We start from the raw sequence: 53,972 nt of genomic DNA, 5'->3' as shown, positions 1-53,972 counted from the left end.
TTCTACCGCGAGCCCATGATCGCCGACATCCTGCGCATCGTCTGCATCACCTATCTTCTCGCGCCGTACCAGGTACTCGCGCATGGCCTGCTCACGCGGGCGCTCCGCTTCAAGGCGATCATGGCTGCGACGCTGGCGGGCAGCGCCACCGGCGCAGCCACGGCGGTGGCGCTTGCGCTGAACGGTTGGGGCAGCCTGTCCATGGCTTATGCCGCGCTGGTTACCGGCGTCGTCGGCCTGACCATCTCGATCCTGAGTCGCCCTCCCTTATTCATGTTCCGCCCCTCGCTCACGCAGTGGCGCAGGATCTCGGCCTTCGCCGGCTGGGTGCTCGGCGGCACTCTACTCGGCCAGTTCGGTCCGCGCCTCAACGAGCTGTTCGTCGGGAGAGCGCTGGGGATCGCGCCCGCGGCCCTGCTCGACCGCGCCGAGATGCTCCCGCGGATGCTGTGGAACTATGCGGCGCCGCCGGTACTGAGCATTCTCTCGCCGCTGGTCGCACATGAGCTGCGCAGCGGCATCGATGCGCGTTCCACGCTGCTGCTGCGCATGCGGCTGTTCGGCTGCATCTTCTCGCCGGTCCTGGTCGGAATCGCCACGCAGTCCGCGCCGATCCTGATCGGCCTCTACGGCTGGCAGTGGCAGGCCTCGATCGCTCCGGCGCCGTGGCTGTGCCTGGCGGCTGCGATCACCGGCCAGTTCGTCGTGCTGAACGCGTCGCTCAACGGCCTGGGGCAAACCAGGGCGCTGTTCTTCCTCGGTCTTGCCGAACAGGCCGCCAGGGTCCTCATGCTTGCTCTGCTCAGCTGGACGCATATCGAACTGGTGGCGATCGGCACGATCGGGGTCTCTCTCGTCTATGCCGCTGCGGCGATCAGGCTGGGCACGCGCCTCAAGCTGTTTTCCCTGCGCGAAATAGTGGCGAGCCTGATGCCCGTCATCGCGATCTGCTCGGTGGTCGGTGCGGCCGGCATCGCGATCGATATCGGGCGCGGCGGCGGCATCCCCGCCAACCCGATTCCCGCAGTGGTGGAGGCAGCGGCTCTGCTGGCAGTGGCATGGCTCGGTGCCGTGTTCGTTTTCCAGCGCGCTGTGATCAAGGCGCTGTGGAAGGTCGTGCGGCATTGAGCGTCGGTCCGCCCATCCTGCTGGTCACGAACATGATCCCGCCCCTGATCGGGGGAACGCCGACGGTGTATGACCGGATGGCGCGGCATGCGGTGCCGCATATCCATGTGCTGAGCGCCTGGCGGGACCCGGACATGGCAAAGCCGATTCCGGGTTGGGCGGAAAGCGATGCGTCGAAGCCCTATCCCATCCGCCGGATCGCCTGGTTGCGTCCGCCGCGGATCGAGCATCTGCGGCGGCGGATCGGCCTGCTGGATCTTATCCTGATCGATCTGCCGGTGATGGCCTTCGTATTTGTCGCCGTACTGTGCGAGGCGGTCCGGACCGGCGCAAAGACCGTGGTGATCGGCGAGCTCCAGGGGCTCGGCTGGCTCGCCATCCTGCTTGGCATCCTCACGCCCTGGCGGGTGGTGATGTACACCCATGGCGAGGAGGTGGTGCAGACCAGCTATAACCGGCTCGCACGACTGCGCGGCCCGGCACTCCGGTCGAGCGACGTGGTTCTCGCGGTTTCCAGCTTTACGCGGGATCGCCTGGTTTCGGACTTCGGCGTCGCGCCGGAGCGGATCAGGCTCGTCACGTCCGGCGTCGATCTCGATCGCTTCACGCCCGGCACGGCCGCCGAGCCATTCATCCTGGGCGTCGGCCGCCTGATCCAACGCAAGGGCTTCGACCGGCTGATCGACGCCTTCGCGCTGGTGGCAGGGGAGTTCCCGGGGGTCAAACTGAAGATTGCGGGAACGGGGCCGGAGGAATCCGCCTTGAAGGTGCAAGCCGAGCGGACTGGCATGGGTGACAGGATCGCGTTTATGGGCGGTGTCAGCGACGCCGAACTCGGTGGACTCTATCGGTCGTGCAGCTTCTTCGCGATGCCGAACCGAACCCTTGCCGATGGCGACACCGAAGGGTTCGGACTGATCTTCCTGGAGGCCAATGCCTGCGGCAAGGCGGTGATCGGAGGACGCGCCGGCGGGGCCACCGATGCCATTATCGACGGCGAGACCGGGCTGTCGGTCGATGGACAGGATCCGGAGGCGATCGCGGCCGCGCTCCGCCGCCTGCTTGCCGACACGGCCTATCGCGACATGCTCGCGGCGGGCGGGCTCGCCCACGCCCGCGCGCATGGCTGGGCGCAGGCAGCCGAACGACTGCTGCAAGCCGTCAGAGGTTGACGATGGACAAGCCTGTGCACTGGTGGTCGAGCAGGGTCTATATCGCGCTGCTGCTGCTGCTGATGGCGGCGCCGCTACTGTGGCCGGCAGTACCGCCGCTGGACGACATGCCCACCCACCTCGGCCGCTTCCGCATCCAGGCAGGCATGGCCGGCGCGCCGACCCTCGCCGGGATCTTCTCGATCCACTGGATGCCGGTAGGCAATCTCGGCGTCGACGTGGCCGTGCTGTTGCTGCAGCCCCTGCTGGGCGTGGAACATGCCGCCAAGCTGGTTGTCATCCTGATACCGATGATCTCCGCCGCCGGGCTCCTGCTGATCGCCAGCGAGGCGCACGGCGAGGTACCGGCTTCGACGCCATTCGCCCTACCGCTGATCTACGGCTATTCCTTCCACTATGGCTTCATCAACTTCTCGCTGGGGGCCGCGCTGGCGCTCGTCGGCTTTGGACTGGTGCTGCGGTACCAGCGGCTCGAACGGCCGATAACATGGCGGCTGCTGATCCTGCTCGGCAGCGTTGCCATCTATTTCGCCCATATCTTCGGCTGGGTGGTCTTCGGCCTGCTGGTCGTGGGGAATGCGCTCCACCGACACGTGACCAGCTGGCGGTTCACAGTGGCGATGGTGCGCGCCGTGTTTCTCGAATGCATGTTGCTGGCGCTGCCGCTGATCTTCATCGTGGCATGGCGGAGCGGCGACAATCAGGGCGAGACATCGGCCTATCTCGACATACTGAACAAGTGGGGCTGGATCGAGAGCGCCCTGCGCGACCGCTGGGTGCAATGGGATGGGCTATCCGCGCTGGGCTGTGCCGCGCTGGTCCTGCTCGGGCTGATCGGCGTGACCCGAATGAATCGCAGGCTGCTGATCGTCTTCCTGGTCATGGCCGGTTTCTACGTCTTCATTCCCTATGCCTTCCATGGGCTGATCTATGGCGACATGCGGATCGCCCCGTTGATGCTGGCGATCGGCATCATCGCGCTGGTGCCTCGACCGGCCTGGGGTCGCCGCGCCGCCTCTCTCGTCGCATTGCTTGCCTTCGCCTTCGTCGCCGCGCGGACCGGCGCCACGACCTACAGCTTCTTCCGCTACGCACAGGATCATCAACGCTACCTGCAGGCGTTGCCATATATCCCCAGGGGCGCGCGGGTCGTCGCCCTCGTCGCTCCGCCCTGCCCGCGCGGCTGGAGCGTACCGCGCATCGTCCACCTGCCCAGCATGGCGATCGTGCGGCGCGACGCTTTCGTGAACGACCAGTTCGATATGCCAGGCGCACAGCTGGTTGCCGTCGGCCCCTCGATTCCCCGCGCCTTCGCCTATCACAGCGGCGAACAGGTCCGCCTGCCCGGCTGCGATCGGCCCGAACCCCTGCTCGCCGATCGGGTAGCATCGATCCCGCGCGCGACCTTCGATCATCTCTGGCTGCTCGGCGTCGACCGGGCGAACCGCCCGACCCTGCCATGGCTGCGTCCGGTGTGGGCCGATGACCGCAGCATCCTCTACGCCATCGTTCGACAGCCGCGGTGATTCTCTGCTAGCCGGTCGACCGGGCAAGTAGAGTCAGGGGGCGGCAATGAGCTTGATCGAGGGGCAACAGGCGCCGAAAGAACGACTGGCCGCGCCTGATATATCGATCATCATCCCGACTTATAACGAGCGCAGCAACATCGCCCCGCTGCTGGATAGCATCCGCGAAGCACTGGGCGACACCCCCTGGGAGATGATCGTTGTCGACGACGACAGCCCGGACCAGACATTCAGCGAAGTATCCAAGCTTGCCCGCGACGAACCACGCCTGCGCTGCCTGCGGCGGGTCGGCAGGCGCGGCCTCGCCTCGGCCGTGATCGAGGGCGCGCTGGTGGCCAATGGCGGTGCCATTGCGGTCATGGACGCCGATTTCCAGCATGACGAGCGCATCCTGCGCGCGATGTTCGAGAAGCTTGTCGCCACCAACGCCGACATCGTCGTAGCCACCCGATATGCCGATGGCGGCGGAATCGGCGACTGGGACGCCAAGCGCGCAAGGATGAGCGACTTCGCGACGAGGATGGCCTGCATGCTGGTGGGGAACCAGACCAGCGATCCGATGAGCGGCTTCTTCATGGTGCGCCGCGAGGTGTTTGCCAGCGTGATCTACGATCTGTCGCAACAAGGCTACAAGATCCTGCTCGACATCATCAGCTCTTCCCACGCCCCGCTCAAGATCGAGGAAGTCCCCTATGTCTTCCGCACCCGCCAGGCGGGTGAAAGCAAGATAAGCGTCATGGTGCTGGCCGAGTTTCTGTTTCTGATCATCGAAAAGCTTACCCACGGCATGATCCCGCCGCGCTTCGCCCTGTTCAGCATCGTCGGCGGCATCGGCCTGGCGGTCCACCTGTTCGTGCTCAACAGCGTGAAGCTGATGGGCTTCGAATTCCTCGCCGCCCAGATCACCGCGATTGGCGTCGCGATGGTGTCGAACTTCATCATGAACAACGAGTTCACCTATCGCGATCGGCGGCTCACCGGCCTTTCATTCCTCGCCGGCCTGATATTGTTCTGCCTGGTCTGCAGCTTCGGGGCGCTCGCCAATGTCGGTGTCGCCGAAATCGCCATCCGCCAGGTCGGCAACTGGTCGGTGGCCGGCCTGGTCGGTGCGATCATGGGCGCGGTGTTCAACTTCTCGGCCGCGACGAGCCTCGTCTGGCGGCGCCCGCGCAAACGGATCTATGCCATCGCCAAGTGACTTCGACGAACGCGGACCGAAGATCAGGCCGCTGCTGAAGCGCTGAACGCTTCCGAGACCGCCCGCTCCAGATCGACTTGGGAGAAGGGCTTGCCGAGCTTGCGCATCGCCGGGTCCGCGTCCGGCGGCAATTCGCCATAGCCTGTGGCAAGGATGAACGGAACTCCAGGCCGTTGCACCATCGCCCGCTCCGCGAATTGCACGCCGGTCATGTTCGGCATCGCCTGGTCGGTGATCACCAGGTCGATATCCGGCTCGCGCTCGAAGATCGCCAGCGCCTCATCGCCCGAACTCGCCTCGAACACCCGATGGCCCATATCCTCGAGCAGGGCGACGGTGTTCATCAGCACCAGCCCGTCATCGTCAACCGCCAGCACCGTCAACGGCCGCGTGCCGGAAGGTGGGATCGCGTCGGCTATCGGCTCCGAAGGCAGGGTGCCGGATTGGGCGATCGGCAGCCACAAGGCAGCCGTGGTGCCCTTTCCGGGTTCGCTCTCGAGGAAGAAACGGCCGCCGGACTGTTCGGCCAGCCCGTGCACCATCGACAGGCCGAGCCCGGTGCCCTTGCCGACTCCCTTGGTGGTAAAGAATGGCTCCATCGCCTTCGCGAGCGTTTCGCCGTCCATTCCCTCGCCGTTGTCGGTGACGCCCAGGCTTACATATCGCCCGGCATCGAGCCCGTCCTTGCCGCCATGACCGACCACCCTCTCCTCAGCCGCGATGGTGATGTCACCGCCGTGGGGCATCGCATCGCGGGCATTCACCACCAGGTTCAGCAGTGCCATCTCGAGCTGGTTGATATCGACAGTCACCGCGTCCAGACTCAGCGGAAAGCGGGTTTCGACGTTGATCGACGGTCCGAGTGACCGGTTTATTAGGTCCGTCATGCCGCGGACGAGCACCGGGATCTCGACCCGCACCGGCTTCAAGTCCTGTCGACGTGCGAAGGCGAGCATCCGCTGGGTCAGACTCGCGCCACGCCGGGCGCCCTGCACTGCATTGTCGAGCAGGCGTAGCGCCTGCGGATCGTTGGCCACCCGCTTACGAAGAAGTTCGAGGCTGCTGAGCGTCGCCATCAGCAGATTGTTGAAATCATGGGCGACACCGCCGGTGAGTTGCCCGATCGCCTCCATCTTCTGGGCGTGAAACAGCGCTTCGCGCGCGTTCTCCAGTTCACGCTGGGCTTCCTCGCGCTCGGTCAGGTCGCGGGTTATCTTCGCGAAGCCGATCAGGTCGCCATCGTCGTTCCGCATCGGGTCGATAACGACGCTAGCCCAGAAACGCGAACCATCCTTGCGATAGCGCCAGCCTTCCTTGGAAAAGCGCCCCTCATGTTCCGCCGCGGCCAGCGCGCGTTGCGGCTCGCCCGAGGCTCGATCATCCGCCGAATAGAAGCGGGAGAAGTGCTCACCCATGATCTCGCCCGGCGTATAGCCCTTGATCCGCTCCGCGCCCGCGTTCCAGCTGGATACATAGCCCTGCGCGTCGAGCATGAAGATGGCATAGTCGGTAACGCTCTGGACCAGCAGCCTGAACTGTTCCTCGCTGCGCCGGAGTATCTTCTGGGCTTCCGCTCGCTCGCTCAGATCGCGTGTGATCTTGGCGAAGCCGATCACCTCTCCGATGTCGTTCATCACCGGGTCGATGACGACGTGCGCCCAGAAGGTCGAACGGTCCTTGCGGACGCGCCACCCCTCGGTCTCGAACTTTCCTTCGGCTGCGGCGATTGCCAATGCCCTGGCGGGCAGTCCCTCCTTCTGGTCCTCGCTGCGATAGAAACATGCGAAGTTCCGGCCGACGATCTCGTCCGCCGTATAACCCTTCAGGCGCTGCGCCCCGGCGTTCCAGTTGATGACCTCGCCCGTGATGTCGAGCATGTAGATCGCGTAGTCTGTAATCGAATCGACAAGGAGGCGGTAGCGGCCGTCTTCCGTGAGAGAGTCCGCCCATCGCTCGTGTTTTTTCATAGCCCCCAATTTCAATTCAGCACCCGAACATTTTTTATGAATTGCCGCCCAACGCGCGGTTGGCACGCCTGTTCCAGCCAACGCGCCAATACGAACTCAGCTGGCCCCCGTGGCGACTGCGGCCCCTCCGGCGCGCGGCCGTGGCGGTTTGTTGTCGCAGCCTGTGGCGCAGCGATATAGGGAGGCCGTCAGCCAATGATTATCTTCCCCGCAAGCATCGCCGAAACCATCATCGGGCGCCAGCAGCAACGAAACGACCGACGGAGCGTTAGCGTCCCGAACGGACTGTTACGGGGCCAAAATGGGATGTGAGATCGATCGCGCGCGGGACCTGTCCAACGGGGTCTTCCAGACCGGATCCAATTGCTGGCGGATAGACCGCGCGACCAGGATCGCCGTGATCGTCGATGCCGCCGATTATTTCCGGATAGCGCGCGATGCGATGCTGCGGGCGCGCGAACAGATCATCCTCGTCGGCTGGGATGTCGATCCGCGGATCCTGCTGGATCCCGAAGACGGTGATGGCGAGGCGCCCAATTGCCTCGCCCAGTTCATCCCCTGGCTGTCCCGCGAACGGCCGGATCTGCGCATCAACCTGCTGATCTGGAACATGGGCTTCATCAAGCTCCTGGCGCGCGGGCTCTCCGTGTTCACCCTCGCCCGGTGGCGGATGTCCCGGCATGTCTCGATCCGCTTCGACAGCAGCCATCCGATCGGCGCCACCCATCACCAGAAGATCCTGGTGATCGACGACAGCATTGCGCTGTGCGGCGGCATCGACATGACATCCGATCGCTGGGACACAGCGGAGCATCGCGACGACGATCCGCGGCGGCGGCTGCCCGGCGGCAAACCTTATATGCCGTGGCATGACACGGCCTCGATGATAGAAGGCGACGCCGCCGCATCGCTTGGAGAACTGGCGCGGGAGCGCTGGCGGCGGGCGACGGGCCGCCAACTGCCATCCCCCAACCGCCACGGCCACCTATGGCCCGAGCAGGTCGAACCGCTCTTCCGCGACCAGGATGTCGCGATCGCCCGCACCGTCCCCAAGGCCGAAGGGGTCGACGAGGTTCGCGAGATCGAGCAGCTCTATATCGACATGATCGCTGCCGCGCGCCGCTTCATCTATGCGGACAACCAGTATTTCGCGTCGCGCCGGATTGCCGAGGCCCTGGCGCATCGGCTGGTGGAGAAGGACGGCCCGGAAATCGTGATCGTCAATCCGATCAGCGCCGATGGCTGGCTGCAGGAGGCGGTGATGGGCAGCGCGCGGGCGGCGCTCTTCTTTACGCTGGCGGAACTCGACACCCATGACAGATTCCAGATCTACACGCCGGTAACAGCCGCCGGAAAGCCGATCTATGTCCACTCGAAGCTGATGATCGTCGATGACGTCATCCTCCGGGTCGGCTCATCCAACATGAATAATCGCTCGATGGGGCTCGATAGTGAATGCGATATCGCGCTGGGGGGCCTTCCCGGCGACACGCCAGACCCGGCGATCCGCGATCTCCGCGAAAGGTTGATAGCCGAGCATCTCGGCACCACTCCGGCGATCGTCCGCTCGGCGTTCGAACGGACAGGATCGCTCGTCGGCACCGTCGAGTGCCTGCGTGGCGAGGGCAAGACGCTCGTGCCGTTCGAGCCCGGCGAATGGAGCAATACGACATTGTCGATCGGCACCAGCGAACTGCTCGACCCCGAATCCGTCGACGAACGCTGGGAACCCTTGTCGAGCCGCGGCCTCTTCCGCGGCTTTCTGCGTCGTGGCACCCGTCAGCTGTTCGAGGAAGTGCGGATGCGCCGGCGCGCTCGCCGTGAGCGCAACCGCGGGCGTTGGCGGCGCAAGTTCCGCGAGCTTTGGGAGACTGCGCGAGGCCATGGAGAATGAAACCGCCCCTGCGGCGGGAGAATAGTTCGGCTATGGCCGTTTCCAGCCGGATGAGATCACCCGAAGAGTCGAAAGTAGCGGTAAATCAATGGGCGCGGGAATCGATCAGGTTCGGTCGGGACGAGATCGGATCTAGACTCGATCCCGTTCAGATTGAACCGGATCGAGTCTAGATTTTGTTCGTTTTCCGTGATTTCCGAGCCGGCAGATGATTCCACCTGCCTCGAAATCACTCTAGCCCAGCCTTACCTCGAGGAAGCTCGGCACCGGACCGTTCCAACCTTCGTCGGGGCCGTCGTCGCGATCCTCGCGGCGCGGGCGGCGATCCCCGGACCCGGTAGCGCGCGCAGGATGCGGCGCGCGCGGTGCTTCCTGCGAAGGCCGTTCGCGGCGCGGTTCGCGAGCTTCGCGTGGTGCAGCCGCAGCTGCCGTGGCTCCTGCCGGTGCCGGAGCGCGCTCGCGCCGCCCGCGGCCGCGGGCCGGCCGTGCTTCGGTGGCGGCTTCGGTGCCGCTCTCGGCGTTTTCGGCGGGAGCGGCCGACTTCGCGCCGCCGCTCCGGGCGATCCTGTGGCCGGTCAGCTTCTCGATCGCCTCGACCGCTTCGGCATCTTCGGGCGTGACGAGGGTGATCGCCTTGCCGGTCGCCCCGCCGCGGCCAGTCCGGCCGATCCGATGGACATAGTCGTCGGGATGCCAGGGCACGTCGAAGTTGAAGACATGGCTGACGCCCTTGATGTCGAGCCCGCGGGCCGCGACGTCGGAGGCGACGAGGATGTTGATCTCGCCGGCCTTGAAGCGATCGAGCTCGCGCAGGCGCTCGGGCTGTTCCATGTCGCCATGGATCTGCCCCGCCCGGAAACCATAGCGTGCGAGGCTCTGTGCCAGGTCGCGCACCGTCGTCTTGCGGTTGGAGAAGACCAGCGCGCTCGTGACGTCCTCGACCTTGAGCAGATCGCGCAGGACATCGCGCTTGGCGCGGCTGGACGTCTCGACCAGCGCCTGGTCGATCGACAGATTGGCGCTGGCGGGACGCGATACTTCGATCTGCTTCGGGTTCGACAGGAACTTGTCGGCCAATTTCTTGATCGGCGCCGGCATCGTCGCCGAAAAGAGCAGCGTCTGCCGCTGGGCCGGCAGCTTCGTGCAGATTTCCTCGATATCGGGAATGAAGCCCATGTCGAGCATGCGGTCGGCCTCGTCGATGACCAGCATGCTGCAACCGGTCAGGAGGATCTTGCCGCGCTGGAACAGGTCCATCAGCCGACCCGGTGTCGCGATCAGAACATCGACACCTTTTTCGAGCGCCGCAACCTGCTCGCCCATGTTTACGCCACCTATCAACAAAGCCATGCTAAGCTTATGATATTTACCGTATTTTTCAAAGTTCTCAGCAACCTGCGCCGCGAGCTCGCGGGTCGGTTCGAGAATCAGCGAGCGCGGCATGCGGGCGCGGCTGCGGCCATGCGCCAGGATGTCTATCATCGGCAGCACGAAACTGGCGGTCTTGCCCGTTCCCGTCTGGGCGATGCCGATGAGGTCCTTCATCATCAGGACAGGTGGGATCGCCTGCGACTGAATGGGGGTCGGCTCGGTGTAGCCGGACTCCGACACGGCGCGGAGGAGTTCATCGGAAAGGCCGAGGTCGGCAAACGACATAATATATCCGGAAATAGGCGGCGCGAAGCCCCGCTCGAACCGCCGCGCTTGGGCGCGAAGCCACAATTTGTCAAGGTATATGGCCGGTATCAGGGCCTCATTTGTCCGGAACGAGCTTTCGGAAACGCAGTATCTCGCATTGCCCGCCGGCGCGCGTCCTGATCACATCGCGATCGGCGCAGATATTGCCGTCTTCGGTGGGCAGGATATAGAAGCCGGAATAATAATCGAGCGCCGGGCAGCTGGACGAAAAATGCGCGCGCAACCGCTGGCCGCCGCGCAACGCCAGGTCGATCGCGTCATCGGCGACGACCGCCGCGCCTGCGATCGCGGCCATCGGAACGCATTTGGGGCCCTTCTTCGATTTCCACTTGAGCGGCTTGGGCGGTACCCGGCGCGGCACCCGCACGATAAGCGACTGCTCGATGGTAAGCTGCGCGAGTTGAATCGGGTGCGCATCTTCCCTGGCACTGGCTCCCGAGCCGACGAGCAGCAGCAACGCCAATGGAATACCGACGGACATTAGTCGCGGCAGACGGCCCAGCTTCACGATCGAATGTTCCACCCTTGTGCAGGCCCCGCTTTCGAGGTCACCCTAACCTCATCGTCCTTCTGCGCAATCGCTTGAACAGCGGATTAACTGGCAAATCGCGTGGGGCCTGCACTATGTTCCCGTCATGGCCGGCCTCAACTTCCCGGATCGGGCGCTGCTCGACAAGCTCGCTGCTCTGCTCGGGCCGCAAGGCTTCGTCACCGACCGCGACCTGATCGCTCCCTGGCTTACCGACTGGCGCGAGCGCTATCATGGCGACAGCCCCGCCCTGCTTGCCCCAGCCACCACCGAGCAGGTGGCGGGCATCGTCCGCCTGGCCGCCGAAGCACGGGTGGCACTGGTGCCCCAGGGCGGAAACACCGGCACGGTTGCGGGCGCGACGCCGTCGGCCGACGGATCGGCGCTGCTGTTATCGCTGCGGCGCATGAACCGGATCCGGTCGCTATCCTCAGACGACAACACCGCCGTCGCCGAGGCGGGCGTGATCCTGTCCGATCTCCATGATGCTGCCGGCACGATCAGGCGTCGATTTCCGCTATCGCTAGCCGCCAAGGGTTCGGCGACGGTGGGCGGACTGGTTTCCACCAATGCCGGCGGCACCCAGGTGCTGCGATTCGGCCCGATGCGCGCACTCGTGCTGGGAATCGAGGCAATTCTGCCGGACGGGTCGCTGTTCGACGGCCTCGCCACCCTGCGAAAGGATAACCGCGGCTACGACCTGCGCCAGTTGCTGACCGGCGCCGAGGGAACGCTGGGCGTCATCACGGCCGCAGCCCTGCGGCTGGTGCCGGCCCCGGCGTCCCGCGCTGTCGCCTGGGCCGGCATCGCCAACCCGCACACCGCCCTCACGCTGCTGCGACAGCTCGAGGAGCGCACCGGGGAGGCCGTCGAAAGCTTCGAGCTGGTGCCCGCCAATGCGCTCGCGTTGGTGCTCGAAAAGATCCCCGGCACGCGGGCGCCGCTCGCCGAGCCCTGCCCGTGGAATATATTGGTCGAAGCTGTCGGCGCGCAGGCTGGGTTCGACCCAGTCGAAGCGCTCGAGGGCGTGCTTGCAGCGGCAATCGATGCGGGCCTGGTGCTAGACGCAACGATCGCCGCCAGCGAGACGCAGGCCGATGCGCTCTGGGCGCTGCGCGAGTCGATCTCCGAGGCCGAGAAGATCGACGGCCCGTCGGTCAAGCATGACATATCGGTGCCGGTGTCGGATATGCCCGACTTCCTCGAGCGCGAGCGCCAGCAGGTCGAGGCACGCTTCCCGGGGTCACGGATCATTGCGTTCGGCCACCTGGGCGACGGCAACATCCATTTCAACCTGCTGCCCCCCGAGACTGCGAATCGGCCCGCATGGATCGCCCAGCATGGCGCGGCTGCAAGTGCCATGATCCATGACCTCGTCGCCGCAGCCGGCGGATCGCTATCGGCGGAGCACGGCATCGGCCAGGCAAAGCTCGCCGAATTCGCGCGGCTGACCGACCCGGTTCGCCTCGGGGCGCTACGCGCGATCAAGCAGGCGCTCGATCCGCTCGGGATCATGAACCCCGGAAAGCTTGTTCCGCTTGCTTCCGGCGATAAGGCCCAATAGGCGGCATTCTACGGCCTCGCGGCCCTAAAATATTTTCAGGAGATGCCCTCATGGCGAGCGCCCCGGCCAACGCCCTGCCCCTTTTCTACAATGATCTGCAGCCGCTTTCGAGCCAGACCCACGCGACCTGGAAAGCCAAGTCGATCGAGGGCGCGCCGTTTTTTGCGCAGGCACATGCTGTTCCGCTGACCGTGGAGGAGTTCATCCTCGCGCAGCGCCACTATCCGATTGTCTTCTCGGCGGGGCCACAACCCGTCCCGCTTGCGCTGTTCGGCCTCAACGAGGGCGTGAACGTCTTCACGGACGAGCAGGGCGTCCCGACTCGCGACCTCTATATTCCTGCCTATGTCCGCCGTTACCCGTTCATGCTGGCACGCCTGCGCGAAGGCAGCGACGACCTGTCCCTGTGCTTCGACAGCAGCTCGGGCGTGATTGGGGAGTTCGAGGAAGGCCTGCCGCTGTTCGAGGGCAATGAGCCGGCCGAGGCAACCAAGAACACGCTCGCCTTCTGCGAACAGTTCGAGCAGGCGGGCATGCGCACCGGCATGTTCATGGAGGAACTGATCCAGAACAAGCTGTTGATCGACGGCGAGGTCACGATCGAGATCGAAAACCAGCAGCCTTTCGTCTATCGCGGTTTCCAGATCGTCTCCGAGGAAAAGCTCAAGGAATTGCGCGGCGACGTCCTGCGCAAGATGCTCCAGAGCGGCCTGCTCCCGCTGATCCACGCCCACCTGTTCTCGCTTGCCCTCATCCGCGATGTGTTCTCGATGCAAATGCAGCAGGGCAAGATGCCGCAGCCGACCCTCGAGACGACTGTCTAAAACGGCCGAGGTCGCGGTAAACGTCGTGCTTATAAGGAATTTTCCCGATAGCGACGAACTGTCCTTGAAACCGTAAGGGAAGCGGCCTATCTTGCTTTTGTGCGGTGGTCGTGTCCCCCTTTCGCGGCCCCGTACTGCGCATCCCTCGGGATGCGTTCCTCCCTGAACCTTGGCCACCTCGTGCATATGCACGAGGTGGTTCTTTTCATTTAGGCCCTGCTCCGCCGCAGACCGCCGCAATGAACTGCAACAGGGCTAATGAACCCCGATAGGGGTCGTCATTCCGCGGCGATCGGCAGCCCATCGCTGAACAACGCACCGATCTCCGCGGCGATCGTCGCCAGCAACTCCCCGCACCCTTCCAGATTGGCGGTGGGCGCGTTCAGCGTAGCGTCGAGATATAGCGATCGATCATATTCGATCTGGATCGCATGGATATTTTGGCGTGGGCGGCCATGCCGATCGATCGTGTACCCACCGGCATAGGGATGATTGCGCGCCGCGCGCAGCCCGGCCCCTTCGATGACCGCGAGCGCCACGTCGACCACGGCCGCCGTCGCCCCGGCACCGAAGCGATCACCGATCACCAGCCTGACGGGTCCGCCTGCCTGCCGCACTGGCAGCGGCGGCATCGAATGGCAATCGATCAGCACCGCCACGCCGAAGATATCGCGCGTCGCCTTCAGCCGCTCGGCGATCACCCGATGATATGGTTCGTGCGCGTAGGCGATCCGTTGAGCGGCCTCTTCCACTGACATTGGCCGGCGCCACAATTCGCCGTAAGCGGGCAGCCGGCGCGGGAAAAGACCGAGGCCGGCGCGCACCTTGCCGCTAAGCAGTAGCGGACCGCCTGCGATGCTGCCGTCGATCATCGCGGGATCGATCTCGCGCGGATCGCGATTGAGATCGATCGCAGCGCGCGCGATCCGCGCGATGACCGCGGTCGCTCCTTCCGTCACCGCCTGATCGACGAGGCATTCTGCATGGCGATCTTCGAGAGCGCGAAGCCGTTCGAGCGGAACCCGGGCCTGATCCAGCAGCCAGCCCGGATAGTTGCGGCCCGCGTGCGGCACCGCCAGCAGCACTGGAGAGCGCGGCACTGCAGGTCCAACGATCGAGAAGGCGGGTTCTTCGTGCATCCAGTTAGTGCTAGGGACCCAATCCGCGCCACGCAACGGCCGTGGCAGGCTGGCGGCGGCTTGAGTCGATATTTCGTACTCTGGCTGGAATTTGTTAAGCGATTGACGCATAAAGGCGGGACTTCACCGGCATGGTGCCGGCTGCGGGATGCGATCAGGGCTATGATCCGAATACTTCTGGCTGAGGACGACGATTCGATGCGCGAATATCTCGCGCGCGCCCTCGAACGCACCGGCTATTCGGTGACGAGCGTCGACCGTGGCACCGCCGCGCTGCCATTGCTCGAAAGCGAGAGCTTCGACCTGCTGCTCACCGACATCGTCATGCCGGAGATGGACGGGATAGAGCTGGCCCAGCGCGCCAATGTCATCGCACCAGGGATGCGCGTCATGTTCATCACCGGCTTTGCCGCTGTGACGCTGAAATCAGGCGCAACCCCGCCCGATGCCAAGGTCCTCTCCAAGCCCTTCCATCTCCGCGACCTCGTGCTCGAGGTCGACCGGATGTTCCAGATCGGATCCGCGACCGGAATCTGATCGCCGTTAGCCTCGCCTGACGCTCCGACCACCAAGCTTCTCTGCGCCGCCCATTAGCGGCACGGACCGCCGCGCTGCTCCATATTGGTCATCACGTGGCAAGGTCCATCCCTCCACGCGGTCTTGCGACCACGAAGGACGGCATATGCTCGACACCGAAACCGCCTATCTGCTGACCCGCGCCAGGGAGGAGGCCATCGCAGCCATCCAGGCCAGACATCCGTCCGCCTCGGCTGCGCATCAGCAACTGTCCATTCTCTATTCGGCGAAGGCAATCATCGGGCTTGGAGACGGGCCAGGCCGTCAACGCTGAGCATGATCGCGGCCTGTATCCCGGCCGCTAGCAAAAAGCTCTTGGCTGGGGTTGCGTGGCCGCCTGGCCTCGGCTAGTGACCGCCGCGTTGGGCGTGTAGCTCAGTGGTAGAGCACTGTGTTGACATCGCAGGGGTCGCAAGTTCAATCCTTGCCACGCCCACCATTCACCTCAGGCTGAATGCATGGACAAGGGCGTCTCTTCGGAGACGCCCTTCCCTCACTGCGAAGCAAGCTGCAGCGACTGGTCCGGGGACGATCGAGATCATCCCCGGAACGCCCAGGTTACGCAAAACAACTTTTACACAGTGTCGGAACTTCTCCCGTCCCTGCAGATAGTTATATCCGTATCCCGTTGGGATTCGGTTAAACCATGCTTGGCGTTTCGTTCACCATGTTGGTACCGCGATAGGCCGTCCGGAAATGGTCCGCGAAGGCGGTCAGCCGGCTTTCCGCGATCGCCGTGCGCAGGTCGCTCATCAGCGCCTGATAGAAGCTCAGATTATGCTCGGTCATCAGCATCGCGCCGAGGATCTCGCCGGCGCGGATCAGGTGGTGGATATAGGCGCGGCTGAACTGCGTGCAAACCGGGCAGGCGCAGGCCTCGTCGAGCGGGCGCTGGTCCTCGCCGAACCTCGCGTTGCGCAGGTTGATCGGCCCGGCGCGGGTAAAGGCCTGGCCGTTGCGACCCGATCGGGTCGGCAGAACACAATCGAACATGTCGATGCCACGCTCTACGGCACCGACGATGTCGTCGGGCTTGCCGACGCCCATCAGGTAGCGCGGTTTGGCGGGATCGAGCTGGCCCGGCGCGAAATCGAGCGTAGCGAACATCGCCTCCTGGCCCTCGCCTACCGCAAGCCCGCCGACCGCATAGCCGTCGAAACCGATGTCCAGCAGCGCGTCGGCCGATGCCTTGCGCAGCCTTTCGTCCAGCGCCCCTTGCTGGATACCGAACAGGGCCGCACGCCCGGCATGGTCGCCGCCCGCATCGAAGGCCGCGCGCGAACGCCTGGCCCAGCGCATCGAGCGCTCCATCGCCTCGCCCTGCTGCTGCAGGGTGGCCGTGGTCGGCACCAGTTCGTCGAACGCCATGACGATATCGGAACCGAGCAGGCGCTGTATCTCGATCGAGCGCTCCGGGCTCAGCATATGGGCCGACCCGTCGAGATGGCTCTTGAAGGCGACGCCTTCTTCGCTGCGCTTGGTCAGGGCGGACAGGCTCATCACCTGATAGCCGCCGCTGTCGGTCAGGATGGGGCGATCCCATCGCATGAATCGATGCAGCCCGCCCAGCCGCGCGACCCGCTCGGCGCCCGGGCGCAGCATCAGGTGATAGGTATTGCCCAGGATGATGTCGGCGCCGGTCGCGCGAACATCAGCCGGTTTCATTGCCTTGACGGTCGCAGCAGTTCCCACCGGCATGAAAGCCGGGGTTCGGATCTCGCCGCGCTGCATGGCTATGGTGCCTGCACGGGCCTTGCCGTCGGTGGCGGCGATCGAAAACCGGAAGCGGGGGAGCGTCATCGGCACGCCCATAAAGACGCCGCTGCGCACTGCCAAGGCTTGCACGGCCCGATGGCATGCGGCACGGGCGCGGCTATGCATCTTGCGCCCGAAATTTATCTGCTGCTGACCGCCGTAGCCTTCACAGCGGGCGTCATCGACGCCATTGCCGGCGGCGGCGGGCTGCTCACCGTGCCCGCCATGCTGGCGGCCGGACTCCCGCCCATTCCGGCCCTGGCCACCAACAAGCTCCAATCGAGCTTCAGTTCGGGCACGGCCACGTTCAGCTTCAGCCGGAAGAACATGATCGACTGGCGGACCTATTGGCCGCAGGTGCTGGTGATCCTGATCCTGTCGGCGATCGGCGCGCATGTCGTCCAGTCGATCGAGACCGACATATTGAACCTGATCGTTCCCGGCCTGTTGATCGCGGTCGCGGCCTATGTCCTGCTCAGCCCTCGGATGTCCGACGAGGATGCGCATCACCGGCTCAGTGCCAGGGGCTACCTCCCCATCGGCGGAGCGATCGGCTTCTACGACGGCTTCTTCGGCCCGGGTACCGGCAGCTTCTTCGCCACCACATTGGTGTCGCTGCGTGGCCTCGGACTAATCCGCGCGACCGCGCACACCAAGGCATTCAACTTCGCCAGCAACATCGGCAGCCTGATCGTCTTCCTGCTCGGCGGCCATACCTTCATGCTGCTCGGGCTTTGCATGGCGATCGGCTCCGCCTMCGGAGCCTATACCGGATCTCACATGGCGATGCGGTTCGGCGCCAGGGTGATCCGCCCGGTGCTGGTAACGATCTCCGTCGTGCTGACTATCAAGCTGCTGTGGAATGCCCTGAACTGAGCCCGGTCAAGCCGTGCAGGGCCCCTCGGAACCTCTCGATGGTCGCCGGGTTTAACGGCCTTCCCAGAGGAGACGCCCATAATGAGCACCCTATCCGCGCGCGACGGTTCGACCCTGCATGTCAAGGATCTGGGCTCCGGCGAGCCGGTGGTGCTGATCCATGGCTGGCCGTTGAGCGGCGACATGTGGGAATATCAGACGGTTGCATTGCTCGAGGCCGGCTACCGCGTGATTGCCTATGACAGGCGCGGGTTCGGCCATTCCAGCCACCCCGCAAATGGCTATGATTACGACAGATTCGCCGACGATCTCGCCGACATCTTGGAAAAGCGGGACCTGCAGCAGGCGACGCTGGTCGGCTTCTCGATGGGCGGCGGCGAGATCGCGCGCTACCTGTCCAGATACGGCGTCGGACGCGTCGCCAAGGTGGCGCTCGTCAGCTCGGTTGTCCCCTATCTGCTCAAGGAGGAAGATAATCCCGAGGGCATCGAATACAGCGTCTTCGCCGAGATGAAGCGCGATATCCGCAAGGACCGCTTCGCCTTCCTCGGGAGCTTCGCCAAGGCGTTCTACGGTGCCGGCCTTGCCTCCCATCCGGTCAGCAAGGAGCTTCTCGACTGGACTTTCATGCTGGCGATCATGGCCAGCCCCAAGGCGACGATCGAATGCATCGATGCCTTCGGCACCACCGATTTCCGGCCCGATCTGGCCGCCTTCACCGTGCCGACCCTCATCATCCATGGCACCGCTGACAAGACGGTGCCGATCGACCCGACAGGGCGCGCCGCCGCGAAAGCAATTCCGCATGCCACGCTGCTCGAATATGAAGGCGAACCCCATGGGCTATTCGCCACGGCGCCGGAACGACTCAACATGGACCTTCTTGCTTTCCTCACCCGTTAGCGCCGAATATGACGGACCAGACAGCAGGAGAGATCGCGTTGAACGACAGCAGTACGCCCGGACCCGTAAAGGAAAACAAGGGCAAGCAGGCACCCAAGATCACCAAGAAGACCGCCGTCGTGGGCGCCGCTATCGGCGTGGGCTCGGCAGCGATCGTGGCGGCGCTTCTCTACGCGAACCGCAACAACAAGAGCTGAAGCGACCGCGCCGATGCGCATCTTCACGATCGGCTATGAAGGGGCGACCCAGTCGGAGCTGGTCGAGCGCCTGAGACTCGCCGGGGTGAAGTTGCTTGCCGACGTTCGTGCGGTCCCGCTGTCGCGTCGACCGGGCTTCTCGAAGAACATCCTCGCCGCCGGCCTCCGCGAGGCCGGCATCGACTACGTCGGCCTGAAGGCGCTCGGCACCCCGCCGGAAGGCCGCGAAGCGGCGCGCAAGCACGATCTCTACACATTGCGGCGGATATATTCGGCGCAACTCGATCTGCCCGAGGCGATGGTGCAGGCGGCGCAGCTCCGCGATCTCGCGCAGGAACGCCCGACCGCGCTGCTCTGCTTCGAACGCGACCCGGCCTGCTGCCACCGCACCCTGTTGGTAGAATCGGCCATGCCCGAGGCCGATGTGGTCCATCTGTTCGTTGACGGCAGCGGCCCAGGAGCCTGACCGCGAGCTGCGCGTTCCCGCCCCATGCCTTCCAGCGTCATCCGCCGTTTCGATTATGACGAACCCAACCGCCGGCTCAACGTCCAGTTCGTGACGGGACGGCGCTATAGCTATCATGACGTGCCCGCCGCGCTGGTCAAGGCGATGCGCAGCGCCAGATCCAAGGGGCAATTCTTCAACGCGCGCATCCGGGACCATTTCCGCTTCACGCGCGAGACAACCGGGTGCATCTTCGTCGGCACCGCCGGCTGGTCGATCGCATCGCGGGATCGACCCGAATTCCCGCACGGCGGGTCGCATCTCGAACGCTACGCCGCGCGGTTCAACGCGGTCGAGATCAACAGCAGTTTCCACCGCCCGCACCGCTTCGACACCTATCGTCGATGGGCTGAAACCGTGCCGCCCGAGTTTCGCTTTTCAGTCAAGCTTCCGAAACAGATCACCCACCAGCTCCGCTTGGTCGATTCCGAGCGCCATATCGAGACGTTCGCCGATCAGATAGCAGGCCTTGGCGAAAAGCTGGGCGCGGTGCTGGTGCAGCTCCCGCCTAAGCTTGCCTTCGACGCAGGGGTCGCGAATGCATTCCTTGCGGCTCTCCGGGCGGCTATCGCGGCGCCGATCGCCTGGGAGCCGCGCCACGCCAGCTGGTTCACGCCCGAAGCCGAAGCATCGCTGGCCGAGCGCCGCGTCGCGCGTGTCGCCGCCGATCCGGCCCGGGTGCCGGAGGCGTCCGATCCCGGCGGCTGGCCCGGGCTGCGCTATTTCCGACTGCACGGATCACCGGTCATCTATCGGTCGGCCTATGGCGAGGGTCGGCTGCGCGGCTATGCCGCTACGCTCCGCGCAGGCTCGGCCTGCGACAGCTGGTGCATCTTCGATAACACCGCAGCCATGGCGGCAATCGGCGATGCGCTGATGTTCGCCCGGATCATGGCCGAGCAAGGCTGAGCCTGCTCGTTCGGCACGGTCCCGGAACGCCGTCGACCTTGGGTCGTTTAGCCCGTCCGCCACGGAGGAGAGACCCATGAAACATATATTAGTCGCGACTGTCGGTGTGTTGGCGCTCAGCCTAGCGGGCTGCAACAAATCCGAGCAGGCCGCGCAGGGCGCCGCCAACAGCGCCAGCGAAACCGCCGATAGCGCAGGCGCAATGGCTTCTAATGCGATGGTGGACGTGAAGCAGGCGATGTCGCCCACCCCGAACGGCATGGACTTCGCCAACACCGCGGCCAAGTCGGACGCCTTCGAGATCGCGACGTCAAAGCTGGCGCAGGCCAACGCCACCTCTAAGGAGGTCAAGGACTTTGCCGCCGAGATGATCAAGGCGCATACGGACTCGACGAGCAAGATCAAGGCTGCCGCGGGCAAGGCCAGTCCGGCCATTACCCCCGATCCCGCGCTGACCGAGGATCAGAACGAGGATCTCGCAGAACTGGGCAAGAAGAAGGGCGCTGACTTCGACGAGGCCTATATCGACGGGCAGGTCGCGGCGCACCAGACCACGTTGGCGATGATGCGCGATTATGCCGAACGTGGTGACACGCCGTCGCTGAAGGCCGTAGCGGCGGAAATCGCCCCGACCGTCCAGAAGCATCTCGATCATGCGAAGATGCTGGACAAGTAAAGACGCGAAGGGCCGGGCAATCCATTGCCCGGCCCGCCTTGTGTCAGCCGCGCGAGCGGAAGGGGTCGTTCACCGCATAGCCGGGCCCACCTCCAGCACCACTTTCCCGATATGATCCTCGTCCATGCGCCGATGCGCCGCCGCGGCCTCGGCTAGCGGAAAAGTGGCGTCGATGACCGGCTTTAACCGTCCCTCCTCGACATGCGGCCACACCACCGATGCGATTTCGCTCGCCACCAGCGCCTTGAATTCCACGCTGCGCGGCCGCAGCGTCGATCCGGTGAGGGTCAGTCTCTTCTGCATGACCTTCCAGATCGGGATCTCGGCCTTGGCGCCCCGGAGCACCGCAATGGAGACGTGCCGGCCATCCTCCGCGAGGCAAGCGATGTTGCGCGGCAGATAGTCGCCGCCGACCATGTCCAGCACCGCATCGACGCCTCGCCCGCCGGTGATGCGCCGCACCTCCTCGACGAAATCGTGGGAGCGATAGTTGATCGCGTGGGCGGCCCCCAGCTTCAGCGCCGCGGCACATTTCTCGTCCGAACCGACGGTAACGATGACCTGCACCTGGAAGATCCGACCGAGCAGGATCGCCATGGTGCCGATTCCGCTGGTGCCGCCGTGGATCAACACCTGATCCCCCTCGCCTACATAAGCGCGCTCGAACAGGTTGCTCCACACCGTGAACAGCGTCTCTGGAATCGCCGCCGCTTCGATCATCGACAGGGTGTTCGGCACCGGCAGGCACAGCCCGGCGTCGGCGACGGCATATTCGGCATAGCCGCCACCCGCGAGGAGCGCGCAGACCGGCTGGCCGAGCAGCTCCCGCTGAGTCCCCTCCCCCAGGGCAACGACCTCGCCCGCGACTTCGAGGCCGGGGACGGTCGGCGCACCGGGAGGCGGCGGATAGGCGCCAATCCGCTGGGCAATATCCGGCCGGTTTACCCCTGCGGCTGCCACGCGAATCAACAATTGGCCCGTGCCCGGTTGTGGCACGGGCCGGCGAACCGGAAGCAGAATCTCCGGGCCGCCCTTGTCCGCGGGGTCGATCGCCGTCATCCAATCGGGAATTTCGGCCATCTAGCCCCTCTTTTTCGCGTGGCACCGGCCGTCCACCGAAGGGTTTATTGACATGCGCCCCGCAGCGGTCAACGCTGTGCCCATGGAGCCCGACGATCTTTTCGCCAAGCGCCCCGACGACCCGGTGCAGCAACTCATCCGGCAGGACATCGATCACCTGTCGGTGGACGAACTCGAAGTCCGGATCGCCGCGCTCGATACCGAAATTGCCCGCTGTCGCGAAAAAATTAAAAAAGCCGTTAACCATCGCGCAACAGCTGAAAGCCTATTCAAGCGATGAAGGCGCGCTGTCGAGGTCGGCGTCCCGCTGTCTCGACAGAGGCTGGTTCTTGATGAACGGGCCTGGGCACCCGACATATAGGCTACCGGCATGGCTCGGTCCATGCCGCACGGAGTAAGATAACCATGCCTTCATTCGCCCGCGAACTCGAACAGACGCTGCACAACGCGCTGAGCGCTGCCAGCAGCCGGCGCCATGAATATGCGACGCTGGAGCATCTGCTGCTCGCCCTGATCGCCGACGAGCATGCCTCGAAGGTGATGATCGCCTGCGGCGTCGACCTCTCCGAGCTTCGCAACGCCGTCACCAACTATCTCGATACCGAACTCGACGCCCTCAAGGTCGAGGGTGAGACCGATCCCTCGCCGACCAGCGGTTTCCAGCGTGTCGTCCAGCGCGCTATCCTCCATGTCCAGTCCTCCGGCCGCGAGGAGGTGACGGGCGCGAATGTGCTCGTCGCCCTGTTCAGCGAGCGCGAAAGCTATGCCGTCTTCTTCCTGCAGCAGCAGGACATGAGCCGCCTCGACGCGGTCAGCTTCATCAGCCACGGAGTCGGCAAGGCCGGACAACCCACGGAGCAACGCGAAGTGAAGGGCGCCGAAGAGGAAAAGAGCCAGGCCAAGGCGGACGGCAAGAAGGGGGAAAGCGCGCTCAAGCAGTTCTGCGTCAACCTCAACGAGAAGGCCAAGAACGGGAAGGTCGATCCGCTGATCGGCCGCGGCCCCGAGGTCGATCGCACCGTCCAGATCCTGTGCCGCCGCTCGAAGAACAACCCGCTCTATGTGGGTGATCCCGGCGTCGGCAAGACCGCAATCGCGGAAGGGCTCGCGCGCAAGATCGTCGAGGGCGACGTTCCCGAGGTGCTGTTGCCGGCGGTGATCTACTCGCTCGACATGGGCGCGCTGCTCGCCGGCACCCGCTATCGCGGCGATTTCGAGGAGCGCCTCAAGCAGGTCGTCACCGAGCTCGAAAAGCTGCCCCATGCGGTGCTGTTCATCGATGAGATCCACACGGTGATCGGCGCGGGCGCAACATCGGGCGGCGCAATGGATGCCTCCAACCTGCTCAAGCCGGCGCTGTCGGGCGGCACGATCCGCTGCATCGGCTCGACCACCTACAAGGAGTTCCGCAACCATTTCGAGAAGGACCGCGCGCTGCTGCGGCGCTTCCAGAAGATTGATGTGAACGAGCCGACGATCGAGGATACGATCAAGATCATCACCGGCCTGCGCACCGCGTTCGAGGAGCATCACCACGTCAAGTACACGCCCGATGCCATCAAGGCCGCGGTGGAGCTTTCGTCGCGCTACATCAACGACCGCAAGCAGCCCGACAAGGCGATCGACGTGATCGATGAGGTCGGCGCTTCGCAGATGCTGGTGCCGCCGGCCAAGCGCAAGAAGGTGATCACGCCCAAGGAGATCGAGGCCGTGATCGCGACGATGGCGCGCATACCGGCGAAGTCGGTCTCGACCGACGACAAGAAGACGCTCGGTTCGCTCGAGACCGATCTCAAGCGCGTCGTGTTCGGCCAGGACAAGGCGATCGAGATCCTCTCCTCGGCGATCAAGCTCAGCCGCGCGGGGCTGCGCGATCCGGACAAGCCGATCGGCAACTATCTGTTCTCCGGCCCCACCGGCGTCGGCAAGACGGAAGTCGCGCGCCAGCTGGCATCGATCCTGGGCATTCCGCTGCAGCGCTTCGACATGTCGGAATATATGGAGCGGCATTCGGTCAGCCGCCTGATCGGCGCCCCTCCGGGCTATGTCGGCTATGACCAGGGCGGCCTTCTGACCGATGCCGTTGACCAGCATCCGCATTGCGTGCTGCTGCTCGACGAGATCGAAAAGGCGCATCCGGACCTGTTCAACATCCTGCTGCAGGTGATGGATAACGGCAAGCTGACCGATCACCACGGCAAGACGGTGGACTTCCGCAACACCATCCTGATCATGACCACCAACGCCGGTGCGTCCGACATGGCGCGCGAGACGGTGGGCTTCGGCAACCTCACCCGCGAGGGCGAGGACGAGGAAGCGGTCAAGAAGATGTTCACGCCGGAGTTCCGCAACCGCCTCGATGCGATCGTGCCGTTCGGCTATCTGCCGACCGAGGTCGTCTCACGCGTCGTCGAGAAGTTCATCCTCCAGCTCGAACTGCAGCTGGCGGACCGCGACGTCCACATCAGCCTCGACGAGGAAGCCAAGACCTGGCTGACCAACAAGGGCTATGACAAGCTCTACGGCGCTCGCCCGATGGGCCGCCTGATCCAGGAAAAGATCAAGCAGCCGCTGGCCGAGGAATTGCTCTTCGGCAAGTTGGTCCATGGCGGCGAGGTCAAGGTGAAGTTGAAGGACTTCGCGCTGTCGTTCGAGCTCGTCCCGGCGGCACCGAAGCGCCCGAAAAAGGGTGGCACCAAGCCCAAGCTCAAAGTGTGATCGTTCAGCCTGGCTGAGGAAAGGCCCGTCTCGAAAGAGGCGGGCCTTTTGCTTTGGGCTCATTCATTCTCCCGGCCATCATTTCCGCGGATGTTCCATCAAGCTCGGTCGTTACTGCCCCAGACCGGGCGTTAACCATGTTTTCAAGGCTCCGGGCGTAAGAGGGGGCGTCGGACTCGCGAGCACGGGTTAATCTGGGGGATGTGATGCGTTACGAACTGATCGTCATTGGCAGCGGGCCGGCGGGACGCCGCGCCGCCATCCAGGCTGCGAAGCTGGGCAAGTCGACCCTGGTCGTCGAGAACCGCTTTCGGGTTGGCGGAGTGTCGGTGCACACCGGCACCATCCCGTCGAAGACGCTGCGCGAAACCGTGTTGAATCTGACTGGCTGGCGCGAGCGGGGCTTTTACGGCCGGGCCTATCGCGTCAAGAAGGACATTCAGGGCAAGGACCTCAATGCCCGCCTGAAGATGACGCTGGAGCACGAAATCGACGTGCTCGAGCATCAGTTCACCCGTAACGGCGTGCGGACGGTCGAGGGTGCGGCCCAATTCCGTAGCCCGCACGAGATCGCCGTGACGGGGCCGAGGGGCGACGTCCACATCTTCGAAGCCGAGCGCGTGCTGATCGCTGTGGGGACCAATCCCTATCGCCCCGCTTCGATACCGTTCAACGACAGCACCATTCTAGACAGCGACAGCCTGATCGCAAACCCGCGCGTGCCGCGCAGCCTGACCGTGATCGGTGCCGGCGTGATCGGCATCGAATATGCCACCATCTTCTCGGCGCTCGACGTGCCGGTCACGCTGATAGAACCCCGCGAGACCTTCCTCGATTTCGTGGACCGCGAGATAATCGACGACTTCGTCCACCAGTTGCGCGACCGCGGCATGACGATCCGGCTCGGTTCCAAGGTCGAGCGGGTCGAGGTCGACGGCCAGGGCTGGCCGATCTCGGTGCTCGACGATGGCCGCCGTATTCGTTCGGAAATGCTGCTCTATGCGGCGGGACGCATCGGCGCGACCGGTGCGCTGGGGCTGGAGAATTGCGGTCTCGAAGCCGACAGCCGCGGCCGGTTGACCGTCGACCCGGTCACGCTCCAGACCGACGTTCCGCATATCTATGCCGCCGGAGACGTGATCGGCTTCCCCAGCCTTGCCTCCACATCGATGGAGCAGGGCCGCATCGCCGCCTGTCACGCCTTTGGCGCGCCCATGCCACCCGCCCCCGCTTATTTCCCCTATGGCATCTACGCAGTGCCCGAGATTTCCACGGTCGGCCTGTCCGAGCAGGAAGTGCGCGACCGCGGTATCCCCTATGAATGCGGCATCGCGCGGTTCCGCGAGACATCGCGCGGCCATATCATGGGCATGCAGGCGGGCATGATGAAGATGGTCTTCGCGCTCGAGGACCGCCGCCTGCTCGGTGTCCACATCATCGGCGAAAGCGCGACGGAACTGATCCACATCGGCCAGGCGGTGCTCAACCTCGGCGGAACGCTCGACTATTTCGTCGAGAACACGTTCAATTATCCAACGCTCGCGGAGGCGTACAAAATTGCGGCCCTCGACGCCTGGAACCGCATGCCGCGCTGCGACGACACGCACCAGACCGCGCTTGAGCGAGCGCTACCGGAGTTGCAGCGTATAGCGGTCCAGGGACCCAAGGCCGCCTGAGCTTTCCCGGATTCCTCGATCTCGCCGCCGGTCGACTGGCCGGAATCGTCGCGAAGCCTCGCCTCACCCATTGATAGTGCCGCCGACGATCCTCATGTTGCAGTACAGCAACGAACAGGATCGCTTCGCCGGCATGACATCACCCATCATCGACGCCAGCGCCCTTCGTCTCGCGCTAGGCAAGGGGTCGGCGCGGGTCGAGATCCTGAAAAGCATCGATCTCGCTATCGGCAGCGGTGAAACGGTCGCGCTGCTTGGCCCGTCGGGCTCGGGCAAGTCATCGCTGATGGCGATCCTGTCAGGACTGGAGCGGGCCGACGCTGGCAGCATCAGCGTGGCAGGTCTCGATTTCACGCGTCTCGACGAGGATGGCCTCGCCGCCGCGCGGCGCGGACGGATCGGCATTATCCTGCAGGCCTTTCATCTGTTGCCGACAATGACCGCGCTGGAGAATGTCGCCGTTCCACTTGAGCTCGCCGGCGAAGCCGATGCCTTTGCATGGGCACGCGCGGAGCTCGAGGCAGTCGGCCTGGGCCATCGGCTCGACCATTATCCGGCCCAGCTGTCAGGCGGTGAGCAGCAGCGCGTCGCCATCGCCAGGGCGACCGCGCCCCGCCCCGTAATCCTGTTCGCGGATGAGCCCACCGGCAATCTCGACGCGGCGACCGGCGCGGGGATCATGGACCTGCTGTTCGATCGCCAGCGCGAAACGGGCGCCACGCTGCTGGTGATCACCCATGATCCCGAACTCGCCAAACGCTGTCGCCGCGTCGTCGAGATGCGCGACGGGCAGATCATATCCGACCGGTCGGCCGCATGACCATCGCCTGGAGGCTGGCGCTGCGCGAGATGCGCGGCGGCTTGCGAGGGCTGCGCCTGCTGATCATATGCCTGTTTCTGGGCGTTGCCGGGCTGGCCGGCGTGGGCAGCCTCGGCGAGGCGATCACCGCCGAGCTTGACGCCCGCGGCCAGGAGATATTGGGCGGCGACATCGAAATGCGAGTTGCCCAGCGCGAGGCGACGCCCGTCGAGCGCACAGCATTTGGCCGGGTCGGAATCGTCTCGGCCAGCATTCGCATGCGGGCGATGGCGTCGCGCCTCGATGCCGAGGCGTCGGTGCTCGCCGAACTGAAGGGTGTCGATGATCGCTGGCCGCTCTACGGCGCGCTCAAGCTAGCACCGGGGGCGTTGCGCCCCCGTCCCGCCGGGCTCGATGTCGCCATAGCCCCCGAACTCGCCGAGCGGCTGTCTGTCCGCCTTGGCGACCGCATCCACGTCGGCGACACGAGCCTGCGCGTGATCGGCCTAATCGTCGACGAACCCGACCGGGTCGGCGAGGGCTTCACCCTTGGACCAACGATCCTGCTGTCGCAGCAAGGGCTTGGAGCGACCAGGCTGGTCCAGCCCGGCAGCCTTTTCACCACCCGTTACCGCATCCGCCTTGCCGGCAATCAGGATGCGCATGCGATCGCCGAGCGGCTTGACGACCGATTTCACGACGCCAATTGGGAAGTGACGGATCGCAGCAATGCCGCGCGCGGGCTGCGGCGTACCGTCGAGCAGCTCAGGCAATTCCTCACCCTCGTCGGTCTGACCGCGCTGATCGTCGCCGGCATCGGGGTCGGCAATGGAGTCTCGTCCTGGCTCGACCAACGGCGACCGGGGATCGCGACCCTGAAGATCCTCGGCGCGTCCTCGCGCATCATCTTCCGCATCTACCTGATCCAGATCGCCCTGGTCGCAGCCGGCGCGGTCGTCGCAGGACTGGTGGCCGGCGCGGCCGTCCCTGCGCTCGTCGGCAAGATTGCCGGCGATGCGCTGCCCGTCGAGCCGCATTTCACACTCTTCCCGCTGCCGCTGCTGGTCAGCGCCGGCTATGGCCTGCTGGCCGCCTTGCTCTTCAGCCTCGCCCCGCTTGCCCGGGCAGGACAGGTCAGCCCCGCGGCGATCTTCAGGGCACGGGTCGAGCCCTTCGGCCTTCCCCGCTGGACGGTCCTGGCGCCCATGGCCGGCGCAGGCGCGGGTATCGCGGCGCTCGCGATCGGCACGGCCCGCGATCCCCTGCTCAGCGCCGGCTTTCTTGCGGGCACCGTCGCCGTTTTCGCGCTGCTCGGCGGGATAGGGTGGCTCGTTCGCCGCGGCGCGCGTGCTGTTCCGCGTCCTCGGCGGCCGCTGCTCCGCCTCGCCATCGCCAATCTGCACAGGCCCGCGGCGCAGACCGATCGGCTCATCGTGGCGCTCGGCCTCGGCCTCACCTTGTTCGTGATGCTCGCGGTGCTGCAGACCAACCTCGCCAACCAGATCGAGCGCACCATCCCGGCGACAGCACCGAACTTCTTCGTACTGGACGTGCCCACCGACGGGATCGACCGGTTCCGCCGCACCGTCCATTCCAAGGCGCCCGACGCTCAGATCACCAGCGTGCCATCATTGCGCGGGTCGGTGGTGGCAGTGCGCGGCGTCCGCGTCGCCGACATGAAACCGGTGCCCAAGGGGGCCTGGATCCTGAACGGCGACCGCGGCCTCACCTATGCCTCGGTACTGCCGCAGGGCAATGAGATCGTCGCGGGCAAATGGTGGCCGGCCGACTATGCCGGCCCCCCTCTCGTCTCGATCGAGGAGCAGGCGGCCAAGGCTCTCGCCCTCAAGCCCGGCGATGCGATGAGGCTGTCGGTGCTCGGGGTGGAGATCGATGCGAAGATCGCCTCCATCCGCCGGGTGAATTGGGAGACGATGGGCTTCAATTTCGGCATCGTCTTCGCCCCGGGCACGCTCGAAGCGGCGCCCCACAGCTATATGGCGACCATCACCCTGCCCGATGCGCACGAGGCGGCGATCAACAAGGCGGTCATCGCTGCTTTCCCTTCGGCGTCGCTGATTCGCGTCAAGGACGTCGTCGACCAGCTATCGCAGGTGTTTGGACAACTCGCGATGGCGATTCGGGCAGTCGCATCGGTGACGCTGGCTGCAGGCGTCGCAGTGCTGATGGGCGCGATCGCCGCGTCACGACGCGCTCGTCTCTACGACGCCGTCCTGCTCAAGCTGCTTGGCGCGAGCCGGCGCCAGATCCTCGCGGCGCAGGCTATCGAATATGCCCTGCTCTCCGTCATCGTCGCGGGGCTCGCGCTTGCGGCGGGCACGGCGGCCGGCTGGTCCATCGTCACCGGCATTTTCGAGCTTCGCTGGGCGCCAGACTGGGGCGTGGTGCTGGCGACGTTGGCAGCCGGCGCGACGGGCACGCTGGGCATCGGCATGCTCGGGTCCTTGCCCGTCTTGGCGGCGCGGCCGGCGGCGGCGTTACGGACGCTCTGACCCGGACTCGTCATGCAGCGAAGAGTCGCCGCGCCCGCTCCAGCGCCTCGGGCGTATCGACATCGATCTCCACGCCTGGGTCATCGCAATCCAGCAACGTCACCGGATGGCGCGCGAACAGCGCCCGCCCACCCTGGTCGCCGGTCAACCCCGCCAGTTCGCCAAAATGCCGTCGTCCCCACAGGACGGGGTTGCCGGGCCGCTGCTGGTAGCATGGCCGGACAATAGCAGCGGCCGATGCTCGTTGCGCGATCGCGATCAGCGTAGACGCGCGAACGAAGGGCATGTCGCCGAGACAGACTAGCACCGCCAGCCAGTGAGGTGGTGCGACGCGGGCCGCCGCCGCCAGAGAACAGCCCATGCCGAGCGCGTGATCGGCGGCCTCGACGATTACTGCCCGCCGCTCGAGCAGCGCCGCAACCCTGCTGCCGGGCGCGACCGCGACGATCGGTTCGCCCAGCCCGGCTGCGGCGATCGCCTCGCAGGCATGGAGGATGAGCGGCTTGCCGCCAAGATCCGCGAGCAGCTTGTTCTCGCCCATCCGCCGCGCGCTCCCTGCCGCGAGGAGGATTGCGCCAACCGTCACGCGCCGCGCAACGCCGCCGTCGCGCCCGCCAGGATCGATAGCGCGATCTCGGCAGGGGTCGCCGCGCCGATCGCGAGCCCGGCCGGCCCATCTATGCGGGCGAGCAGCTCGGGCGCGAAGCCCAGCGCTGCGAGCCGCTCGAGCCTCGCCGCATGAGTGCGCCGAGAGCCGAGCGCTGCAATGTAGAAGGCATTGCTGCGCAGCGCGGCCGCCAGCGCAGGATCATCGATCTTGGCGTCATGCGTCAGCGTGATCACCGCGGTACCTGCGTCAGGCCTCCATTCGGCGAACGCCTCGTCCGGCCAGCGTGTGTCTATCTCGATGTCGGCGAAGCGGCTCGCGGCGGCGAAGCTGTCACGCGGATCGACCAATTGCACATGATAGCCGAGTTGCCGGGCCAGAGGCACCAGCTTCTGGCCGACATGCACGGCGCCGACGATCATCATGCGCAGCGGCGGAGGATAATGATTGACGTAGCTCGCCTCGCGCGCGGCAGACGTCTCGATGCTGGTGCCGTTGGCAAGGTCGGTGGTGACGGCAAGGCCGAGCCCCTGCCCGCGTTGCGCGATGATGCGATCGAGCAGCCCGGGCGGATAATGCTCGGCGTCGATCGTCTGGATCAGGACCGAAATCTTGCCGCCGCAGGCGAGGCCGAAGGCCCAGGCATTGTCACCCTGTACGCCATAGTCGTGCCGTTCATGCCCCCCGCCCGACCGGATCAGCGCCCGGGCCGCGACGATGACATCCCCTTCGACGCATCCGCCGCTGACCGAGCCCTCGAACAATCCGTCGTCCCGGATGATCGCATGGGAGCCGCGCGGCCGCGGCGCCGATCCCCATGTTTCGATGACGGTAGCGATCGCGACGCCGTGGCCCTCCCCGACCCAGGCGCGGGCCTTGCACAGGAGATCACCGAGTTCGTCGAGCATGAGGCGGCCATTCAGTCATAGTTGGACTTGCCCGCGCGGATCGCGCGCGGCATGGAGCAGCCGGCTTTGCCACAATTTCTTCACGGGCGCACCCGCCCAGCGCAGGGGCACATAATGACCGAAGCGACCCTCGACGTCGTCGGGATCGGCAATGCGATCATCGACCTGATCGCCCATGCCGAGGACGATTTCCTCGACCAGCACCAGCTTGCCAAGGGCGGAATGACCCTGATCGACGAGCCCACCGCCGAGCGGCTCTATGCCGCGATGGGCCCGGCCACCCGCGCGTCGGGCGGATCGGCCGGCAACACCATTGCGGGCCTGGGATCCCTAGGCGCGGCCTGCGGCTATATCGGCAAGCTGCGCGACGACGAACTGGGTGCGGCCTACCGGCACGACCTGCTGGCCGGAGGCGTGCGCTTCACGACCGCGATGGCCTCGGACGGGCCCGCCACGGCACGTTGCATCATCTTCGTCACCTCGGATGCCGAGCGGACGATGAACACCTATCTCGGTGCCTGCGTGAACCTGACCGCGGCAGACATCGACGAGGCGCTGGTCGCCTCCGCCAGGATCACCTATCTCGAAGGCTATCTATACGACGAGCCGCACGCGAAGGACGCGTTCCACCGTGCCGCCGACATCGCCCATGACGCGGGCCGGAAGGTGGCGCTCTCGCTGTCGGACGCCTTCTGCGTGATGCGGCATCGCGAGGCGTTCCTCGATCTCGTCGCAAACCGAGTCGACATATTGTTCGCGAATGAGGCGGAGTTGCTGGCGCTGTTCGAAACCGATGACATCGAGGCAGCGCTGGCCGAAGTGAGCGGGATGGTCGATCTTGCAGCGATCACGCTCGGCGCCCAGGGTTCGGTGGTGGTGCGCGGCACCGATCGGATCAGCAGCTCGGCCGCGTCGGTCGCGCGCGTGGTCGACACGACAGGCGCGGGCGACCTCTATGCCGCAGGCTTTCTCTACGGGCTGACCCGGGATCTGCCGCTCGGCGAATGCGCCCGCATCGCCGGCCTGGCGGCGGCCGAGGTGATCTCGCACTTCGGCGCCCGTCCGGAAACACCGCTGCGGGAATATGCCGGACTGGCCTGAGCCGTCACTCGCCGCGTCGGCATCGACAGCATCCAACAAAAAGGGCGGCCCGGAGAGGCCGCCCTTTCCTTGTTCAGACTGTTGCAGCGGCCTTAGAAGGCGCCGCCATAAGCTTCGTTACCGACGAAACCCATCTTCTCGACCTGCGCACGCTTGGTGACGGCCAAGACCTGGTCCACCAGCACATATCGTGCCTGCGCATCGGGTTGCAGATGCAGCTCGGGGATCGGGTTCATCGTCTGCGTGATGTCCAGATATTGCCGAAGCCGGACCAGATCGATCGGGCTGCCATTCCAGAGAATCTCACCGGTCGGCGTGACCACAACCTTGTTCTTCACCGGATCGACCGGTGGAGGATTGCTGTTGTTGTCATTGACCGGCAGATCGAGCTTCACAGCGTGGGTCTGGATCGGGATGGTAATGATGAACATGATCAGCAGCACCAACATCACGTCGATCAACGGCGTGGTGTTGATGTCCATCATAGGCTCGCCTTCGGTCGTACTTGCGGCCATTGCCATGACTAAAACTCCTCGAAAGCGAGATCAGATACGCTCGTGGACCATGCCCGCCGGCGGCTCGGAAATGAAGCCGACGCGGGTGAATCCAGCGCGCTGCATGTTGTACACGGCGCCCCCGATGCAACGATAGGGCGTGTTGATATCACCGCGAATGTGGACCTCAGGCAATTCGAGACCGGGGGCATTGGGACCACCCTGGCGATCGATTTCCTTGCGCAGCTTCACGACGGCACGATCGATCAGTTCCTGAGCGGTCACGGGGGTCTGGCCCCAGTAAACCTGGCAGGCACCGCTCGGGGAAGCGCGCACGGTCAGTGCGACATTTTCCGGCTTGGTCGTCGTGGGCTCGAACACCACATTGGGCAACTTGACGGGAACGGTCTGGATCACGACCGGAACCGTGATCAGAAAGATGATCAGAAGCACCAGCATGACGTCGACGAGCGGCGTCGTGTTGATGTCCGACATCGGGGCGTCGTTTTCGGCGGGGCCCGCACTCATGGCCATCGGCACAAATCCTATCTACTTGGCGGCGTATCGGAGCATCGGCGCGTCGCGCCGTTTCCGGGCCATAACTTCCTCGGGAACGGGGCGGGCGCAGCGTGCGCCCGCCGCCGTCCGTCCGCCGATTACTTCTTGACGGCAGGCGCCGGAGCAGCCGCCTTCGTGGCGGGCTTCACCGCACCGGCCGACACCATGTAGCCATGGAGATCGGTCGAGAAGGCCGCCAGTTGCTCTGCAACCACCTTGTTGCGGCGGATCAGCCAGTTGTAGCCGAGGACGGCCGGAACGGCCACGGCGAGACCGAGCGCGGTCATGATCAGAGCCTCACCGACCGGACCGGCGACGGCGTCGATCGAAGCCTGACCGGCAGCACCAATCTTGATGAGCGCACGGTAAATACCGATAACGGTACCGAACAGGCCAATGAACGGCGAGGTCGAACCGACCGTCGCGAGAACCGCGAGGCCATTGCCGAGCTTCGAGTTTACCAGTGCCTGGCTGCGGCTGAGCGAACCGGTCAGCCATTCATGCTGATCGACCGGGTCGGTCAGCTTGGTGTGTTGGTCCTGCGCGATCAGGCCGTCGTCGACGATCTGGCGATAGGCCGAGTTCTTCTCGAGCTTAGCCTGGCCGTCGCGCAGGCTGGGCGCGGTCCAGAAGGTGGCGCGGGCGCGCTTGCCCTGGTTCAGGATCTTCTGCTGCTCGAGCAGCTTCGTAAACATGATGTACCAGGACGCCGCCGACATCACGACGAGGATGATGAAAACCGTCCATGCAATCGTACCGCCCTGCTCGAGAGCGGCCATGAGGCCATAGGGGTTGGAACCTGCGGCTGCGGGAGTAGCCATAAACTGAATTTCCTTCTCTGAAACTGTCTCTGCAATGGGTGTCAGGCGGAGCCGGTCGCGAGGACCCGCTCCGCCGGAAGGTCAATCCTTCGGAATTCTCCAGGTGAACCGACCATTGTACACGCTCGTGGTCGGGTTGCCCGACGAGTCCTTGCCCGGATTGAACCGCCCACGCCGCTGGAGCAGCGTGCAGGACGTCTGATCGAGCCGCGGGAAGCCGCTGCTGGACGTGACCGTACATCCGGTAACCTTGCCGTCGACGCCGACATCGAGCCTATAGGCCACCGTGCCCTCTTCGTTCGCGCGCAGCGAAGCCGAAGGATAGTCATCAGTGGACATCAGGGACTGGAAGTTCCCCTTCGGCGTTGCACGCACGGGCGCGATGGTCGGCGGAGCCGGCGGCGCAGTTGCGTGGATTACCGGCGGCGGAGCGACCGGAACATTCACGATAGTCGGAGCGACCGGCGCCTGCACCTGAACGATCGGCGGCGGCGCCACGACGGGCGGCGGCTCGATCTTCGTTTCAGGGGGCGGGGGCGGCGGCTTATCCGGGGGCGGAGGAGCCTCTTCATCAACGTCAAAGGTTTTCAGGTCGCGAGCCACCTTCTTGACGACGTTATACGCAAGCCCGGTGACGAACGCGTACCCGATGATCGCATGAAGCAGAATCACCAGCGCGATCGACACCGCCTTGCGGGTGCTCATCGATTGATCAGCATAAGCCATTAAGGAACGACACTCCCTCCAATCCATAAGCCTGCAAAAGGCCGGAAATTCACCAACGGCGATCCATTGGTGCCCGGCCCCTACCCGCCACAACTTGATTTGATATTTAGCGGAGGTGTGTCCTTATCGCGACAGTTCGCCCGACGCAATAAGCGAAACGCCATGGAGCTTGGTTTTCGGGCATTCCTCCCCCACTGCTTCGCCGCTATTGAGAGGGGTGAACATGCGGAAACGAGGATCGCACTGATGGATCTGCTGGATGACCGCCGCCGCCGGACCAGTTTTGGCATGGCCTTTGCTTTAGCGACTGCTTGCGTGGCGCTTCCAATCATGCCGGCAGTGGCACAGCCAAGCGCGTCGGCATCGCCTTTCCGCCCCGTAAATACGGGCCTTTCCTACGTTGACCTGGCCGATCTGGCATTGACGGCGCCGATTGTGGCAGGTGTTTCAGTGGTCAAATCGGAGCGACTGAAAGGCGCCTTGGCGCCCGGACTGGCTGCCGGTCGAGCCCGATTTCTTGTTCAGGCGACCACGATGATTCTTCTCCGGGGCGTCGATGGTATGCCCGGCACGGTCAGTTATATCGTCGATGTACCGCTCGATGCCGGAGGCAGGCCCCCAAAGTTGAAGAAAGGCCGGTTCATCCTGTTCGCAGACCGCGTTCCCGGGCGCCCCCTCGAGCTCCGGCTCACTTCGCCTTATTCACAGCTCGACTGGACGCAAACATACGAATCGCGGCTTAGAGCGATCCTGACGGAGGCAATTTCACCCGCTGCGCCGCCGATCGTCACAGGGATCGGAAGCGCCTTCCACGTACCCGGTGCGATTCCCGGCGAAAGCGAATCTCAAATTTTTCTCACCACCCGGGACAACCGGCCGATCTCGTTGTCGATCCTGCGGCGCCCGGCGGAGCAGCCGCAATGGGCGGTAGCGCTAGGTGAAATGGTCGATGACAGCGCCCGCGCGCCGGCCAAGGACAGCCTGCTGTGGTATCGGCTCGCCTGCTTCCTGCCTTCGCGCCTTCCCGATACGAGTGTTGCAGCGCTGTCGGAAGGAGACGCCGCGGCAGTCCGCGAGGACTATGGCTTCGTGCGGGAGCAGCTCGGCACCTGCGACCGAACCATCGGAAAATGATGAGCTACTCCCTCTGCGCTGCTGCATGTTCGGGAGAATCAGAAGGAGCTCAGCTCCACTCCCACCGCCCTGCAGTCGGGGTATACATCCGGCTTGCTTGTCGCGATCCGCAGGCCCCGAACTCCTGCGCGCGCCGCGACCAGCGCATAAATTTCGCGAACGAGCGTTTCCTGCAGGTTGTAACGTCGGCCCTCCACGAGCCGCAGAATCTCCGATCGGAGGAAGTCGTAATCCCAGGCAGCGGCGACATCGTCGACCGCAGCAAAACTGTCGTCGTCCAGCCATAGCTCCACGGTAACGAACACGCGCTGCGGGTTGCCGACTTCGAAATCGTGAAAGCCGATATCCACCGGCACCGCCAAATCGCGCAATATGATCCGCCGTGTACGCGGCAACAGGTGTTCGGGCACGAGGCCGTCGAGCGAGGCAATATCCATCAGAGCTCCATGAACTGGACGTCGCGTGGCAGGCCCAGGAAGCGCTGCCCCCCGTCGAGCGTGATCGTTTGTCCAGTGATCGTCGGCACCGCGATCAGGAATCGCAGAGCGGCGACGATCTCGCCGACCTCCACGCCTCGCCCAAGCGCATTCATGCTATGAACCATTTCGAAATTTTCCCGGCTTTGCGGACCGGAGACGAGCGTGACTGCCGGTGCGATGGCATTCACCCGTATGCCTCGACCGGCCAGGCTGCGGGCCAGCAATTCGCTGAAGCCGGCGAATGCCATCTTCGAAACGGTGTAGGAGAAGAAGTCGGGGTTCGGCTGGGATAGCTTCGCATCCAGCATGTTGACGATCAGTCCGCCCGCACCTGCCGGCACGACTGCGGCGAATGCCCGCGACAGCAGAGCCGGTCCGCGCACGTTGGCGGCCATATGCATGTCCCAGTTCTCGATCGAGAAATCGTCCAGCGCATCATAGACGAAGGCCGACGCGCTGTTCACCAGCAGGGCGGGCGGCGGCATGCCTTCCAGCGCTGCTATGACGCGCTCGGCCCCGTCGGCCGCGGCAAGGTCAGCCTGAACGGTCCGCGCTCCGGGCAAACTGGCGGCGAGCGCCTGCGCCTCTGCCTCCGAGTCGCGGTAATGGATCAAGATGTCCCAGCGGTCCGCGAAGAGCGCCTTGGCGATTTCCGCACCGATCCGCCTTGCAGCACCGGTGACGATCGCGGTCCTGCGGGGGCCGAACTCGGGTGTCATGGTGGCATTCGATAGGCGCTGCCCGAAAATCGGGCAAGCCGAACGACCATGATATGATCCGGCTTCGAAGCGCCCGCTCTCCCGGGCTTATCCACAAGCTATCCACAGAAGATGGGGAAAACACGATCTCACCGGAACGGCGGCCTGCTTCTGCCGGGCCGCGATCACCGTTATTGCGGCGGCCGGCTTTGGACCTTAAACGCCGCCCCTGTCAGACCCAGGATCCCGGCTACATTGATCAAGCTCGTACCCATTGCGTCGGTTAGCACCTCCGATATCGACGCCCTGCTCGACCTCGCCTTCGGCCCCGGGCGCCGGCAGCGCACTGCCTACCGCCTGCGCGACGCCGCCGAGCCGATCCCGGAACTCAGCTTCGCGGCGATCGAGGATGGCGTGCTGACGGGATTGATCCAGTGCTGGCCTGTGCAACTGACCGAGAGCAATGGCGACGTAACGCCACTGACCCTGGTAGGGCCCGTCGCGGTTCATCCCGACCGCCAGCGCGACGGGATCGGGCGCAAGCTGGTCGAAGCGGCTCTTGCCCGTGCAGACGCCGACGATCGCGAGCCGATGATGCTGATCGGCGACGCGATCTATTATGACCGGTTCTTCGGCTTCTCCGCGCGTCACACGCGGGGTTGGACGCTGCCGGGTCCAGTCGATCGCGATCGGCTGCTGGCACGGCTGCGCCCGGGCCAGACCGTGCCCAGCCACGCGGCCCTCGGCCCTCGGTATGGGCCAGTGCCCGGTTTGCAGAAAACCGCGAGAACCGCGCAATAGGCCGCCTCCGGAACGCCATCGCCGGTTGCGATCGCCCCCTTGTGCAGGGCTGCGATTGACGGCACATCGCCCAACATGCCCGAGAGCCATCCACCACCCGATCTGGCCGGCCTGTCGCTGAGCGACATCGCCGCACTTGGCGCGGAAAACCGTCTGCCGCCGGTGGACCGCTGGCACCCCGCTCATTGCGGCGACAGCCACATGCGAATCGCAAGCGATGGCACCTGGTTCCACGAAGGCTCGCCGATCGGCCGGCCCGCGATGGTGCGCCTGTTCTCGACGATATTGCGGCGTGAACCGGATGATAGCTACGTGCTGGTCACGCCCGCCGAGAAGCTGTCGATCCTCGTCGATGACGCACCCTTCGTCGCCGTGGAGATGAAGGCCGAGGGAGCCGGTCCCGATCGCCGGCTGGCGTTCCGGCTGAACACCGGGGATCTTGTCATCGCCGACGCCGAGCACCCGCTTCGAGTGGTCGAACGCTCGGATGGGCCGCATCCCTATGTCCGGGTACGAAAAGGCCTCGATGCCCTGATCGCCCGTCCCGTCTATTATGAGCTGGCCAACATTGCGTTGGACGAGAGCAGCGAGCCGGTGGGCATCTGGAGCGCAGGCGAGTTTTTCGTTCTGGAGGCGCAGTGAGCAGTCTCGCCGATCGGCTGCGCTACAGCCTGGCCGCCCACCCGGAGCGCGACGGCCATGCTCCGGGCTGGATCGGGGAGCAGGTACAGGATCTCTCATCTCTGTCGCACGCTGCCGTGCTGGTACCGATCATCGATGCCCCGCAGCCGCGCGTGCTGATGACCGTGCGCGATGCCGGGCTGCGTGCGCATGCGGGGCAGGTCGCTTTTCCGGGCGGACGAATCGATCCGAACGACGAAGGCCCGATAGCGGCGGCGCTGCGCGAAGCTTGGGAAGAGGTGGGCCTCCCCCCCGAGCAGGTTGAGATCGTCGGCACCACCCGATCGCATGTGACAAGGACAGGCTACCTCATAACGCCGGTGATAGCCGTAATCCCGGAAGGCCTGGAGCTGCGGCCACATGAAGCAGAGGTGGCCGGGCTGTTCGAAGTGCCGCTGGACATTCTGCTCGCGGAGGCAAGTCATCTGCGAAAATCGACCGTCTTCAACGGTATCGAACACCATTATTACGAGATCGATTGGCCGCACGAACGAATCTGGGGTGTCACGGCCGGCCTGATCGTGGACTTCGCGCCACGGCTGCGCGCTGCGATCGGCTCGCCGTCATGACATCGCTGCCGGATGCGGCATGGCGGCGCAATGCGGGGCTGGACGCCCTCATAGCAGCGATGGGTGGCGACGAAGCGCTAGTCCGCTTTGTCGGCGGCGCCGTGCGGGACACGTTGCTGGGCCTGCCAGTCAAGGACATCGATTGCGCGACCCGGCTCCTCCCGGAGGAAAGCATGCGTCGAATTGCCGCCGCGGGGTTCAAGCCGATCCCGACCGGCATAGCCCATGGCACGGTCACCGCCCTCCTGCCCTCCGGACCCGTCGAGGTGACGACGCTGCGCCGCGACGTCGCCACCGACGGACGTCGCGCGACCGTGGCCTTCACCGACGAATGGCGCGAAGACGCCGCGCGACGCGACTTCACGATCAACGCGCTCTCGGCGGACCCGCAGACCGGTACGGTCTACGATTATTTCGGTGGCCTCGACGATCTCGCCAAGCGACTAGTCCGCTTCATCGGCGATCCCCTGCAAAGGATCGCCGAGGATCATCTCCGTATCCTGCGGCTGTTTCGCTTCCATGAGCGCTTCGGTGCCGGCGACCCCGATCCCGCAGCATTGGCCGCTTGCATCGCCCGCGCCAACGACCTGATGGCGCTTTCCCGTGAACGCATTGCCGACGAGTTGCTCAAGTTGCTCGGCGGCGAAAATCCCGCCCCTACGGTCCGGCTGATGGTCGACAATGGAATTCTCAGGCCGATCGTCCCGGAGGTCGATCGGCAAGGCGTGGACCGGCTGACCCGATTGACCGCGCGCGAGCTGGCGGCGGGCGTGGCCGGCGATCCGTTGCGGCGATTGGGGGCGCTACTGCCGCAGGATGCCGTGATCGCCTCGTCGATCGCCCGCCGGCTCAAGCTCTCGAAGACTGCCGCGCGGCGCCTCGAGCAGGCTGTGTCGGACGACGGTACCACGCCAGGCAACCTCGCCTACCGGTTCGGCCCCGAAGTCGCGAGCGACATCCTGCTGCGCAGCGATCGTGATCTGGACGAGCTCGGCCTGGATCAGCTGCGCGGCTGGGTGCGACCCCGCCTTCCGATCGGCGGCGGCGATCTCATCGCGATGGGGTTGCGCGCCGGTCCAGGTGTCGCGGCGACGCTGCAAGCGATCGAACGGCGCTGGATGGCAGAGCAATTTCCCGACAATGCGCGCGTCGCGGCTATCGCCGCCGAGGAAGTCCGTCAGGCCCTGCGGGCGGAGAGATAGGCATAGGCATCGTCGGCCTTGAGCGGCCGCGCAAAATAATAGCCTTGTGCCACGTCGCAGCCCAGCCCGATCAGCGTCTCGACCAGTTCCTGGGTTTCGACACCTTCCGCCGTGGTGGTCATGCCGAGCGCGGACGCGAGGCCCAGTACGGCGCGCACGATAGCCACAGAGTCGCGATCGTGCAGCATCGGCGCGATGAAGCTGCGATCGATCTTGAGCACGTCGATCGGCAGCTTCTGAAGATAGGCGAGGCTCGAATAGCCCGTGCCGAAATCGTCCATCGCGATCAACACGTCGAGGTCATGGATCGCGCGAAGAATATTGGCGATGCGATCCGGATCACCGACGATGCAGCTTTCGGTCAGCTCGATTTTCAGCCGGTTGCCAGCGACTCCGCTCTCCATCAGCGCAGCATTGATTGCTGCAACGACATCGTCGCGGTGGAACTGCACCGCGGAGACGTTCACCGCCATGTGGACAGCCAGCGGGGCGCCCGCCTTCCGGTCCCATTCGGCGAGCGCACGGGTCGCCGCGCGTAGCGCCCAGCGGCCAAGCGGAACGATCAGCCCCGACTCTTCGGCCACCGGAATGAACTCGGACGGCGAGATCCAACCCTTTTCGGGGTGGTCCCACCGCGCTAGAGCCTCGAACCCTATGACCTGGCTGCTGTGAAGGTCGATCAGCGGCTGATACGCCAGCTGGAGCTGATCACGCTCGATCGCGCGGCGCAATTCGGTTTCCAGGCTGAAGCGCTGGCGTGCCGCCGTGCTGTCGCAAGCCTGATAGATCTCGGCACGGCCAGAATGCTTGGCTCGCTTCATCGCGAACTGGGCGTTGCGGATCAGGTCCTCGACCGTTTCGATCGTCGTGGACATCATCGCAACGCCGACCGCGCAGTCGATCTTGATCTCGAGATCGCCGAGGCGGATCGGAGTCGAGAGACACGCCATCATGCGGCGGGCCGCGCGCATCGCCTCAGACGAATCGTCAGCCACGCTGAGCAATACCGCAAACTCATCACCGGCCAGACGCGCCAGCAGGTCGCCTGCGCGAAGTGCGGAGATCAGCCTGCGCGCGACGGTGATGATCAGTTCATCTCCTGCGAGCGAACCGACACCCTCATTGACCCGGCTGAAGCGAGTGAGGTCGATCAGCAGCACCGCGAACTGACGACCTTCGGCCTCGAAGTTCGCCATCGAATGCTCGACATGCTCGGCAAATGCTGCCCTATTGGGAAGCCCCGTCAGGCTGTCGCGCATCATCTGCGAACGCAGCGACCGCTCCCCTTCGACCTGCTGGGTGCGATCGATCAGCGATATGATGCAGCGGGGAACAGGTGATTCGCCGACCGACAGCCGCGACAGCCGAACCGCGAAATGACGGCCGCTGATTCCGTCGCCTTCCTGCATGTCGAGCGACCGGTCGCGCTCGTCCGAATGGAGGAAGGCGGCAAGTTCGGCCATGAGCGGCAAGGCGATGCCGGCGCAGAGATCGAGCGCCGCATCAGCTTCCGGCAATCCCCCACGGCGTTGCGAAAGCTGCAGAAATGCGACGTTTCTTGCAAGGATCAAAGGTTTTTTGTCGACCAGACCGATCAGTGCGATGGCGATCGGGAGCGTATCGATGAACTCCTGCTGCGCGGCTGTCCGCGGCGTAGCGAGCAGTTCCTGCAGCGCCACGGGCAGCATGTGCGAAGACAATGGCGAGCGGTCTTCGATCCGCTCGGGAGTCTTGATGATCTCGGTTTTGGCCGCCCGCATGGTCTGACCGCATTAGCAGCGCAGGGTTAACGCACTCTTTCGAAAGGCTTAGAAGCAGTCTCAGCCGAAACGATTGTCTCGGGGAAATCCTATGGGCGGCATTCGCCCAGCAGCACCACGCGCCGCGCGCCACGGGGTGAGATCGCTTTCGCTCCGCGTCCGCCCGCTGTCACCACCCATTGTCCAGCTCAGTCCGGCGTCCAGTTTGAAGCTGATCGCATCGGAAAGCCCGCCATCCTTGTAGCGCTGGATGGTCACGCCCTGGCCACGCGACATGCGTGGCAGTTCGGCCAAGGGAAATACGACCATCTTGCGATTGTCGCCGATCGCGGCGACATAATCGTCAGCTTGGCCGATCTGGTGGATCACCTTGAGGCGCCCGCCCTCACGCAGGTTGACGACCTGTTTGCCCTTGCGGGTTTCGGCGGTGACGTCGGCCATGTCCACGACGAAGCCCTTGCCCTCGGCCGAGGCGAGCAGCAACTCGACCCCGGGCTTTGCCACCAGCAGTGCCGCGATCCGCCCATCGGCCTCCACGTCGGCGAACAGGCGCACCGGTTCTCCGAAACCGCGGCCACCCGGCAACCTGTCGGCAGGCAGCGTGTAAAAGCGGCCCTGGTCGGTAGCGAGCAGGATACGATCGGTAGTCTGCGCCCGGACCGCATAGGCCGGACCGTCACCCTCCTTGAACTTCACCGCTGCAAGCGCGGCATCATCGACATGGCCCTTCATCGCCCGAATCCAGCCGCGCTGCGACAGGATCACCGTCACCGGTTCACGCTCGACCATCGCCTCGAGCGGGATTTCGCGCGCCGGCCCCGCTTCCGACAGAGTCGTCCTACGCACGCCCAGCGGGGTGTCGGGCCCATAGCGGTCGCGCAACGCGATCAGGTCGCGCTTCATCCGGGTCCGCTGGCGCGCGGGGCTCTCGATAAGCGCCTCCAGCCCCTTGCCCTCGGCATCGAGCGTGTCGCGCTCCTTCTTGATCTCATATTCCTCGAGCCGTCGCAGGCTGCGCAGCCGCATGTTCAGGATCGCCTCGGCCTGGCGATCGCTTAGCCCGAATTCGGCGATCATCACCGGCTTGGGCTCGTCCTCCTCGCGGATGATCTGGATCACGCGATCGAGGTTGAGATAGGCGACGAGATAGCCGTCTAGCAGCTCTATCCGATCGGCGATCTTCGCAAGCCGATGCCTGGACCGGCGAACCAGCACGTCGAACTGGTGCTTGAGCCACGCAGCAAGCGCCGCCTTGAGACTCATCACGCCCGGCGTGCGATTCTCATCCAGCACGTTGAGGTTCAGCGGGACGCGCACCTCCAAGTCGGTGAGCCGGAACAGGCTTTCCATCAACATACCGGCATCGACAGTGCGACTGCGCGGCTCGAGGATGATGCGGATATTCTCGTCGCTCTCGTCACGAACGTCTGCCAGGATCGGCAGTTTCTTGTCGTTGATGAGTTCAGCAATCTGCTCGATCAACTTCGACTTCTGAACCTGGAAAGGGATCTGCTGGACGACGAGGTGCCATCCACCGCCCTTCTCGTCGACCTTCTCGATCAGCGCGCGAACGCGGAATGCGCCGCGCCCGCTAGCATAGGCGTCGGCGATCGACGCAGCGCTGTCGACCAGCACGCCACCGGTCGGGAAGTCCGGGCCCTGCACGAACTGCATCAACTCGGCCGTCTCGGCCTCGGGCTTGTCGATCAGATGCACCGCGGCATCGACGAGCTCGGCGACGTTGTGCGGCGGGATTGACGTGGCCATGCCGACCGCGATCCCGCTGGCGCCATTGGCGAGCAGGTTGGGAAACAGGCCCGGGAAGATCTCCGGCTCTTCCTCCTCGCCATTATAGGTCGGGCGAAAATCGACGGTGCCTTCATCGAGGCCGGCCATCAGCTCGCCGGCCGCCGCTGTCAGCCGCGCCTCGGTGTAGCGCATCGCCGCGGCATTATCCCCGTCGACATTGCCAAAATTGCCCTGCCCGTCGACCAGCGGATAGCGCAGCGAGAAAGTCTGGGCGAGGCGGACCATCGCGTCGTAGACCGACTGGTCGCCGTGCGGATGATATTTGCCGATCACGTCGCCAACGACGCGGGCGCATTTCTTGTAGCCTGACGCGGGATCGAGCCGCAGCAGCCGCATCGCCCAGAGCAGCCGGCGATGGACCGGTTTCAGCCCATCGCGAACATCCGGCAGCGAACGCGCGGTGATCGTCGACAGCGCATAAACGAGATAGCGATCGGATAGGGCACTATCGAAAGGAGTGTTGCGGATGCTGTCGTCGGGCAACTCGGCGAGATCGGTCATGGCTGGGTATTAGGGTGGGCTTGGCAATCGGACAAGGACGTGACGATAAGGAGCACATCGATATCACGGAGCAACTCCATGCGTCATAGCCTGCTTGCGGCCACCGCCATCATCGCCCTCTCCCCCTTCGCCGCGCATGCCGACGAAGGCATGTGGACCTTCGATGCCTTTCCCGCCGCGAAAGTGAAGTCGGCCTATGGCACCGCGCCGGATCAGGCGTGGCTCGATCGGGTCCGGCAATCGGCGGTGCGGCTGACCGGCGGATGCTCGGCCTCGGTGGTCTCGCTGCAGGGGCTGGTGCTTACCAACAACCATTGCGTCGTGGATTGCGCCCAGGCGCTGTCGACGGCGGGCAACGACCTGATGAAGAACGGCTTCGTCGCCGCCGACAAGCCCAAGGAGCTGAAATGCCCGGGCCAGCAGGCGGAGATTGTGACGTCGATCAGCGATGTTACCCCCGAAGTCCAGAACGCGATCGGCACGTCCAGCGGCGCGGAGTTCACCAAGGCGCGCGACGCCGCGATCTCGACGATCGAAAAACAGAGCTGCACCGATGCGGCGCGCGAGCGCTGCCAGGTCGTAACCCTGTTCGGCGGCGGGCAGTACAAGCTTTACCGCTACCGCAAATATTCCGATGTGCGGCTGGTCTATGCGCCGGAATTCCAGGCAGCCTTCTTCGGCGGCGATCCCGATAATTTCAACTTCCCGCGCTACGATGTCGATGCCGCGTTCCTGCGCCTGTACGAGAATGGCAAGCCGGTAGCGACCAAGGCGCATCTGACGTGGAACGCGCAGGCGCCCAAGGCCGGCGAGCTGACCTATGTCGTCGGCAATCCGGGCAGCACGCAGCGGCTCTACACCCAGGCGCAGATGGCTTTCCAGCGCGACACCGCCCTCCCCGCGACCGAGCTGCTGCTGTCCGAGCTGCGTGGTCGGCTGATCAGCGCGATGGCGACCGACGACGAAAAGGCGCGCACCGGATCGGACCAGCTGTTCGGCTTCGAAAACAGCTACAAGGCCTATTGTGGTCAATGGCAGGCGCTGCTGGATAGCGGCTTCTCGGGAAAGCTCGCGGCCAGCGAACAGGCATTGCGCGCGAAGGTCGGCACCGATCCCGCACTGAACGCCAAGGTCGGCGATCCTTGGAGCGAGGTCGCCAACGCTGTCGCCGCCTATCGCACCTTCTACGACGATTATACCTGGCTCGAACGCCGGGCCACCATCTCGGACCTTCTCTACGACGCGCGCCGCATCGTCCGAGCGGCACAGGAACGCGCCAAGCCCAATGCGGACCGGCTGCCGGAATATGGCGACGCACGCCTTCCGCTGCTGGAAAAGGAACTGATCGACGAGCGCCCCTTCTATCCCTGGCTCGAAGAGCTCGAGATCGGAACATGGCTATCCAAGGCGCGCGAGCACCTGACGGTCGACGCTCCAGCGGTCAAGCGGCTGCTCGGCAAGGAATCTCCCGAGGCGCTGGCCAAGCGGCTGGTATCGGGCACCAAGCTGGCCGATCCGGCGGTGCGCAAGGCGTTGCTCGATGGTGGACTGGCGGCGGTACAGGCCTCGGACGACCCGTTGATCAGGTTCGTCCTCGCAACCGATGCCGATGCTCGCGCCGTGCTGCAGCGCTACCGCGCCGAATATGACGCGCCGGTCACGGCGGCGCAGTCGCGGCTCTCGCTCGCCCGCTTCGCGGCCTATGGCGATGCCATCTATCCCGATGCGACCTTCACGCTGCGGATCAGCTATGGTTCGGTGCAGGGCTGGACCTACCAGGGCCAGACGGTACCCGATCGCACGGTCTTCGGGGGTCTTTACGAACGGGCGACTGGGTCAGTGCCGTTCGACCTTCCGCCAAAATGGGCGGCGGCCGAAAGCAGGATCGACAAGATGCGCGTCATCAACTTCGTCACCACCAACGACATCATCGGAGGGAATTCCGGCTCGCCGGTGATCGCGGCGGATGGCTCGGTGATCGGGGCTGCCTTCGACGGCAACATCCATTCGCTGGGGGGCGCCTATGGCTATGATGCCAGCGTCAACCGCACGGTCGTGGTCTCGACCGGCGCAGTCCAGGAAGCGCTCACCAAAGTCTATCCTGCGCCGGCGCTGCTGAAGGAACTGCGCGGACACTGATCGCCCGCCTCCGTCGGGCGGGCTAGCGCAGCGGCCGGGCCTCGCGGGCAGCGACCGGCTGCTCTCTGCCGATGTCATCCCTGTCGCGGTGCAGCCCCGCCCGCCTGGGGTGGCTGCCGCTATTTGAGCCTGTCGATCTGTTCCTGCATGGCCGCGAGCTGGGCCTTGAGCTGCTCCACCTCATTGCGCGGCTGCGTGGGCGGCGGCGTGCCGGGGGCCGTCGCGGCGCCAGCGGCACCACCCTTCGGCTTGAACGCGCTCGCGGCCGCTTCGAACATCTCCATGTTACGCTTGGCGATCTCGGCGAAAGGACCGCCGGCAAACGCGCCTTCCATCGCCTGGCGGAACTGGGTCTGGTTACGGCGGAACGCGTCCATCGATGCTTCGAGATATTGCGGCACCATCGATTGCATGGAGTCGCCATAGAGCGAGATCAGTTGACGCAGAAAACTGACGGGCAGCATCGTCTGGCCGCGGGTTTCTTCTTCCATGATGATCTGGGTCAGGACATTATGGGTAATGTCCTCTTCGGTCTTGGCATCGATTACCTTGAAATCGCGCCCCTCGCGTGTCATCGCGGCGAGATGATCGAGCGTAATGTAGCTCGAAGTTTCCGTATTATATAGGCGGCGGTTGGCGTATTTCTTGATGATGACCGTACCTGAACCGTCCGATGATTTCGCCATGATACCCCACCTGCCAACCAAATCCACGTGCAGCATAGCATCGAATCATGCCGCGCTGCAACACAGGCCGCGCCCGCTTCCGCTGTTCCTCGACATGTTGCGCAACGAAACCGCGGGCGACGTGACGAGAATGCGCAGGGCCTTGGCCGGGCTGAAGTCGTACCAGACCGCCCCGCGGACGCCGCGGACGGCCGCGCCTACCATTATCGGCCGGATAGGCCGGGTCTCGCTGCGCAGCTTTGGCGCACAAGGACGGCCCGTGCTGTTCGTTCCCTCCCTGATCAATGGTTCGGATATCCTTGATCTGACCACGGAAAACTCGATGATGCGCGGGCTCGCGGGCTGCGGCCTGAACCCCGTGCTGCTTGACTGGGGCTGTCCCGATGCTGACGAACGGGATCTCGATGTAGGCGGGCATGTCGAACGCTATGTCCTGCCTGCGCTCGACATGATCGGCGATGACGCCGCCCTGGCGGGATATTGCCTCGGCGGAACGATGAGCATCGCCGCTGCCGTGCTCAGGCCACCAAAGGCGCTCGTCCTTATTGCGGCGCCTTGGGATTTCTGTGGTTTCCCTTCGCAGACGCGAAACGACCTGCAGCAATTGTGGGCGGCCGCCGAACCTGTCGCCCGCGCCTTAGGCCTGTTCCCCGCTGAGATCCTGCAGCAAATTTTCTGGCGGATCGATCCGGCCCGCACCGTCGCCAAATTCGAGAATTTCGCCGACAAGGACCCTTCAAGCGCGGAGGGGCAGAATTATGTGGCGGTCGAAGACTGGGCCAATGACGGCCCGCCCATGTCGCTCGCCGCGGGCCGCGAATTGATGGAAGACCTGATGGTGAAGAACGTCAGCGGCCGCGGCCTGTGGCGGATCGGCGGCCGCATCATCAATCCCGCTGCGCTCGATGTGCCGGTGCTCAACATCGCCTCCACCACCGATCGGATTACGCCGGCGGAAAGCGCCTGGGCCGGCGGCGAACGGGTCGCCCTGGCGGAGGGACATGTGGGAATGATCGTGGGCCGCAAGGCCCCCGATTCGCTGTGGAGCCGTTTGGTCACATGGCTTTCGCAGGTGCAAAAATCCTGATAGGAGACGCGCGGATTATTCAGTGCGACAGGCACCTTTGGTTCATGCCGGCCATTCGCACATGCACAAATGAGAGGAGCGACTAATGAGCGATATCGTCATCACGGGTGCTAAGCGCACTGCAGTCGGCAGCTTCCTCGGTGCATTCGCGACGATGCCGGCCCACGAACTCGGCCGTGTCGCAATCCAGGCAGCGCTTGCGCAAGCCGGCGTCGAGGGAATCGATGTCCAGGAAGCCATCCTGGGTCAGGTGCTGACGGCCGGTCAGGGTCAGAATCCGGCACGGCAAGCGGCGATGAACGCCGGCATCCCCAAGGAGGCAACCGCATTCGGCATAAACCAGGTCTGTGGATCGGGCCTCCGTGCCGTTGCGCTCGCGGCCCAGTCGATCCGCTGCGGCGATGCGCGGGTGGTGGTCGCTGGCGGCCAGGAGAGCATGTCGCGATCCGCCCACGCGCAGAATCTTCGCGCCGGGACGAAGCTGGGCAACAGCTCGCTGGTCGACACGATGGTCCATGACGGCCTGACGGACGTGTTCAACGGCTATCATATGGGCATAACAGCAGAGAACCTGGCCGAGAAATATCAGATCAGCCGTGCCGAACAGGATGAGTTCTCGTTGGGCAGCCAGAACAAGGCCGAAGCCGCGCAGGCAGCAGGGCGGTTCAATGACGAAATCGCCGGCGTCGCAGTGAAAAGCCGTAAAGGCGAGACGATCGTCGACCGCGACGAGTATATCCGGCTCGGCGCGACCATAGACGCCATGTCGGGCCTCAAGCCCGCCTTCAAGAAGGACGGCACCGTCACCGCAGCCAATGCCAGTGGCCTCAATGACGGCGCCGCCGCGCTGGTATTGATGACCGCCGAAGATGCGGCGGCGCGCGGTAGCCCCGTGCTCGGGCGGATCGCGAGCTGGGCTACCTGCGGCGTGGATCCGTCGGTCATGGGCATCGGCCCTGCACCCGCGTCGAAGCTCGCGCTGGAAAAGGCGGGATGGAAGCTGTCGGACCTCGACCTGATCGAGGCCAATGAGGCGTTCGCGGCCCAGGCGCTCGCCGTTGGCAAGGAACTCGGCTGGAACAGCGATATCGTCAACGTCAACGGCGGGGCGATTGCGATCGGCCATCCGATCGGCGCCTCGGGCGCACGGGTGCTGACGACGCTCCTCTACGAAATGGCACGGCGGGATGCGAAGAAAGGCCTCGTCACGCTATGCATCGGCGGCGGCATGGGCATCGCCATGTGCATCGAGCGGTAGGCTGCAGCCGGCACGGAAAGGTAATCGGGGGCTAGCGGCCCTGTTTAACTCGCCGTCAATCAATCGGGTGTCTAATCCCGCGGTCTGTTACAACCGAGGGAAATTCATGTCCGACGCCATCGAACAGGACGGCGCCCTGCCCGGCAAGCGGACGCGGCAGCGCGATTCACTGCTGCTGATGGGGACAATCAAGGCGGCGGGCGACTATGCGCGCCAGACGCAATCGATTCGAGTGCGCAATCTGTCGTCGACCGGGCTGATGGCGGACGCGCAGGTGAATTACGACCTTGGCGCGAGCGTCGAGGTCGGCCTGCGCGGTGTCGGCATCGTCTCGGGAGAGATCGTCTGGGTACGTGGCGGGCGAATCGGCATTACCTTCGCCGAAGCCATCGATCCGAAAAAAGCGCGCCGACCCACCGCCGCTGCCCCGGACGAGCATCTGCGCAAGATCGTCGATATCGGGAAGGTCCGCCGGCCTGGATTGAGGATCGACTGACCCTCAATCCCCGAGCTGGCGTTGTTCAGAGGCGGGCAAGCGCCTCTTTAATTCGGAGTTTCTGCTTCTTCAGCTCGCTGATGAGCACGGTATCGGGCGCTGGCCGTCGCGACTCCGCCGCGATACGGGCTTCAATGCCGGCGTGCTTGGCGAGCATTGCGGAAGAATGGGTAGTCAACATCAAGACTGTCTCCTTTCATCTCCGACTGGGCTCTCCAATAAAACATGATTCCGAGCGGCTGTCTCGTCCAAAAAAAAGCCTCGTCCGAACTTGAACACGACTGGCCGCGGCACGCGCGAATCCTGGTTCCGCAGCGGCGCGTCGGCTTTCGACGGGCTTGAGCGCAGCCCCGCTATACCGCTAGAATCATTTCGCTTGGTATGGGTTTGGAGCGAGTCGATTGGACAGTGAAGTCATTGCGCGACGAATCGAAATCCTCAAGCAGGAGCATGGCGACCTCGACGCCGCGATCGAGGCGCTGCTGGCCGCCCCAGCGATCGATCAGCTCCAGATCGCCCGTATCAAGAAGCGCAAGCTGCGGCTGAAGGACGAGATCGCTTTGCTCGAGGACATGCTGATCCCGGATATCATCGCCTGAATCGTCGCAACGCGCTGCGGCAGGTCGATTTGGGGACGTCAGTGGCCTGCCCGGAAGTCCGCAGCCCGGATATCGACTCGCAATGGAAGCCCTCGCCGCCAGAATTTGGCGGGTGAACAACAGGCGAGGGGTTCACTCCTCGCGGCTGACCTTTTCGTTGCGCTCGTGGCGCTCTTGCGCCTCGACCGTCATGGTAGCGATTGGACGGGCTTCGAGACGGCCGAGGGAAATGGGTTCCCCGGTCACTTCGCAATAGCCATATTCGCCCTCTTCGATACGCCGTAGCGCAGCCTCGATCTTCGAGATGAGCTTGCGCTGGCGATCACGGGTGCGGAGCTCGATCGACCAGTCGGTTTCACTCGACGCACGGTCGGTAAGATCGGGCTCCCGCAGCGAATCGACCTGGAGTTGCTGAAGCGTGCCAGCCGATTCCTTGAGGATCGAATCCTTCCAGCCGAGCAGCTTGGTCTTGAAATACGCCAACTGGCGGTCATTCATGAAAGGTTCGTCGGGTGAAGGCCTGTAACCGTCGAGATCTGCAGCCACGTTCACGGGTTCCCGACCATTATACACGTCACTCAGCGACGATGCCATGCGACTCTCCGCCCTATCGTTCGGCTACAGCCCGGCTCCTTAGCCGTCACGGTTGCCGCCCGCGGGCCTATAGACAGCGCCACGCCCGCACACAAGCGCGGAGCTATGTGCGGGCGTCGAATTTTCAGGGCTGTCAGTCGCGATCACCCGGCCGGAGAGCCTGCTCCTTTCGCGGCCGCTTCAAGCTGAGCCTGGGTCATGCCGATCACTGCGCCCTTCGGGCCGGCGGCGATCGCGCTCTTGGGCAGCTTGGCCTTAGCGTTCGGCGTGGCGACAGTCACCAGATCACCTTCGACAGCCTCGATCGTGCCGACCGCGCCGCCATTCTGATCGGTCACGACGGTGCCCGGCTTCAAGGAAGCCAAAAACTGCTGCTGCTGGCTTGCCACCGCGCCCTGCGCGGCTGCCTCCAGTTCGACTTTGGTCATGCCGAGCAGCAAGCCTTTGTCACCCTTGGCAAAGGATGAGGTCGGGACGCTCGCCTTCACCGTGCCGGTATCGATTACCGCGATGTCGCCGTTCACCGAGGCGATCGTACCAACCGCACCGCCATTGGCATCGGTTACCGCTGCTCCAGTCGTCACGGTAGCCGCGGCGGCAGGCGCTGCACTCGTTGCCTGTGCCAAGACCGGCGCAGCCGCGCCCGCAAGCAATGCCGCAGCCAGAAAAGCCGTTCGTAATGTCACATCCATACTCCTTATGTGATTCGAGAGACACATATGCAAAGTGACGCGACACGCGAGGATAGGTTCCCTCCCGTTTCGATTAAATGCGCTGCAAGCAGGCCGGAGTGCGACTCGCTGTCGCGAGGCCATGCAACATCGACCCGCCTTGTCGCTTTCGGTTCCGCTCCCGTGGCGGTTGCGCGGATATTGCTTCGAGGCCATAGGGCGGCAATGCATGATATCCGCCTGATCCGCGACGACCCCACCAGCTTCGACGCAGCTCTCGCCCGCCGTGGCGCGGCGCCAGCCTCGGGCGCGCTGCTGGCGCTCGACGAGCGCCGCCGCGCCATCGCCACGGCGTTGCAGTCGGCCCAGGGTCGCCGCAACGAAGCATCGAAGGCGATCGGCCAGGCCAAGGCCCAGAAGGATGAGGCAACCGCGTCGGCGCTGATGGCCGAGGTCGCCATCCTCAAGGAAAAGATGCCCGCTCTCGACGCCGAGGGCAGCGAGGTCGAGCAGGCGCTCAACGCTGCGCTGGCGGCCATCCCCAACCTGCCCGCGGACGGCATTCCGGAAGGAAGCGACGAGGACGGCAATGTCGAGCAGCACCGTTGGGGAATCCCGCCCAGCTTCGACTTCCCTGCGCGCGAGCATCCCGACTTCGCCGGACCACTCGGACTCGATTTCGAAGCCGCCGCGCTGATCTCGGGCGCGCGCTTCGCCGTTCTCAAAGGCGGCATGGCGCGGCTGCAGCGCGCGTTGGGCGCGTTCATGCTCGATTGCCAGACCGCCCGCGGCTTCACCGAAGTCATCCCTCCGCTGCTGGTGCGCGACGAGGCGATGTTCGGCACCGGGCAGCTTCCCAAATTCGCAGAAGACCTGTTCCAGACAACCGACGGCCGCTGGCTCATTCCCACGGCCGAAGTCAGCCTCACCAACATGGTGCGCGAGCAGATCCTCGGCGAGGCGGAATTGCCGCTCAAACTCACCGCTCTGACCCAGTGCTTCCGCTCCGAAGCAGGCGCGGCAGGACGCGATACGCGCGGGCTGATCCGCCAGCATCAGTTCGAAAAGGTCGAGCTGGTGGCGATCGCGGCCCCCGAGCAGTCGGAAGCGATCCATGAGGAGATGACCAAGGCGGCCGAGGCGATCCTGGAAGCACTGGAGCTTCCCTATCGCCGAATGTTGCTGTGCACCGGCGACATGGGCTTTACGGCGCGCAAGACCTTCGATCTGGAGGTCTGGCTGCCGGGACAGGCGCGTTACCGCGAGATCAGCAGCATCTCGAATTGCGGCGACTTCCAGGCACGGCGGATGAACGCCCGCTACCGGCCCTCGGGTGAAGCGAAGGGAACCCGCTTCGTGCATACGCTCAACGGCTCGGGGCTGGCGGTCGGCCGCACGCTGGTCGCGGTGCTGGAAAATTATCAGCAGGCGGACGGATCGGTACGGATACCCAAGGTCCTGCAGCCCTATATGGCCGGAATTACGGAGCTGCGGCCGGCATAAGGATATCGCTGGCGGTCGGTTTTCCGGTCGCGATCCTGATCCACCATGCTTTTTGTGACGGCAGCGGCGCGGCGGGGTGGCAAGCCGGTCCAAGGCTGCTAACAGGTCGGCATGGCATTGCTGAACCGTTGCTCGACCACGTCTGCGCTGATTGCGCTGATGCTCACATCGGCCTGTATTCCAGCCCCTGATCGTCCGGCCCCGCCAGCACCCCCGCCGCGCGAGCAGCGCCCGACGCCGCCGGCCGCAGCGCCCGACGCCGCCGGCC

General features: G+C 64.7%; 52 protein-coding genes and 1 tRNA gene. 33 read left to right on the top strand and 20 right to left on the bottom strand.

The window, feature by feature from the left end; genetic code table 11:
• The 4 genes from AC1DPF_RS16505 to AC1DPF_RS16490 all read left to right on the top strand — a co-directional run.
• The coding region (locus tag AC1DPF_RS16505; protein WP_477962415.1) for an oligosaccharide flippase family protein at positions 1 to 1,128 on the top strand (1,128 nt) is incomplete at its 5' end.
• Positions 1,129 to 1,160: 32 nt separating this feature from the next.
• Positions 1,161 to 2,300 carry a glycosyltransferase family 4 protein gene (locus AC1DPF_RS16500; RefSeq protein WP_477962413.1) on the top strand — a complete coding sequence of 380 codons (1,140 nt, stop codon included), beginning with the start codon at positions 1,161 to 1,163 and terminating at the stop codon, positions 2,298 to 2,300.
• A gap of 2 nt (positions 2,301 to 2,302) precedes the next feature.
• A complete protein-coding gene (locus tag AC1DPF_RS16495; protein WP_477962411.1) occupies positions 2,303 to 3,826 on the top strand; it encodes a hypothetical protein in 1,524 nt (507 codons plus the stop codon).
• 46 nt (positions 3,827 to 3,872) lie between these two features.
• Complete coding sequence (locus AC1DPF_RS16490; RefSeq protein WP_477866191.1) at positions 3,873 to 5,024, top strand: glycosyltransferase; 1,152 nt, start codon at positions 3,873 to 3,875, stop codon at positions 5,022 to 5,024.
• Between the two features lie 23 nt (positions 5,025 to 5,047).
• Here AC1DPF_RS16490 and AC1DPF_RS16485 read toward each other — a convergent pair whose 3' ends face one another.
• Positions 5,048 to 6,991: a hybrid sensor histidine kinase/response regulator gene (locus AC1DPF_RS16485; RefSeq protein ID WP_477962409.1), complete on the bottom strand. Its 1,944-nt coding sequence runs from the start codon at positions 6,989 to 6,991 to the stop codon at positions 5,048 to 5,050.
• A 301-nt stretch (positions 6,992 to 7,292) separates the two neighbouring features.
• Here AC1DPF_RS16485 and AC1DPF_RS16480 point away from each other — a divergent pair, with 301 nt between their 5' ends.
• A complete protein-coding gene (locus AC1DPF_RS16480) occupies positions 7,293 to 8,885 on the top strand; it encodes a phospholipase D-like domain-containing protein (protein ID WP_477962407.1) in 1,593 nt (530 codons plus the stop codon).
• A 234-nt stretch (positions 8,886 to 9,119) separates the two neighbouring features.
• Here AC1DPF_RS16480 and AC1DPF_RS16475 read toward each other — a convergent pair whose 3' ends face one another.
• On the bottom strand, positions 9,120 to 10,541 hold the full coding sequence (locus tag AC1DPF_RS16475; protein WP_477962405.1) for a DEAD/DEAH box helicase: 1,422 nt from the start codon (positions 10,539 to 10,541) through the stop codon (positions 9,120 to 9,122).
• Positions 10,542 to 10,638: 97 nt separating this feature from the next.
• Positions 10,639 to 11,106, bottom strand: a complete 468-nt coding sequence (locus tag AC1DPF_RS16470; RefSeq protein WP_477962403.1) for a hypothetical protein — start codon at positions 11,104 to 11,106, stop codon at positions 10,639 to 10,641.
• 112 nt (positions 11,107 to 11,218) lie between these two features.
• On the opposite strand from AC1DPF_RS16470, the gene AC1DPF_RS16465 reads away from it, so the two are divergent.
• Both AC1DPF_RS16465 and AC1DPF_RS16460 read left to right on the top strand, forming a co-directional pair.
• Positions 11,219 to 12,676 (top strand): FAD-binding oxidoreductase, encoded by a 1,458-nt coding sequence (locus AC1DPF_RS16465; protein ID WP_477962401.1) that lies wholly within the window; start codon positions 11,219 to 11,221, stop codon positions 12,674 to 12,676.
• Between the two features lie 50 nt (positions 12,677 to 12,726).
• Complete coding sequence (locus AC1DPF_RS16460; protein ID WP_477866179.1) at positions 12,727 to 13,500, top strand: SapC family protein; 774 nt, start codon at positions 12,727 to 12,729, stop codon at positions 13,498 to 13,500.
• Between the two features lie 278 nt (positions 13,501 to 13,778).
• On the opposite strand, the gene AC1DPF_RS16455 is transcribed toward AC1DPF_RS16460, so the two are convergent.
• On the bottom strand, positions 13,779 to 14,639 hold the full coding sequence (locus AC1DPF_RS16455; protein WP_477866177.1) for an N-formylglutamate amidohydrolase: 861 nt from the start codon (positions 14,637 to 14,639) through the stop codon (positions 13,779 to 13,781).
• 162 nt (positions 14,640 to 14,801) lie between these two features.
• Between AC1DPF_RS16455 and cpdR the strand changes: the two genes are divergently transcribed.
• The 3 genes from cpdR (at position 14,802) to AC1DPF_RS16440 (ending at position 15,654) form a co-directional block, all read left to right on the top strand.
• The gene (gene cpdR, locus AC1DPF_RS16450) at positions 14,802 to 15,176 is read left to right on the top strand and encodes a cell cycle two-component system response regulator CpdR (RefSeq protein WP_477866175.1); all 375 of its coding nucleotides are present in this window, start codon (positions 14,802 to 14,804) and stop codon (positions 15,174 to 15,176) included.
• Between the two features lie 145 nt (positions 15,177 to 15,321).
• Positions 15,322 to 15,489 (top strand): hypothetical protein, encoded by a 168-nt coding sequence (locus AC1DPF_RS16445; protein WP_477866173.1) that lies wholly within the window; start codon positions 15,322 to 15,324, stop codon positions 15,487 to 15,489.
• A gap of 90 nt (positions 15,490 to 15,579) precedes the next feature.
• Positions 15,580 to 15,654, top strand: a tRNA-Val gene (locus AC1DPF_RS16440).
• Between the two features lie 200 nt (positions 15,655 to 15,854).
• Here the strand turns inward: AC1DPF_RS16440 and tgt are convergent.
• Complete coding sequence (gene tgt / locus AC1DPF_RS16435; protein WP_477962398.1) at positions 15,855 to 17,015, bottom strand: tRNA guanosine(34) transglycosylase Tgt; 1,161 nt, start codon at positions 17,013 to 17,015, stop codon at positions 15,855 to 15,857.
• Between the two features lie 75 nt (positions 17,016 to 17,090).
• Between tgt and AC1DPF_RS16430 the strand changes: the two genes are divergently transcribed.
• The 6 genes from AC1DPF_RS16430 (at position 17,091) to AC1DPF_RS16405 (ending at position 21,036) form a co-directional block, all read left to right on the top strand.
• On the top strand, positions 17,091 to 17,846 hold the full coding sequence (locus AC1DPF_RS16430) for a TSUP family transporter (protein WP_477962397.1): 756 nt from the start codon (positions 17,091 to 17,093) through the stop codon (positions 17,844 to 17,846).
• An 81-nt stretch (positions 17,847 to 17,927) separates the two neighbouring features.
• Positions 17,928 to 18,749, top strand: coding sequence for an alpha/beta fold hydrolase (locus AC1DPF_RS16425; RefSeq protein WP_477866165.1), 822 nt, complete (start codon positions 17,928 to 17,930; stop codon positions 18,747 to 18,749).
• Positions 18,750 to 18,757: 8 nt separating this feature from the next.
• Positions 18,758 to 18,946 carry a hypothetical protein gene (locus AC1DPF_RS16420; protein WP_477866163.1) on the top strand — a complete coding sequence of 63 codons (189 nt, stop codon included), beginning with the start codon at positions 18,758 to 18,760 and terminating at the stop codon, positions 18,944 to 18,946.
• A 13-nt stretch (positions 18,947 to 18,959) separates the two neighbouring features.
• Positions 18,960 to 19,412 (top strand): DUF488 domain-containing protein, encoded by a 453-nt coding sequence (locus tag AC1DPF_RS16415; protein WP_477962394.1) that lies wholly within the window; start codon positions 18,960 to 18,962, stop codon positions 19,410 to 19,412.
• Positions 19,413 to 19,436: 24 nt separating this feature from the next.
• Complete coding sequence (locus tag AC1DPF_RS16410; protein WP_477962391.1) at positions 19,437 to 20,360, top strand: DUF72 domain-containing protein; 924 nt, start codon at positions 19,437 to 19,439, stop codon at positions 20,358 to 20,360.
• A gap of 76 nt (positions 20,361 to 20,436) precedes the next feature.
• Entirely contained in the window at positions 20,437 to 21,036 is a 600-nt protein-coding gene (locus tag AC1DPF_RS16405) for a DUF4142 domain-containing protein (protein ID WP_477866155.1), read from the top strand.
• Between the two features lie 69 nt (positions 21,037 to 21,105).
• On the opposite strand, the gene AC1DPF_RS16400 is transcribed toward AC1DPF_RS16405, so the two are convergent.
• Positions 21,106 to 22,116, bottom strand: a complete 1,011-nt coding sequence (locus AC1DPF_RS16400) for an NAD(P)H-quinone oxidoreductase (RefSeq protein ID WP_477962389.1) — start codon at positions 22,114 to 22,116, stop codon at positions 21,106 to 21,108.
• An 82-nt stretch (positions 22,117 to 22,198) separates the two neighbouring features.
• Here AC1DPF_RS16400 and AC1DPF_RS16395 point away from each other — a divergent pair, with 82 nt between their 5' ends.
• The 5 genes from AC1DPF_RS16395 (at position 22,199) to AC1DPF_RS16375 (ending at position 29,822) form a co-directional block, all read left to right on the top strand.
• Positions 22,199 to 22,396: a DUF1192 domain-containing protein gene (locus AC1DPF_RS16395; protein ID WP_477866151.1), complete on the top strand. Its 198-nt coding sequence runs from the start codon at positions 22,199 to 22,201 to the stop codon at positions 22,394 to 22,396.
• A gap of 125 nt (positions 22,397 to 22,521) precedes the next feature.
• Complete coding sequence (gene clpA / locus AC1DPF_RS16390; RefSeq protein ID WP_477962387.1) at positions 22,522 to 24,834, top strand: ATP-dependent Clp protease ATP-binding subunit ClpA; 2,313 nt, start codon at positions 22,522 to 22,524, stop codon at positions 24,832 to 24,834.
• Positions 24,835 to 25,040: 206 nt separating this feature from the next.
• Positions 25,041 to 26,510, top strand: a complete 1,470-nt coding sequence (gene sthA, locus AC1DPF_RS16385) for a Si-specific NAD(P)(+) transhydrogenase (RefSeq protein WP_477866147.1) — start codon at positions 25,041 to 25,043, stop codon at positions 26,508 to 26,510.
• A 133-nt stretch (positions 26,511 to 26,643) separates the two neighbouring features.
• The gene (locus AC1DPF_RS16380) at positions 26,644 to 27,330 is read left to right on the top strand and encodes an ABC transporter ATP-binding protein (protein ID WP_477866949.1); all 687 of its coding nucleotides are present in this window, start codon (positions 26,644 to 26,646) and stop codon (positions 27,328 to 27,330) included.
• Positions 27,327 to 29,822, top strand: coding sequence for an ABC transporter permease (locus tag AC1DPF_RS16375; RefSeq protein WP_477866145.1), 2,496 nt, complete (start codon positions 27,327 to 27,329; stop codon positions 29,820 to 29,822). The genes AC1DPF_RS16380 and AC1DPF_RS16375 overlap by 4 nt, the downstream gene beginning before the upstream one ends.
• A gap of 10 nt (positions 29,823 to 29,832) precedes the next feature.
• On the opposite strand, the gene AC1DPF_RS16370 is transcribed toward AC1DPF_RS16375, so the two are convergent.
• Together AC1DPF_RS16370 and AC1DPF_RS16365 are read right to left on the bottom strand one after the other, a co-directional pair.
• Complete coding sequence (locus AC1DPF_RS16370; protein ID WP_477866143.1) at positions 29,833 to 30,408, bottom strand: nucleotidyltransferase family protein; 576 nt, start codon at positions 30,406 to 30,408, stop codon at positions 29,833 to 29,835.
• Positions 30,405 to 31,337, bottom strand: a complete 933-nt coding sequence (locus tag AC1DPF_RS16365; RefSeq protein ID WP_477866141.1) for an XdhC family protein — start codon at positions 31,335 to 31,337, stop codon at positions 30,405 to 30,407. Before AC1DPF_RS16365 ends, AC1DPF_RS16370 begins: the two co-directional genes overlap by 4 nt.
• A 114-nt stretch (positions 31,338 to 31,451) precedes the next feature.
• Here AC1DPF_RS16365 and AC1DPF_RS16360 point away from each other — a divergent pair, with 114 nt between their 5' ends.
• Positions 31,452 to 32,438, top strand: coding sequence for an adenosine kinase (locus tag AC1DPF_RS16360; RefSeq protein WP_477866139.1), 987 nt, complete (start codon positions 31,452 to 31,454; stop codon positions 32,436 to 32,438).
• A 92-nt stretch (positions 32,439 to 32,530) separates the two neighbouring features.
• Here the strand turns inward: AC1DPF_RS16360 and AC1DPF_RS16355 are convergent, their stop codons facing one another.
• The 4 genes from AC1DPF_RS16355 to AC1DPF_RS16340 all read right to left on the bottom strand — a co-directional run bounded on the left by AC1DPF_RS16355 (position 32,531) and on the right by AC1DPF_RS16340 (position 35,037).
• Positions 32,531 to 32,959: an ExbD/TolR family protein gene (locus AC1DPF_RS16355; RefSeq protein WP_477866137.1), complete on the bottom strand. Its 429-nt coding sequence runs from the start codon at positions 32,957 to 32,959 to the stop codon at positions 32,531 to 32,533.
• 24 nt (positions 32,960 to 32,983) lie between these two features.
• Entirely contained in the window at positions 32,984 to 33,466 is a 483-nt protein-coding gene (locus tag AC1DPF_RS16350) for an ExbD/TolR family protein (RefSeq protein WP_477866947.1), read from the bottom strand.
• Between the two features lie 122 nt (positions 33,467 to 33,588).
• Complete coding sequence (locus AC1DPF_RS16345; RefSeq protein WP_477866135.1) at positions 33,589 to 34,311, bottom strand: MotA/TolQ/ExbB proton channel family protein; 723 nt, start codon at positions 34,309 to 34,311, stop codon at positions 33,589 to 33,591.
• A gap of 81 nt (positions 34,312 to 34,392) precedes the next feature.
• A complete protein-coding gene (locus AC1DPF_RS16340; RefSeq protein WP_477866133.1) occupies positions 34,393 to 35,037 on the bottom strand; it encodes an energy transducer TonB in 645 nt (214 codons plus the stop codon).
• A gap of 246 nt (positions 35,038 to 35,283) precedes the next feature.
• Here AC1DPF_RS16340 and AC1DPF_RS16335 point away from each other — a divergent pair, with 246 nt between their 5' ends.
• Positions 35,284 to 36,171: a hypothetical protein gene (locus AC1DPF_RS16335; protein WP_477866131.1), complete on the top strand. Its 888-nt coding sequence runs from the start codon at positions 35,284 to 35,286 to the stop codon at positions 36,169 to 36,171.
• Between the two features lie 38 nt (positions 36,172 to 36,209).
• On the opposite strand, the gene AC1DPF_RS16330 is transcribed toward AC1DPF_RS16335, so the two are convergent.
• Positions 36,210 to 36,608 carry a dihydroneopterin aldolase gene (locus tag AC1DPF_RS16330; protein WP_477866129.1) on the bottom strand — a complete coding sequence of 133 codons (399 nt, stop codon included), beginning with the start codon at positions 36,606 to 36,608 and terminating at the stop codon, positions 36,210 to 36,212.
• Positions 36,608 to 37,369, bottom strand: coding sequence for an SDR family oxidoreductase (locus tag AC1DPF_RS16325; protein WP_477866127.1), 762 nt, complete (start codon positions 37,367 to 37,369; stop codon positions 36,608 to 36,610). The genes AC1DPF_RS16330 and AC1DPF_RS16325 overlap by 1 nt, the downstream gene beginning before the upstream one ends.
• Positions 37,370 to 37,603: 234 nt before the next feature.
• On the opposite strand from AC1DPF_RS16325, the gene AC1DPF_RS16320 reads away from it, so the two are divergent.
• The 4 genes from AC1DPF_RS16320 (at position 37,604) to AC1DPF_RS16305 (ending at position 40,601) form a co-directional block, all read left to right on the top strand.
• A complete protein-coding gene (locus tag AC1DPF_RS16320; protein WP_477866125.1) occupies positions 37,604 to 38,149 on the top strand; it encodes a GNAT family N-acetyltransferase in 546 nt (181 codons plus the stop codon).
• A 75-nt stretch (positions 38,150 to 38,224) separates the two neighbouring features.
• A complete protein-coding gene (locus AC1DPF_RS16315; RefSeq protein WP_477866123.1) occupies positions 38,225 to 38,791 on the top strand; it encodes a DUF1285 domain-containing protein in 567 nt (188 codons plus the stop codon).
• Positions 38,788 to 39,399 carry a CoA pyrophosphatase gene (locus tag AC1DPF_RS16310; RefSeq protein WP_477866121.1) on the top strand — a complete coding sequence of 204 codons (612 nt, stop codon included), beginning with the start codon at positions 38,788 to 38,790 and terminating at the stop codon, positions 39,397 to 39,399. Before AC1DPF_RS16315 ends, AC1DPF_RS16310 begins: the two co-directional genes overlap by 4 nt.
• Entirely contained in the window at positions 39,396 to 40,601 is a 1,206-nt protein-coding gene (locus tag AC1DPF_RS16305; RefSeq protein ID WP_477866119.1) for a CCA tRNA nucleotidyltransferase, read from the top strand. The genes AC1DPF_RS16310 and AC1DPF_RS16305 overlap by 4 nt, the downstream gene beginning before the upstream one ends.
• On the opposite strand, the gene AC1DPF_RS16300 is transcribed toward AC1DPF_RS16305, so the two are convergent.
• Positions 40,577 to 42,361, bottom strand: a complete 1,785-nt coding sequence (locus AC1DPF_RS16300; protein ID WP_477866117.1) for a putative bifunctional diguanylate cyclase/phosphodiesterase — start codon at positions 42,359 to 42,361, stop codon at positions 40,577 to 40,579. The two genes, AC1DPF_RS16305 and AC1DPF_RS16300, sit on opposite strands and share 25 nt — an antisense overlap.
• Positions 42,362 to 42,421: 60 nt before the next feature.
• Positions 42,422 to 44,671 carry a DNA topoisomerase IV subunit A gene (gene parC, locus AC1DPF_RS16295; RefSeq protein WP_477866115.1) on the bottom strand — a complete coding sequence of 750 codons (2,250 nt, stop codon included), beginning with the start codon at positions 44,669 to 44,671 and terminating at the stop codon, positions 42,422 to 42,424.
• A gap of 78 nt (positions 44,672 to 44,749) precedes the next feature.
• Here parC and AC1DPF_RS16290 point away from each other — a divergent pair, with 78 nt between their 5' ends.
• A complete protein-coding gene (locus AC1DPF_RS16290) occupies positions 44,750 to 46,810 on the top strand; it encodes a S46 family peptidase (protein WP_477962386.1) in 2,061 nt (686 codons plus the stop codon).
• 119 nt (positions 46,811 to 46,929) lie between these two features.
• Here AC1DPF_RS16290 and phaR read toward each other — a convergent pair whose 3' ends face one another.
• The gene (gene phaR, locus AC1DPF_RS16285; protein WP_477866945.1) at positions 46,930 to 47,496 is read right to left on the bottom strand and encodes a polyhydroxyalkanoate synthesis repressor PhaR; all 567 of its coding nucleotides are present in this window, start codon (positions 47,494 to 47,496) and stop codon (positions 46,930 to 46,932) included.
• A 94-nt stretch (positions 47,497 to 47,590) separates the two neighbouring features.
• On the opposite strand from phaR, the gene AC1DPF_RS16280 reads away from it, so the two are divergent.
• The 3 genes from AC1DPF_RS16280 (at position 47,591) to AC1DPF_RS16270 (ending at position 50,337) form a co-directional block, all read left to right on the top strand.
• Complete coding sequence (locus AC1DPF_RS16280) at positions 47,591 to 48,583, top strand: alpha/beta fold hydrolase (RefSeq protein ID WP_477866111.1); 993 nt, start codon at positions 47,591 to 47,593, stop codon at positions 48,581 to 48,583.
• An 85-nt stretch (positions 48,584 to 48,668) separates the two neighbouring features.
• The gene (locus tag AC1DPF_RS16275; protein ID WP_477866109.1) at positions 48,669 to 49,841 is read left to right on the top strand and encodes an acetyl-CoA C-acetyltransferase; all 1,173 of its coding nucleotides are present in this window, start codon (positions 48,669 to 48,671) and stop codon (positions 49,839 to 49,841) included.
• 106 nt (positions 49,842 to 49,947) lie between these two features.
• Positions 49,948 to 50,337, top strand: coding sequence for a PilZ domain-containing protein (locus AC1DPF_RS16270; protein ID WP_477866107.1), 390 nt, complete (start codon positions 49,948 to 49,950; stop codon positions 50,335 to 50,337).
• Positions 50,338 to 50,362: 25 nt separating this feature from the next.
• On the opposite strand, the gene AC1DPF_RS16265 is transcribed toward AC1DPF_RS16270, so the two are convergent.
• Complete coding sequence (locus AC1DPF_RS16265) at positions 50,363 to 50,518, bottom strand: YdcH family protein (RefSeq protein ID WP_477866943.1); 156 nt, start codon at positions 50,516 to 50,518, stop codon at positions 50,363 to 50,365.
• A gap of 220 nt (positions 50,519 to 50,738) precedes the next feature.
• On the opposite strand from AC1DPF_RS16265, the gene AC1DPF_RS16260 reads away from it, so the two are divergent.
• A complete protein-coding gene (locus AC1DPF_RS16260; RefSeq protein WP_477866105.1) occupies positions 50,739 to 50,936 on the top strand; it encodes a YdcH family protein in 198 nt (65 codons plus the stop codon).
• Positions 50,937 to 51,068: 132 nt separating this feature from the next.
• Here the strand turns inward: AC1DPF_RS16260 and dksA are convergent, their stop codons facing one another.
• Positions 51,069 to 51,530, bottom strand: a complete 462-nt coding sequence (gene dksA, locus AC1DPF_RS16255; RefSeq protein WP_477866103.1) for an RNA polymerase-binding protein DksA — start codon at positions 51,528 to 51,530, stop codon at positions 51,069 to 51,071.
• A 143-nt stretch (positions 51,531 to 51,673) separates the two neighbouring features.
• On the bottom strand, positions 51,674 to 52,054 hold the full coding sequence (locus tag AC1DPF_RS16250; protein WP_477866101.1) for a preprotein translocase subunit YajC: 381 nt from the start codon (positions 52,052 to 52,054) through the stop codon (positions 51,674 to 51,676).
• 372 nt (positions 52,055 to 52,426) lie between these two features.
• Here AC1DPF_RS16250 and serS point away from each other — a divergent pair, with 372 nt between their 5' ends.
• Entirely contained in the window at positions 52,427 to 53,704 is a 1,278-nt protein-coding gene (gene serS, locus AC1DPF_RS16245) for a serine--tRNA ligase (protein ID WP_477962384.1), read from the top strand.
• Positions 53,705 to 53,972 lie beyond the last annotated feature (268 nt).

The sequence above is a fragment of the Rhizorhabdus sp. P4_G6 genome (genome assembly GCF_056401045.1).
This window is presented reverse-complemented; position numbering and strand designations above follow the sequence as displayed.

Excerpts from the sequence above, each read along its gene's own strand:
- AC1DPF_RS16400 (WP_477962389.1), bottom strand. The coding sequence starts at position 22,116 with ATGGCCGAAATTCCCGATTGGATGACGGCGATCGACCCCGCGGACAAG.
- phaR (WP_477866945.1), bottom strand. The coding sequence starts at position 47,496 with ATGGCGAAATCATCGGACGGTTCAGGTACGGTCATCATCAAGAAATAC.
- AC1DPF_RS16475 (WP_477962405.1), bottom strand. The coding sequence starts at position 10,541 with ATGTCGTTTGCCGACCTCGGCCTTTCCGATGAACTCCTCCGCGCCGTG.
- AC1DPF_RS16415 (WP_477962394.1), top strand. The coding sequence starts at position 18,960 with ATGCGCATCTTCACGATCGGCTATGAAGGGGCGACCCAGTCGGAGCTG.
- AC1DPF_RS16300 (WP_477866117.1), bottom strand. The coding sequence starts at position 42,361 with ATGCGGGCGGCCAAAACCGAGATCATCAAGACTCCCGAGCGGATCGAA.
- AC1DPF_RS16395 (WP_477866151.1), top strand. The coding sequence starts at position 22,199 with ATGGAGCCCGACGATCTTTTCGCCAAGCGCCCCGACGACCCGGTGCAG.
- AC1DPF_RS16455 (WP_477866177.1), bottom strand. The coding sequence starts at position 14,639 with ATGCACGAAGAACCCGCCTTCTCGATCGTTGGACCTGCAGTGCCGCGC.
- AC1DPF_RS16380 (WP_477866949.1), top strand. The coding sequence starts at position 26,644 with ATGACATCACCCATCATCGACGCCAGCGCCCTTCGTCTCGCGCTAGGC.
- AC1DPF_RS16330 (WP_477866129.1), bottom strand. The coding sequence starts at position 36,608 with ATGGATATTGCCTCGCTCGACGGCCTCGTGCCCGAACACCTGTTGCCG.
- AC1DPF_RS16420 (WP_477866163.1), top strand. The coding sequence starts at position 18,758 with ATGACGGACCAGACAGCAGGAGAGATCGCGTTGAACGACAGCAGTACG.
- AC1DPF_RS16445 (WP_477866173.1), top strand. The coding sequence starts at position 15,322 with ATGCTCGACACCGAAACCGCCTATCTGCTGACCCGCGCCAGGGAGGAG.
- dksA (WP_477866103.1), bottom strand. The coding sequence starts at position 51,530 with ATGGCATCGTCGCTGAGTGACGTGTATAATGGTCGGGAACCCGTGAAC.
- AC1DPF_RS16270 (WP_477866107.1), top strand. The coding sequence starts at position 49,948 with ATGTCCGACGCCATCGAACAGGACGGCGCCCTGCCCGGCAAGCGGACG.
- tgt (WP_477962398.1), bottom strand. The coding sequence starts at position 17,015 with ATGACGCTCCCCCGCTTCCGGTTTTCGATCGCCGCCACCGACGGCAAG.
- parC (WP_477866115.1), bottom strand. The coding sequence starts at position 44,671 with ATGACCGATCTCGCCGAGTTGCCCGACGACAGCATCCGCAACACTCCT.
- AC1DPF_RS16280 (WP_477866111.1), top strand. The coding sequence starts at position 47,591 with ATGTTGCGCAACGAAACCGCGGGCGACGTGACGAGAATGCGCAGGGCC.
- cpdR (WP_477866175.1), top strand. The coding sequence starts at position 14,802 with ATGATCCGAATACTTCTGGCTGAGGACGACGATTCGATGCGCGAATAT.
- AC1DPF_RS16335 (WP_477866131.1), top strand. The coding sequence starts at position 35,284 with ATGGATCTGCTGGATGACCGCCGCCGCCGGACCAGTTTTGGCATGGCC.
- AC1DPF_RS16460 (WP_477866179.1), top strand. The coding sequence starts at position 12,727 with ATGGCGAGCGCCCCGGCCAACGCCCTGCCCCTTTTCTACAATGATCTG.
- AC1DPF_RS16290 (WP_477962386.1), top strand. The coding sequence starts at position 44,750 with ATGCGTCATAGCCTGCTTGCGGCCACCGCCATCATCGCCCTCTCCCCC.
- AC1DPF_RS16345 (WP_477866135.1), bottom strand. The coding sequence starts at position 34,311 with ATGGCTACTCCCGCAGCCGCAGGTTCCAACCCCTATGGCCTCATGGCC.
- AC1DPF_RS16350 (WP_477866947.1), bottom strand. The coding sequence starts at position 33,466 with ATGGCCATGAGTGCGGGCCCCGCCGAAAACGACGCCCCGATGTCGGAC.
- clpA (WP_477962387.1), top strand. The coding sequence starts at position 22,522 with ATGCCTTCATTCGCCCGCGAACTCGAACAGACGCTGCACAACGCGCTG.
- AC1DPF_RS16275 (WP_477866109.1), top strand. The coding sequence starts at position 48,669 with ATGAGCGATATCGTCATCACGGGTGCTAAGCGCACTGCAGTCGGCAGC.
- AC1DPF_RS16355 (WP_477866137.1), bottom strand. The coding sequence starts at position 32,959 with ATGGCAATGGCCGCAAGTACGACCGAAGGCGAGCCTATGATGGACATC.
- AC1DPF_RS16375 (WP_477866145.1), top strand. The coding sequence starts at position 27,327 with ATGACCATCGCCTGGAGGCTGGCGCTGCGCGAGATGCGCGGCGGCTTG.
- AC1DPF_RS16405 (WP_477866155.1), top strand. The coding sequence starts at position 20,437 with ATGAAACATATATTAGTCGCGACTGTCGGTGTGTTGGCGCTCAGCCTA.
- AC1DPF_RS16340 (WP_477866133.1), bottom strand. The coding sequence starts at position 35,037 with ATGGCTTATGCTGATCAATCGATGAGCACCCGCAAGGCGGTGTCGATC.
- AC1DPF_RS16495 (WP_477962411.1), top strand. The coding sequence starts at position 2,303 with ATGGACAAGCCTGTGCACTGGTGGTCGAGCAGGGTCTATATCGCGCTG.
- AC1DPF_RS16410 (WP_477962391.1), top strand. The coding sequence starts at position 19,437 with ATGCCTTCCAGCGTCATCCGCCGTTTCGATTATGACGAACCCAACCGC.
- AC1DPF_RS16425 (WP_477866165.1), top strand. The coding sequence starts at position 17,928 with ATGAGCACCCTATCCGCGCGCGACGGTTCGACCCTGCATGTCAAGGAT.
- AC1DPF_RS16365 (WP_477866141.1), bottom strand. The coding sequence starts at position 31,337 with ATGCTCGACGAACTCGGTGATCTCCTGTGCAAGGCCCGCGCCTGGGTC.
- AC1DPF_RS16360 (WP_477866139.1), top strand. The coding sequence starts at position 31,452 with ATGACCGAAGCGACCCTCGACGTCGTCGGGATCGGCAATGCGATCATC.
- AC1DPF_RS16490 (WP_477866191.1), top strand. The coding sequence starts at position 3,873 with ATGAGCTTGATCGAGGGGCAACAGGCGCCGAAAGAACGACTGGCCGCG.
- AC1DPF_RS16485 (WP_477962409.1), bottom strand. The coding sequence starts at position 6,991 with ATGAAAAAACACGAGCGATGGGCGGACTCTCTCACGGAAGACGGCCGC.
- AC1DPF_RS16480 (WP_477962407.1), top strand. The coding sequence starts at position 7,293 with ATGGGATGTGAGATCGATCGCGCGCGGGACCTGTCCAACGGGGTCTTC.
- serS (WP_477962384.1), top strand. The coding sequence starts at position 52,427 with ATGCATGATATCCGCCTGATCCGCGACGACCCCACCAGCTTCGACGCA.
- AC1DPF_RS16465 (WP_477962401.1), top strand. The coding sequence starts at position 11,219 with ATGGCCGGCCTCAACTTCCCGGATCGGGCGCTGCTCGACAAGCTCGCT.
- AC1DPF_RS16315 (WP_477866123.1), top strand. The coding sequence starts at position 38,225 with ATGCCCGAGAGCCATCCACCACCCGATCTGGCCGGCCTGTCGCTGAGC.
- sthA (WP_477866147.1), top strand. The coding sequence starts at position 25,041 with ATGCGTTACGAACTGATCGTCATTGGCAGCGGGCCGGCGGGACGCCGC.
- AC1DPF_RS16325 (WP_477866127.1), bottom strand. The coding sequence starts at position 37,369 with ATGACACCCGAGTTCGGCCCCCGCAGGACCGCGATCGTCACCGGTGCT.
- AC1DPF_RS16265 (WP_477866943.1), bottom strand. The coding sequence starts at position 50,518 with ATGTTGACTACCCATTCTTCCGCAATGCTCGCCAAGCACGCCGGCATT.
- AC1DPF_RS16305 (WP_477866119.1), top strand. The coding sequence starts at position 39,396 with ATGACATCGCTGCCGGATGCGGCATGGCGGCGCAATGCGGGGCTGGAC.
- AC1DPF_RS16500 (WP_477962413.1), top strand. The coding sequence starts at position 1,161 with ATGATCCCGCCCCTGATCGGGGGAACGCCGACGGTGTATGACCGGATG.